At 46.8% G+C, this 57,671-nt stretch carries 49 protein-coding genes and 1 pseudogene; 28 read left to right on the top strand and 22 right to left on the bottom strand.

Features of this window, described 5'->3' with window-relative positions; all coding sequences use genetic code 11:
* The first annotated feature begins 393 nt into the window (after window positions 1-393).
* The 5 genes from HRU42_RS00980 (at window position 394) to bluB (ending at window position 10,141) form a co-directional block, all read left to right on the top strand.
* Complete coding sequence (locus HRU42_RS00980) at window positions 394-2,400, top strand: hypothetical protein (RefSeq protein ID WP_295028154.1); 2,007 nt, start codon at window positions 394-396, stop codon at window positions 2,398-2,400.
* A gap of 1,122 nt (window positions 2,401-3,522) precedes the next feature.
* Window positions 3,523-5,562 carry a carbohydrate-binding protein gene (locus HRU42_RS00975; RefSeq protein WP_295028153.1) on the top strand — a complete coding sequence of 680 codons (2,040 nt, stop codon included), beginning with the start codon at window positions 3,523-3,525 and terminating at the stop codon, window positions 5,560-5,562.
* Between the two features lie 159 nt (window positions 5,563-5,721).
* Window positions 5,722-8,145, top strand: a complete 2,424-nt coding sequence (gene plsB, locus HRU42_RS00970) for a glycerol-3-phosphate 1-O-acyltransferase PlsB (RefSeq protein WP_295028151.1) — start codon at window positions 5,722-5,724, stop codon at window positions 8,143-8,145.
* Window positions 8,145-9,401, top strand: a complete 1,257-nt coding sequence (mtr, locus tag HRU42_RS00965; protein WP_295028149.1) for a tryptophan permease — start codon at window positions 8,145-8,147, stop codon at window positions 9,399-9,401. Before plsB ends, mtr begins: the two co-directional genes overlap by 1 nt.
* 86 nt (window positions 9,402-9,487) lie before the next feature.
* A complete protein-coding gene (bluB, locus tag HRU42_RS00960) occupies window positions 9,488-10,141 on the top strand; it encodes a 5,6-dimethylbenzimidazole synthase (protein WP_295028148.1) in 654 nt (217 codons plus the stop codon).
* 6 nt (window positions 10,142-10,147) lie between these two features.
* Here bluB and HRU42_RS00955 read toward each other — a convergent pair whose 3' ends face one another.
* Window positions 10,148-11,152: an AraC family transcriptional regulator gene (locus HRU42_RS00955; RefSeq protein ID WP_295028146.1), complete on the bottom strand. Its 1,005-nt coding sequence runs from the start codon at window positions 11,150-11,152 to the stop codon at window positions 10,148-10,150.
* Between the two features lie 232 nt (window positions 11,153-11,384).
* Here HRU42_RS00955 and HRU42_RS00950 point away from each other — a divergent pair, with 232 nt between their 5' ends.
* Both HRU42_RS00950 and HRU42_RS00945 read left to right on the top strand, forming a co-directional pair.
* Window positions 11,385-11,741 (top strand): MFS transporter, encoded by a 357-nt coding sequence (locus HRU42_RS00950; protein WP_295028144.1) that lies wholly within the window; start codon window positions 11,385-11,387, stop codon window positions 11,739-11,741.
* A complete protein-coding gene (locus HRU42_RS00945) occupies window positions 11,734-12,957 on the top strand; it encodes an efflux RND transporter periplasmic adaptor subunit (RefSeq protein WP_295028142.1) in 1,224 nt (407 codons plus the stop codon). The genes HRU42_RS00950 and HRU42_RS00945 overlap by 8 nt, the downstream gene beginning before the upstream one ends.
* A gap of 931 nt (window positions 12,958-13,888) precedes the next feature.
* Here HRU42_RS00945 and HRU42_RS00940 read toward each other — a convergent pair.
* From HRU42_RS00940 to HRU42_RS00915, 6 genes are all read right to left on the bottom strand, one after another.
* Window positions 13,889-17,020 (bottom strand): efflux RND transporter permease subunit, encoded by a 3,132-nt coding sequence (locus HRU42_RS00940; protein ID WP_295028141.1) that lies wholly within the window; start codon window positions 17,018-17,020, stop codon window positions 13,889-13,891.
* A gap of 249 nt (window positions 17,021-17,269) precedes the next feature.
* Window positions 17,270-18,793: an efflux RND transporter periplasmic adaptor subunit gene (locus tag HRU42_RS00935; RefSeq protein WP_295028139.1), complete on the bottom strand. Its 1,524-nt coding sequence runs from the start codon at window positions 18,791-18,793 to the stop codon at window positions 17,270-17,272.
* A 22-nt stretch (window positions 18,794-18,815) separates the two neighbouring features.
* Window positions 18,816-19,166 (bottom strand): heavy metal-binding domain-containing protein, encoded by a 351-nt coding sequence (locus tag HRU42_RS00930; protein WP_295028137.1) that lies wholly within the window; start codon window positions 19,164-19,166, stop codon window positions 18,816-18,818.
* A gap of 232 nt (window positions 19,167-19,398) precedes the next feature.
* Complete coding sequence (locus HRU42_RS00925; RefSeq protein ID WP_295028135.1) at window positions 19,399-19,839, bottom strand: hypothetical protein; 441 nt, start codon at window positions 19,837-19,839, stop codon at window positions 19,399-19,401.
* 236 nt (window positions 19,840-20,075) lie between these two features.
* Window positions 20,076-20,507 (bottom strand): DUF2057 family protein, encoded by a 432-nt coding sequence (locus HRU42_RS00920; RefSeq protein WP_295028133.1) that lies wholly within the window; start codon window positions 20,505-20,507, stop codon window positions 20,076-20,078.
* A gap of 187 nt (window positions 20,508-20,694) precedes the next feature.
* Complete coding sequence (locus HRU42_RS00915; RefSeq protein ID WP_295028131.1) at window positions 20,695-21,195, bottom strand: hypothetical protein; 501 nt, start codon at window positions 21,193-21,195, stop codon at window positions 20,695-20,697.
* A 402-nt stretch (window positions 21,196-21,597) separates the two neighbouring features.
* Between HRU42_RS00915 and HRU42_RS00910 the strand changes: the two genes are divergently transcribed.
* Window positions 21,598-22,161 (top strand): NapC/NirT family cytochrome c, encoded by a 564-nt coding sequence (locus HRU42_RS00910; RefSeq protein ID WP_295028129.1) that lies wholly within the window; start codon window positions 21,598-21,600, stop codon window positions 22,159-22,161.
* Between the two features lie 269 nt (window positions 22,162-22,430).
* Here the strand turns inward: HRU42_RS00910 and HRU42_RS00905 are convergent, their stop codons facing one another.
* The gene (locus HRU42_RS00905; RefSeq protein WP_295028127.1) at window positions 22,431-22,793 is read right to left on the bottom strand and encodes a DUF1145 domain-containing protein; all 363 of its coding nucleotides are present in this window, start codon (window positions 22,791-22,793) and stop codon (window positions 22,431-22,433) included.
* A gap of 48 nt (window positions 22,794-22,841) precedes the next feature.
* Window positions 22,842-23,423, bottom strand: a complete 582-nt coding sequence (gene rsmD / locus HRU42_RS00900; protein ID WP_295028125.1) for a 16S rRNA (guanine(966)-N(2))-methyltransferase RsmD — start codon at window positions 23,421-23,423, stop codon at window positions 22,842-22,844.
* 379 nt (window positions 23,424-23,802) lie between these two features.
* On the opposite strand from rsmD, the gene ftsY reads away from it, so the two are divergent.
* From ftsY to rpoH, 4 genes are all read left to right on the top strand, one after another.
* Window positions 23,803-25,371, top strand: coding sequence for a signal recognition particle-docking protein FtsY (ftsY, locus tag HRU42_RS00895; RefSeq protein WP_295028123.1), 1,569 nt, complete (start codon window positions 23,803-23,805; stop codon window positions 25,369-25,371).
* 49 nt (window positions 25,372-25,420) lie between these two features.
* On the top strand, window positions 25,421-26,116 hold the full coding sequence (ftsE, locus tag HRU42_RS00890; RefSeq protein ID WP_295028121.1) for a cell division ATP-binding protein FtsE: 696 nt from the start codon (window positions 25,421-25,423) through the stop codon (window positions 26,114-26,116).
* A 35-nt stretch (window positions 26,117-26,151) separates the two neighbouring features.
* The gene (gene ftsX, locus HRU42_RS00885; protein ID WP_295028119.1) at window positions 26,152-27,117 is read left to right on the top strand and encodes a permease-like cell division protein FtsX; all 966 of its coding nucleotides are present in this window, start codon (window positions 26,152-26,154) and stop codon (window positions 27,115-27,117) included.
* A gap of 342 nt (window positions 27,118-27,459) precedes the next feature.
* Entirely contained in the window at window positions 27,460-28,320 is an 861-nt protein-coding gene (gene rpoH, locus HRU42_RS00880) for an RNA polymerase sigma factor RpoH (protein WP_295028117.1), read from the top strand.
* A gap of 591 nt (window positions 28,321-28,911) precedes the next feature.
* Here the strand turns inward: rpoH and menE are convergent.
* From menE to HRU42_RS00840, 8 genes and pseudogenes are all read right to left on the bottom strand, one after another.
* A complete protein-coding gene (menE, locus tag HRU42_RS00875) occupies window positions 28,912-30,414 on the bottom strand; it encodes an o-succinylbenzoate--CoA ligase (RefSeq protein WP_295028115.1) in 1,503 nt (500 codons plus the stop codon).
* A 14-nt stretch (window positions 30,415-30,428) separates the two neighbouring features.
* On the bottom strand, window positions 30,429-31,496 hold the full coding sequence (gene menC / locus HRU42_RS00870) for an o-succinylbenzoate synthase (RefSeq protein WP_295028113.1): 1,068 nt from the start codon (window positions 31,494-31,496) through the stop codon (window positions 30,429-30,431).
* Window positions 31,493-32,275 carry a 2-succinyl-6-hydroxy-2,4-cyclohexadiene-1-carboxylate synthase gene (gene menH, locus HRU42_RS00865; protein WP_295028111.1) on the bottom strand — a complete coding sequence of 261 codons (783 nt, stop codon included), beginning with the start codon at window positions 32,273-32,275 and terminating at the stop codon, window positions 31,493-31,495. The genes menC and menH overlap by 4 nt, the downstream gene beginning before the upstream one ends.
* Window positions 32,275-33,984, bottom strand: a complete 1,710-nt coding sequence (gene menD, locus HRU42_RS00860; RefSeq protein ID WP_295028110.1) for a 2-succinyl-5-enolpyruvyl-6-hydroxy-3-cyclohexene-1-carboxylic-acid synthase — start codon at window positions 33,982-33,984, stop codon at window positions 32,275-32,277. Before menD ends, menH begins: the two co-directional genes overlap by 1 nt.
* Before the next feature lie 119 nt (window positions 33,985-34,103).
* A pseudogene (locus HRU42_RS00855) lies at window positions 34,104-34,295 on the bottom strand (Lrp/AsnC ligand binding domain-containing protein); the annotation flags it as partial.
* A gap of 151 nt (window positions 34,296-34,446) precedes the next feature.
* Entirely contained in the window at window positions 34,447-34,605 is a 159-nt protein-coding gene (locus tag HRU42_RS00850) for a hypothetical protein (RefSeq protein WP_295028108.1), read from the bottom strand.
* A gap of 35 nt (window positions 34,606-34,640) precedes the next feature.
* Window positions 34,641-35,087 carry a TerB family tellurite resistance protein gene (locus tag HRU42_RS00845; protein ID WP_295028106.1) on the bottom strand — a complete coding sequence of 149 codons (447 nt, stop codon included), beginning with the start codon at window positions 35,085-35,087 and terminating at the stop codon, window positions 34,641-34,643.
* Window positions 35,088-35,219: 132 nt separating this feature from the next.
* Entirely contained in the window at window positions 35,220-35,738 is a 519-nt protein-coding gene (locus HRU42_RS00840) for a DUF2780 domain-containing protein (RefSeq protein WP_295028104.1), read from the bottom strand.
* Window positions 35,739-35,918: 180 nt separating this feature from the next.
* Between HRU42_RS00840 and HRU42_RS00835 the strand changes: the two genes are divergently transcribed.
* The 3 genes from HRU42_RS00835 to HRU42_RS00825 all read left to right on the top strand — a co-directional run bounded on the left by HRU42_RS00835 (window position 35,919) and on the right by HRU42_RS00825 (window position 39,584).
* Window positions 35,919-36,635 carry a hypothetical protein gene (locus HRU42_RS00835; protein ID WP_295028102.1) on the top strand — a complete coding sequence of 239 codons (717 nt, stop codon included), beginning with the start codon at window positions 35,919-35,921 and terminating at the stop codon, window positions 36,633-36,635.
* A 56-nt stretch (window positions 36,636-36,691) separates the two neighbouring features.
* Window positions 36,692-38,110, top strand: a complete 1,419-nt coding sequence (locus HRU42_RS00830) for a DUF4145 domain-containing protein (RefSeq protein ID WP_295028101.1) — start codon at window positions 36,692-36,694, stop codon at window positions 38,108-38,110.
* A 211-nt stretch (window positions 38,111-38,321) separates the two neighbouring features.
* On the top strand, window positions 38,322-39,584 hold the full coding sequence (locus HRU42_RS00825) for a hypothetical protein (RefSeq protein WP_295028100.1): 1,263 nt from the start codon (window positions 38,322-38,324) through the stop codon (window positions 39,582-39,584).
* 38 nt (window positions 39,585-39,622) lie between these two features.
* On the opposite strand, the gene HRU42_RS00820 is transcribed toward HRU42_RS00825, so the two are convergent.
* Both HRU42_RS00820 and HRU42_RS00815 read right to left on the bottom strand, forming a co-directional pair.
* Window positions 39,623-39,991, bottom strand: a complete 369-nt coding sequence (locus tag HRU42_RS00820) for a hypothetical protein (RefSeq protein ID WP_295028099.1) — start codon at window positions 39,989-39,991, stop codon at window positions 39,623-39,625.
* Between the two features lie 176 nt (window positions 39,992-40,167).
* Window positions 40,168-41,154, bottom strand: coding sequence for a LysR family transcriptional regulator (locus HRU42_RS00815; RefSeq protein ID WP_295028097.1), 987 nt, complete (start codon window positions 41,152-41,154; stop codon window positions 40,168-40,170).
* Window positions 41,155-41,261: 107 nt separating this feature from the next.
* On the opposite strand from HRU42_RS00815, the gene HRU42_RS00810 reads away from it, so the two are divergent.
* The 7 genes from HRU42_RS00810 to HRU42_RS00785 all read left to right on the top strand — a co-directional run bounded on the left by HRU42_RS00810 (window position 41,262) and on the right by HRU42_RS00785 (window position 49,180).
* Window positions 41,262-42,464: a multidrug effflux MFS transporter gene (locus tag HRU42_RS00810; protein WP_295028095.1), complete on the top strand. Its 1,203-nt coding sequence runs from the start codon at window positions 41,262-41,264 to the stop codon at window positions 42,462-42,464.
* Between the two features lie 1,539 nt (window positions 42,465-44,003).
* The gene (locus HRU42_RS00805) at window positions 44,004-44,624 is read left to right on the top strand and encodes a tRNA-uridine aminocarboxypropyltransferase (RefSeq protein WP_295028093.1); all 621 of its coding nucleotides are present in this window, start codon (window positions 44,004-44,006) and stop codon (window positions 44,622-44,624) included.
* A gap of 270 nt (window positions 44,625-44,894) precedes the next feature.
* Window positions 44,895-45,056 carry an EAL domain-containing protein gene (locus HRU42_RS21130; RefSeq protein WP_367227130.1) on the top strand — a complete coding sequence of 54 codons (162 nt, stop codon included), beginning with the start codon at window positions 44,895-44,897 and terminating at the stop codon, window positions 45,054-45,056.
* Window positions 45,029-45,436, top strand: a complete 408-nt coding sequence (locus HRU42_RS00800) for an EAL domain-containing protein (protein WP_295028091.1) — start codon at window positions 45,029-45,031, stop codon at window positions 45,434-45,436. The genes HRU42_RS21130 and HRU42_RS00800 overlap by 28 nt, the downstream gene beginning before the upstream one ends.
* Window positions 45,437-45,509: 73 nt before the next feature.
* Complete coding sequence (locus HRU42_RS00795) at window positions 45,510-45,872, top strand: hypothetical protein (RefSeq protein ID WP_295028089.1); 363 nt, start codon at window positions 45,510-45,512, stop codon at window positions 45,870-45,872.
* A gap of 537 nt (window positions 45,873-46,409) precedes the next feature.
* The gene (locus HRU42_RS00790; RefSeq protein ID WP_295028087.1) at window positions 46,410-47,738 is read left to right on the top strand and encodes a pitrilysin family protein; all 1,329 of its coding nucleotides are present in this window, start codon (window positions 46,410-46,412) and stop codon (window positions 47,736-47,738) included.
* A complete protein-coding gene (locus tag HRU42_RS00785; RefSeq protein WP_295028085.1) occupies window positions 47,735-49,180 on the top strand; it encodes a pitrilysin family protein in 1,446 nt (481 codons plus the stop codon). Before HRU42_RS00790 ends, HRU42_RS00785 begins: the two co-directional genes overlap by 4 nt.
* A gap of 292 nt (window positions 49,181-49,472) precedes the next feature.
* Here HRU42_RS00785 and HRU42_RS00780 read toward each other — a convergent pair whose 3' ends face one another.
* Window positions 49,473-49,937, bottom strand: a complete 465-nt coding sequence (locus HRU42_RS00780) for a tRNA (cytidine(34)-2'-O)-methyltransferase (protein ID WP_295028083.1) — start codon at window positions 49,935-49,937, stop codon at window positions 49,473-49,475.
* A 515-nt stretch (window positions 49,938-50,452) separates the two neighbouring features.
* Here HRU42_RS00780 and HRU42_RS00775 point away from each other — a divergent pair.
* From HRU42_RS00775 to HRU42_RS00760, 4 genes are read left to right on the top strand one after another with little or no spacing between them, the layout of a single operon-like run.
* Entirely contained in the window at window positions 50,453-51,787 is a 1,335-nt protein-coding gene (locus tag HRU42_RS00775) for a sphingomyelin phosphodiesterase (protein WP_295028081.1), read from the top strand.
* Between the two features lie 14 nt (window positions 51,788-51,801).
* A complete protein-coding gene (locus HRU42_RS00770) occupies window positions 51,802-52,776 on the top strand; it encodes a hypothetical protein (RefSeq protein WP_295028079.1) in 975 nt (324 codons plus the stop codon).
* 20 nt (window positions 52,777-52,796) lie between these two features.
* Window positions 52,797-52,967, top strand: coding sequence for a hypothetical protein (locus tag HRU42_RS00765; protein WP_295028077.1), 171 nt, complete (start codon window positions 52,797-52,799; stop codon window positions 52,965-52,967).
* Entirely contained in the window at window positions 52,936-53,307 is a 372-nt protein-coding gene (locus HRU42_RS00760) for a hypothetical protein (RefSeq protein ID WP_295028075.1), read from the top strand. The genes HRU42_RS00765 and HRU42_RS00760 overlap by 32 nt, the downstream gene beginning before the upstream one ends.
* Before the next feature lie 285 nt (window positions 53,308-53,592).
* Here HRU42_RS00760 and HRU42_RS00755 read toward each other — a convergent pair whose 3' ends face one another.
* Together HRU42_RS00755 and HRU42_RS00750 are read right to left on the bottom strand one after the other, a co-directional pair.
* Window positions 53,593-55,011: an ATP-binding protein gene (locus HRU42_RS00755; RefSeq protein WP_295028072.1), complete on the bottom strand. Its 1,419-nt coding sequence runs from the start codon at window positions 55,009-55,011 to the stop codon at window positions 53,593-53,595.
* Window positions 55,011-55,694, bottom strand: coding sequence for a response regulator (locus HRU42_RS00750; RefSeq protein ID WP_295028070.1), 684 nt, complete (start codon window positions 55,692-55,694; stop codon window positions 55,011-55,013). The genes HRU42_RS00755 and HRU42_RS00750 overlap by 1 nt, the downstream gene beginning before the upstream one ends.
* A 247-nt stretch (window positions 55,695-55,941) precedes the next feature.
* Here HRU42_RS00750 and HRU42_RS00745 point away from each other — a divergent pair, with 247 nt between their 5' ends.
* Window positions 55,942-56,430 carry a Spy/CpxP family protein refolding chaperone gene (locus tag HRU42_RS00745; RefSeq protein WP_295028069.1) on the top strand — a complete coding sequence of 163 codons (489 nt, stop codon included), beginning with the start codon at window positions 55,942-55,944 and terminating at the stop codon, window positions 56,428-56,430.
* Between the two features lie 109 nt (window positions 56,431-56,539).
* Window positions 56,540-57,409, top strand: a complete 870-nt coding sequence (locus HRU42_RS00740; RefSeq protein ID WP_295028067.1) for a cation diffusion facilitator family transporter — start codon at window positions 56,540-56,542, stop codon at window positions 57,407-57,409.
* The last annotated feature ends 262 nt before the right edge of the window (window positions 57,410-57,671 follow it).

The raw sequence follows: 57,671 nt of genomic DNA, 5'->3' as shown, positions 1-57,671 counted from the left end.
GTCTGTTTGTCATTCCGCTTGAAATACTTGCTGGCCGACAGTTTTTATTTATTTCATTGTCATTTATTAACCTCGTTATTTAATACCTTTAGGCCCTTCCGCTGTTAACATATGATTCAATTTGTATCGCAGCGGTGTTTTTATTTGACGGTTAAGTTATTTTTTAATAGTTTTGCTTTATCAAAATGTAAATAACTATTTATTTTAAGTTGAGGCTAAAGTTAGTTCACTAAAATAACCGATAGTTCTCGCTGCTCAATACTGAGCATAGGGTCAATCGCTCCATACAAGTTCAAGAAGCTGAGCGATGAAAGGAAACTTGTTGGATAACCAAGCTCAGCAATAAATTGAGGGTGTAAATTCAAACGAAATCTATTCTAGAAAGGAATACCCATGAAAAGGAATATCAAGATGAAAAACAGACTGAAAACCCCTTTGCGCGCCGCCTTTTTTGCCGGCACCTTGGCAGCAATATCTATGCAGGTCAGCGCCGCAGATGATATCTATTCCGATATTGACCATGGCACCCCAATACCGCCGTTACAGACGCAAATAATAGAGGATGGTGTGGGTGGAGTGTGGAAGGTACTTAAAAAATCACTGCCTTTCACCTTTAATGCAGGCAAGGCGCCAGGCTTATTAACTTCAGTGGCTGGAATTCTTGAAGCTCTCTTAGTTCCGCTGACCAATCTGCTTATCGAAATTTCTATCGTAAACGGCGACCACTTAGAGTTCTTGACCTACCTGCCGCCCAATTTCAATAACAACGCCTTCTCCATCTCTGTCTACGACGTGTACAACACCACAGGCAAGTTCACTGGCGAGCTGAAAAGCGAAACCGACGATGTGCTGTTCCAAGTCAAGGTCTATCCAGAATTCTCCGCTAACCAGCCTACTACTTATAAGCTCAAGAACCTGGAAAACCTCCATTTCCCCGTCAGTGGCACTATCCAGAACATGGTATTGGAGTTCTATAATGCCGATGGAAGTCAACTTATCGAGAGTCTAGTGCTGCCGGCAAAGACAAACAACAAGGATTTTGGCATCACCTTGGCCAAGACCAAGAATGGCAGCAACATCTATTATCTGAAAAAGGAAACGCGCCACCATATCACCAACCTATACACCATCGAAAAACTGCTCGATCCCCTATTTGAATATTTGGCATCAGATCGGGACACAGTGGAGAAGCGACTAGCCGGCATGGATCCTTGGCGAGCGGCCTCGTTTGAGCATTTCGTGTGGATGAATGCAAAAGCTAGCAACAAGTCGGAGCTCTCCAGCCATCCTGAGTACTACAATGGCAACGTCTATGACGCTAACTACATACTCAGCCTCTGGCAGGATCCCAGTTGGCAGATACGTGGTAATTCGGTCTACAACTATGGTGAAGTTTATTACTCCGACTTCATCAGCAATGCCAGTGTCACCGAAGATCGTGGCCTGATGCTAGGCGAAGGTGGCCAGGCTAACTACCAACTCTATATTCCCAAAGCGGGAACTTACGGTTTTAGTTTCCACTTCACCAACAGTGAAGAGCAGCAAGTGACAGTGTTTAACCCGATGACCGAGGAGCTTGTCTACAGCGTGACGCTGCCGGCATCTGGCGATGGTCAGCCACAGGCAAGTGATACCCGTCAGGTCGAGCTGGAGCTTGAGAAAGGACTGCTGTTCCTAGAGCTTAACGCCGACAACGTCGAGGTGGACGGCATTTATTACAAGTTTCTGCGCAATGATGCCGAGAACAGTCAGGCTTATCTAGAGGCCCGACACGACTTTATTCGAAGAGAAGTCATCAACGCCGGGTTCTATATGGATGAAGGTAATGCCACGCCTTTGCATGAGGAGTCGATTGAATATGGGCTAGCGCAGGCCAACTGGCTACTCGACGAGAGTATCATTCCAGGTATTAACGATTTGACCGTACTCGGCTATGATCTGGCCGATCCTCTGATGTTGGATATCAGCGACAGAGTCATGGCGTTAGAGAAGAGTATAAAACGCACCAGGACCAACCTGCAGTTCGTACGGACAGGTACCGTCTCCATCGAAGCGGAAGACTACGCCGAAAGCTATAACACAGAGGACAAAGGTGACTTCTTGCGCTTCGGACTCGATGGTGCGATGCCTGTTGCAGGCTATGATGTGCACATCCCCAAGGCGGGTAACTACCAATTCTACTACCGCGTCGCCAAAGATAATCAGCTCGACGGAGATGGCTTCAGCATCAGGGTAAACTTCCAATATCAAGATGATGTAGCCATAGCGCCCAGTCAAGGGGAATTCTCTCTGCAGGCAGGCTTTACCATATATCTAGATGAAGGTGAGGCAGGGTTCCAATTGTATGGTTATGCTGCCGAGTTCGATCTAGATAATATAGAGCTGCATTATCTAGACTAGTCAATAAGGTAAAGGCAAGGCTTTCTATCCTATCCAAATAGAAAGGCCTATTTCAGCGAAATGTACGGATTGTCCCTCCCGAGTGAATTAGCTAGGGAGGGTAATCTGTTTCTTTCGTAACAGCATATAAGCTATCATCAATAATAAACACACGTTTAATTAAATAAAATAACCTCGTAACACCAAAGCATCTATCGGCAATCACCATGATTTTATCATTATCAGAAATAATATAAACAATGTGAATGACTCATGGTGGCTTATATGAGTAATGGTCATCACAATTTAACATCGCCTAGTTACATATGTCTGAAATCAGTAATAGGTTGAAGTTGTTTAACTGAATGCTATGTCTGAATAGTTAACTTGTATTATTGTTAAATAAGATACTTCCATATAATTTATAATGTGAAGATATTAGGTGGTGGCTGGACCTAGGTTACTTCAAGTTAACGATAATCAATCGATTATCATTTTACTTGATACTTTTAATGTTGGGTTGGAGTCAGGTTTTATGAGTTTGTAACTTTGGTTGCCGGCTATTCATTTAGAATTACAGGTATTACATTCCCATAAAAAACAAAGGCCTATGGCTAGATTGCTTGCATATAACGTATTTTAAAGTTTGGTCAATAAATCTTAATTCATAAAGTTAGTGTTATAAGTTCTGAGTAACTTTGAGTTGCCACCTATTAATAATCAATCTAATATAATTTATGCAATATCAATTGAGTACATTGTTTCGCTTGAGAACTTGTGATGTCAAGATTTTAGTTTCATTTAACCATACTTTATTAATCGGTTTATATTATATTGCTCCCCCCTATCCCCAATCAACACGTGATTCAATTTGTATCTTTATTGTGTTTTTATTTGACGGCTAAGAGTATTTTAAATAGTGTGACTTAAGTTAAATGTAAATAAGTTTTAATTTAAGTTAACACTGACTATTAGCTTCACTAAAATACCGACAGTTCTCGCTGCTCAATACTGAGCATAGGGGCAATCGGTCCATACAGGTTCAAGAAGTTGAGTGATTAAAGGAGGCTCGTTGGATAACCAAGCTCAGCAATAAATTGAGGGTGTAAATTCAAACGAAATCTATTCTAGAAAGGAATACCCATGAAAAGGAATATCAAGATGAAAAACAGACTGAGAACCCCTTTACGCGCCGCCTTATTTGCCGGTAGCTTGGCAGCAATATCTATGCAGGCCAGCGCCGCAGATGATATCTATTCCGATATTGACCATGGCACCCCAATACCGCCGTTACAGACGCAAACATCAAATGATATAATAGAAGACTCAATCAGCGGATCCTGGCGGATACTCCTGAGCACTCTGCCTTTCAACTTTGGCTTAAGCGGAGGGCCCGGCTTAATATCTGTGATCGGCATGGTTATGGAAGGACTCTTAAAACCCCTAAGTGACTTTTTGAATGAAGCCAGTATCGAAAACGGCGGTTACATAGAGTACCTGACCTACCTGCCGCCACACTTCGATAACAACGCCTTCTCTATTTCTGCCTTCGATGCTTACAACACCAATGGCAAGTTCGATGGATATCTGCGAAGTACAACTGACGATGTGCTGTTTCAGGTTAAGGTCTATGCGGAATTCTCCGCCAACAAGCCTACCACCTACAAGCTAAAGAACCTGGAGAACATTCATATTCCAGTGAATGGTAGTGTTCAAAACATGGTACTGGAGTTCTATAACGCCGATGCTAGTCAGCTTATCGAGAGCCTAGTGCTACCGGCTAAGGCGAACAACAAGGACTTTGGCATCACCTTGGCCAAGACCAAGGGCGGCAGTCACGTCAAGTACCTGAAAAAGGACGATCGCTACCATATCAAGAACACTTACACCGTAGATAATCTGCTCAATTCTCAATACGAACAACCTGTATATCTTAGGTCAGAAATTGAATCTCGCTTAGACGCACTCACGGACCGTGCAGTAGCGGACATGTACGAATTTTTCTTGTGGCAGAGATCGAAAGATAGCAGTAAGGCGGAGATCTCTAGCCACCCTGAGTTCTACAATGGCAACGTCTATAGCAGTGACTATATCCTCAGCCAATGGCAGGATCCCCGTTGGTTGATACGCGCAAATTCTGTCTATCACTATGGTGAAATTTATTACTCCGACTTCACTAACAATGCCACAGTTACCGAAGATCGTGGCCTGATGCTAGGCGAAAGTGGCCAGGCCAACTACCAGCTATATATCCCTAAGACGGGGACTTATTCTCTTAGCTTTCGCTTCACCAACAGCGAAGAGCAGCAAGTGACAGTGTTTAACCCACTGACCGACGAGCTTGTCTACAGCGTGACGCTGCCTGCATCCAGTGATGGTCAGCCACAGTCAAGTAATACCCGTTCGGTAGAGCTGGAATGGGATGAAGGACTGCTGTTCCTAGAGCTTAACGCCGACAACGTCGAGGTGGACGCCATTCACTACACGTATTTGCGCAATGACGTCGAGGACAGTCAGGCCTATCTGGAGGTCCAACATGAATTTATCCGATTGGAAGTAGCTAACGCCATGCACTACTTGGATATTGCTAATGCAGAACCCTTGGAAAAGGATGCCATTGAATATGGCCTAGCACAGGTCAACTTTTTACTCGACTATAGCATCATCCCCAAGATGCAGGATTTGAGCTTACTCGGCTATGATCCGGCCGATCCGCTGATGATGGATATCGCTAACATGGTCACTGAGTTAGAAGCCTATAGAGAAGTGACCAAGACCAAGTTGGAGTTCGTGCGGACCGGCATGGTCGTCGTCGAAGCGATAGACTATAACTCATCCTCAGACCCAGACTCTAGCTTAGCGATCCAAGATGACTATCTGATCTATCTTATTCAGGGAGGAGCCAGTGCAGCGTATGACGTGTATATCCCCCAGGCGGGTAACTACCAGTTATCCTATGAGGTCGCCAATGCTGCGCAGGTCGCAGGACAATTTTGGATTATTATCCGTAACAATGACAATCATTATTCTACATTCGAATTTATCTCGGTAGAGCCAAGCCAAGGGGAATTCTCCATGTATACAGGATTTACTGTGTATCTGGAGGAAGGAGAGCATAACTTGACTATGGTGGGTGAGAAGGATAACTACTTAAAGAGTATGGAAGTTAATAACCTAGACTAGTCAATAAGGTAAAAGGCAAGGCTTTCCTATCCAAATAGGGAGGCCTCTACCGAGGTGTAAGTTAGCTGTTTGTTAATCTAATTGGTGCCAACTTTGGGGTTCCATAAGTTATCTGGTATTCTATGCAGTTATTAAGAAGACTCACACTGTATAAGAAAAATGTCAAAAAAAGACTCTCTTTGGTATCAATCCTTACGTTGGATTCAGAAAAAGCTGGTACAAACAGTAGTAGTGCCCCATGACCCCTTCGCCGATCTCAACTTAGATCCAGATAAACCTGTGGTTTATGTGATGAAGACTGAATCTCTCAGCGACATAGCTTCCTTAAGTGAAATCACCAATAAGTATGGACTGCCAAGCCCCTATGATGAGCTGGTTGTCGATGGTGAGCACACGCCCAGAGTGGTGTGTCTGGAAGGTGCCAAGCCGCTATTTGGTCAAAGAGAAAGCAACGAGTTCTTCTTAAATAGCTTTATGGATCTGCTCAAGGTTCATAGGCAGAAGCCTGAGCTGGACATACAGTTAGTGCCGGTGAGTCTCTACTGGGGGCGGACGCCAGGTAAAGAGGACGATACCATGAAGGCGGCGGTGCTTGAGCGTCAGAATCCGACCTGGCTGCGAAAATGCCTGATGATCCTTTTCCTGGGCCGACATAATTTCGTGCAATTTTCTAATGCCGTCTCAATTCGTTATATGGCCGATGAACACGGCACCGACAAACGAATTGCTCACAAACTGGCCCGCGTAGCTCGAGTTCACTTCAGTCGTCAACGTAAGGTCATGACTGGACCTGTTTTGCCTAAACGTCAGGTGCTATTTCAAGATCTGTTAAATTCAGAGTCCCTGAAGAAGGCGATTCTGGAGGAAGCCTCGAGCAAGAAAATCTCCGAAGTCGAGGCCAGAGCCAAGGCGATGGAGTATCTCGATGAAGTCGCGGCTGATTACTCCGAGAGCTTTGTGCGCATCGCCGAGCGTTTCTTGGCCTGGCTGTGGAATAAGCTCTACAAGGGCATCAATATAAAAGGTGCCGAGCAGGTAAGGCAGCTACATCATGATGGTCATGAGATCATCTATGTGCCTTGTCACCGAAGTCATATGGACTACCTACTATTGTCTTATATTCTTTATTATGAAGGCATGGTCCCACCGCACATAGCCGCGGGTATCAACCTCAATTTCTGGCCTGCCGGGCCCATGTTCCGCCGTGGCGGAGCCTTCTTCATTCGCCGTAGTTTCAGGGGCAACAAGCTCTATACGGCGGTGTTTCGTGAATATCTAGATCAGTTGTTCACTAAAGGTTACGCGGTAGAATATTTCACCGAAGGTGGGCGTTCGCGCACCGGACGTCTGCTCGCACCTAAGACTGGCATGATCGCCATGACACTTAATAGTGTGCTGCGTGGTATGGAAAGGCCGGTAACTCTAGTGCCAGTGTACCTAGGTTATGATCATGTGATGGAGGTCGCCACCTATCATAAAGAACTCAGCGGCAAGAAGAAAAAGAAAGAGTCTGTTTGGCAGCTTTTTGGCGCGCTGCGTAAGCTAGGTAACTTCGGTCAAGGCTATGTGAATTTTGGTCAACCCATCACCCTAGATACCTATCTGGACCAGCAGATACCCGGTTGGAAGCAGGAGATAGCCAAAGATCCTGAGCAGAAGCCGAAGTGGCTGACACCTGTGGTGAATTCCTTAGCTAATCGGGTTATGACAAATATTAACGATGCTGCTGCGGTGAGTTCGGTGACTCTGACAAGCCTGGTCTTGCTGGCCTCAGAACAACATGCCTTGGAGCGTTCACAGCTTGAGAAGCAGTTAGATCTGTATTTAAAATTGCTCAAAGATCTGCCCTATACCGAGTTTACCTCGGTACCCGAAGGTAATGGCGAGATACTGGTACAGCAAGGTCTAGAGCTAAAGAAATTTAAGCTAGATAGCGATCCGCTAGGGGATATCATCTCCATAGAGGATAGCCTCGCTGTGGCTATGACCTATTACCGTAACAATATCATTCATCTCTTGATTGTTCCTTCGCTGATTGCCAGCTGTTTGACCCAGCATGAGCATGCCACCAGAGACGATATTGTCGCTACGGTAAAAGATTTCTACCCCTTACTTAAAGCCGAGTTGTTTATGGGTATTGAGGACATAGAAACGCATGTTACCCAAGTTCTGGATCTCTTTATTGCACAGGGGCTAGTGACCGAATCCGGATGTTTCTCGCCGGTAGAGAGTCAGGTCAACCAGCTGGTACTGCTTGCGGGCACCGTGAGTGAGACTATGCAACGTTATGCCATCATATTTAATCTGTTGGCAGTCTGCCCTAAGATGGAGCGCTCCGAGCTTGAGCGCGAGAGTCATAGATTGGCACAGAGACTGGGTGCGCTCCATGGCATCACGGCGCCTGAATTTTATGATAAGAAGCTCTACGGCACCCTGAGTGTCAAGCTAAAAGAGCTAGGTTATATATTAGATAGCGACAAGAGAGGTGAAGTCGAACGAATTAGACTGCGAGCCAATGGCTTGCTGCGTTCATCTGTCAGACAAACCATAGAAGATAGCGTCGCTGCGGAGCACAAGGCGTAATGGCAAATCATATGAATGCGGCTAAGCGTGGGGCTGAGCGTCGTTCCCTGCTTGGTGGAGCCATGATCATTGCCGGAACCGCAGTGGGGGCTGGCATGTTTTCTCTGCCGGTCGTTGGCGCTGGAATGTGGTTCAGCTATTCGATAGCCATGCTGATCTGCGTCTGGTTCTGTATGTTGGTTTCGGGCCTGCTACTGCTGGAAACTAACTTACATTTCGAGCCAGGAGCGAGTTTCGATACCTTGACTCGTGAGACCTTAGGTAATTTTTGGCGAATAGTGAACGGTCTATCCATCGCCTTCGTGCTCTACATCTTAGCCTACGCTTATATCAGTGGTGGCGGTTCCATCGTTAATCATAGCCTCGAGGCGGCCGGGATCGAGCTGCCCCAGAGCGTGGCGGGTTTGGTCTTCGCCTTAGGTTTGGCATTCGTCGTATTGATCAGTACCAAGGCGGTAGATAGGATCACGACTATCATGCTGGGTGGCATGATCATTACCTTCTTCCTTGCCGTGGGCAACTTACTGATAGATATCGATACCGTGAAGCTGTTTAAGCCCGATGGTGAAGAGACATATCTGCCATATCTGTTGGCTGCGTTACCGTTCGGCCTGGTGAGCTTCGGTTATCACGGTAATGTGCCTAGTCTGGTTAAATATTACGGCAAGGATTCAGCCACGATTATCAAGGCGATCGTCTTAGGTACCCTGATAGCGTTTGTCATCTATGTCTGTTGGTTGATCGCAACCATGGGCAACATACCCAGAAGCGAGTTTGTCGATATCATAGCTCAGGGTGGTAACATGGGAGTCTTGGTCGGCGCCCTGTCCGGGGTGATCACCAGTGACTGGCTGACCAGCATGCTGACCCTGTTTGCCAACTTAGCCGTCGCTTCGTCCTTCCTCGGGGTGACCTTAGGTCTGTTCGATTATCTTGCGGATCTGTTTGGCTTCGACGAGTCTCGTTCGGGTCGTTTGAAGACGGCTACGGTCACGTTTGTGCCGCCGACAGTATTAGGCTTGCTCTTCCCCGATGGATTTCTGATAGCGATCGGCTTCGCCGCGCTTGCGGCAACGATATGGGCGGCAATTGTACCAGGCTTGATGGCACATAGAGTGAGAAAGATGTATCCCCAACATGAGGGTTTCAGAGTGCCAGGAGGCACGCCCGTGATCGCCATAGTGATCTTATTTGGCATCATCACCGGAGCCTGCCATCTTCTAGTGATGGCAGATCTGTTACCTGTGTTTGGCTAAACTAACTGCGAATTATTAACTATCAGAGCCCTCAGTTTGGTATTACTGAGTCATACCAATCAAGATAACAACAAGAAGACCTTGTATTGAAGATCACCCAAGCCGAGCGAGATGCCGTCTACAAAACCATTTTCAATCGTCGTGATGTCAGGGCCGAGTTTAAGTCCGATCCCATCCCGGATGACGTACTCAAACGCATCCTCACCGCGGCTCATCATGCCCCTAGCGTGGGTTTCATGCAGCCATGGGATTTTGTGATTGTCAGAAGCGAGCAGACTAAGCAAAAATTAAAACAGGGTTTTATTCAGGCTAATACAGAGGCTGAAGCGCTGTTTGAAGGGGAGCGCAAACAGCAATATCGTGCGCTCAAGCTTGAGGGGATTCTGGAGGCGCCGATCGGTATCTGCGTCACCTGCGATAGAACAAGAAGCGGCCCTCTGGTATTAGGTCGCACCACGAATTTAGATATGGATCTCTATAGCTCAGTTTGTGCGGTACAGAATTTGTGGCTTGCCGCCCGCGCCGAAAACATAGGTGTCGGTTGGGTGAGTATCATACATGATGATGTATTGCACCAGACCTTAGGTATTCCGGAACATATCGTGCCCATCGCCTATCTCTGCCTGGGATATGTGAATCATTTCTATGATCAACCAGAGCTGGAGAAACGTGGCTGGCTCAAACGTCAGAGCCTAGACGCCCTCATCCATGAAGAGCAATGGCAACCCAAGACAAGATAAATAGCTCTATGGGGTTATTCTTTCTAAATATTGTTGTGGGGTGCAGTTTCTGGACCGTTTGAATGCCCTGCTGAAGCTGTGTGTATTGGCGTAGCCCAGTAATTGGGCTATCTCCACGATAGATTTATTAACCAGCATATATTTGATCGCTTGATGACTAAGAATATAGCCGCATATGCTAGTAAAGTTAAAACCATGGTTCTGCAATTTTCGTTGTAGCTGCTGTCTGGAAATATTAAATAGCCCTGCGACACTGTCTACCGTGGGTAAGCCGTAAAATCTGGCGTAGTTTACCATCTCAAACAGCACCTTAGGGGTATCGTGGGGCTGGGGCATGTCCAGATATTGTTCGAACAGTGAACGGGGCAGGGAGACAGTGCTGTTTTCTGCCAGCAGTGAACTTGCCTGCTGTACCAATGCGTCGCTACTTAGCCAGATCTCCGTTTGGGGCGCATTCCAGATGATGGGACAATCGAATAACGACTCTGCGGCCTGTTTCCCCACCGTTGGGCCGCTGATGTGCAACTGCAGCGGTCGAAAGTCATCACCCAAGAAATGTTTCAATGCATTGAACAACATGATGGCGACTCGCAGCGAGTCATGGGTCTTTTGTTGATTAAATGCATAAGGGTTTCGGTAACACCACTTGATGATATTCCCCGACAGTGTGATGTAGTAGCTGGCCCCTGAGTGGAAACTGGCGATGCCATAATTGATACGCCGCACACTCATAGCCAGATCTGTGGTTGCCAGGAAACGGATCCCCGGGACATCCAAGCGCGAAAAATCCAGATGTTGGGCTATCTTGATCATATAAGCCGGATCTTCGCTGAGTCGCTCGATCCGCTCTAACCAGATACAGACCTGGCCGAAAGGGATCAGTGCCATGGGCTCGGCCAGCAGGGCCCGAGGAATGTTCAAATCTTGGCTGTTTATGCCATATATCTGCTCCACTCCGGTAAAAACGGTACTAATGTAACAGGCTCGAATGAATGAGGTATCTATGTTCATGGGCATGATTCAAGGTTGTGAGTGGCTGATTAAATCATTTTTAATCATTTTTTGATACAAGAAGACCCAATATCTTGTTCAATATCTCATAAGAGGCAGCATAAGAGGTTGACTGACCTACAAGATTTAACGCCTCAGCGTAAGTTTCGGCTCTAGCATAAGCATACTGACCTTATCTAGTTTGAATCATTGTTTTTAAAATCCGTTTTGTTTACTTGGGATCACATTATTTATGAGTTTAATTAGTATGCCGTTTGTGGACTCAGGTCTGGATACCACGCTACACGTAGTGGCGGCAGTGGTTATGATCACGACGGTCGCAGCCATGGCTATCGGCTTCTGGAAGCTCCACGAACTGCCAATCAATAAGGCGCACAAGGAAGATCATCATCAGATAGGATTGATCACCGCCTTGACCTGGATAGGTTTCCTCTGGCATTGGGTGTGGGTGTTGGCCGTATTGGTGGCATTTGTCGATGGCGAGAAGGCCCTGAGGAAGATCAGAGATATTTGGCATGAGGACAAGAAACCAGAGTCCGAGCCTAAGCAAGGGCTGGTTCAGGTGAAAGAGGAGACGAACAATGCTTGAAGGTTTAGCGGTTTGGGCCCTGCTTATCTACCTGCTCAGATTAGTGGGAATGCCCTGGAATAAATACAGTAAGAGTTTTGCCTATCTGGGAGGCAGCGGTTGGTTGTTATTCGTATGGGTAGGCTTGATTAACTACACGCCTATGGATATCTCGGGTGGCTCTATAGTGCAGTCGCCCCATATTCAACTCAGGCCTGCTTCTAGTCAGGTCAAGGGGCTGGTTAAGAAAATCCATGTAGTGCCCAATCAGACCATAAAGGCGGGTCAGCTGGTCTATGAGCTGGATGATGAGCCTTATCAAATAGCCTTGAATAAATCTGTGGTGGCGCAGGAGTCCGCAGAGCTGGAGCTTGCATTGGCGAAAGAGGACATCAGCCTAGCTAAGAAAGCCCACCAGACGGCGCTCACCGATATCAAGATAAGTGAGAATCAGCTGCAGGCGGGGATCAAAGATCTTAAGTGGAAACAGAAGACTCTGGCGCGCTTCATCGAACAAAACAGAGTGGTGCCGGATACTATCACTAAGAGTCAACTCGATGAGCAGAACAATGATGTCGATATCGCTCAAGCTAAGGTTAACACCTATGACTCTCAGGTCGATAAGGCTATTCTTGCGTCCCATAGGACAGAGTTGGAGATTAGTAAGGCCAAGCTGTCGACGCTGAGCAGACGTTCAGACCTGAATGCCGAAATAGAGAATGTGGCTAAGGCACAATGGGATCTCGATAGTACTAAAGTGTATGCGCCAGCTAACGGTTATGTGACTAACTTCATCATGCGAGAGGGGCAATTTGTCGGCCCTGTTCCCCGCATACAGATGTATACGGAAGAGAAATATGTGCTGATGAGGGTCAATCATCAGGCGATTCGTAACGTCAGAGTCGGCCAGATGGCGGAATTTGCTTCTCCAGTTTACCCTGGGAAGGTGTTTAATGCCGAGGTGGAGGGCATCATAGAGGCAACAGGTGAGGCTCAGGGAAGCCTGTTCGCACGAGATGACAACGTCCGTCAACTGACGGGGGCTAATTTGAATAACAAGCATCACTTCGTGCGTCTCAAGATCTTTGAAACCGATGATTATGATATTCCAGTCGGTGCGGTTGGACTGGCCTGGATCTCGGGTGAGAAACCCATCGCATTTCTGGCTTTCTTAGATGTGATCAGAGGGATCATCATCCGCATGAAGGCGCAAATCTACTACTTCTATTCTATCTAAGCTAGTTGTAACAGGTGACTCCACATTCTTAATCGATTGTGGAGTCTTTTCTTGCTGCTAGGGTGACTGAGTCAGAGGCCGATCTGGTTACGACCCTTGCTCTTGGCTCGATCTAAGCTTTCTTAGCCGAGGCGTTCGGCAACCCAGATAGAGTCACATCGACATCTTCTCAGTCATCAAGAATCGCTTGCGTATCTTTACGCGGGAAGACGATAGTGAATTCCTCACCTCCATAGCTCAATACCTCAACTCCATAGCTCAATACCTCAACTCCATAGCTCAACTTCATAGCTCAATACCTTACCTCCTGCGGAAACGCCGGCCATCTTTGCCGCTACCAATTCAAGCACCTGTCGCCAACGTTATGGCCATAAGTGTCATGAACGGCTTGAGGTGATCGATAACCAGCATGGACAGGAAATAGAATGTAAACTTAATTCAATGGGTGTTGCTGTTTATTTGCCAAGGAGCTTGTCTATGAGAGTGAATCAATAATACCATTCCATATAAGTATCTGGTCAGTTCAGAGACTCTCAGTTTTTTCAATTCAAAGCCCTTTATGCTACGTTGAATGTTCTTGATATACGACTGCATGGATGCAGGAGGTAGAGCAACGCAGGAGCTCGTTGCCGAGAATAACTATTAGCGTCAAACATTCGCCTTGCCTACAGCGCTTTGAACTCCCGCTGAATGATCAGATACTTACTCGGAATGGTATAAGATGAACGCAGAGTGGGAAGACGTGGATGTTCTATTTCGCGGTGATCAATGATCCTCAGGGTGGCGTCTTCTCGGTGATCACCTTAAAGTAGGCTCATTCTTTGACGAGTTCGGTGGAGTGATCGCAACTCTCGTTTTACAACTTCAGAAAAACATGCATAAAAAAACACCCAGCATTGCTGGGTGTTTAGTATTACAGAGCTCCTTGCTTCTACTTGCTTAGCTTACGTGAATAAACTAAGAGATAGAGGGCTGGCAGTACAAACAGTGATAACAGAGGTGCTGTGACCATGCCACCGACCATAGGGGCGGCGATCTTCTGCATCACGTCATTGCCGGCTCCTGAGCCCCACATGATGGGCAGTAGGCCGAAGAAGATGGTCGCAACCGTCATCGCCTTGGGGCGAATTCGCATCACGGCACCTTCTAACAAGGCCTCTTTGAGATCGTTCACCACCTCATATTTCCCTTGCTCCTTTCTATGCTTGATGGCGTTGTTGAGATAGACCAACATCACTACACCAAACTCAGCTGCCACACCCGCCAGGGCAATCATACCCACGGCGACGGCCACAGACATATTGAAGTCCAGAGCATATAAGAGCCAGGTACTACCCACGAGTGCGAATGGCAAGGTGAACATGATCATGCTGGCTTGTATTGTCGAGCCGAAGGTCATCATCAACATGATGAAGATCACGCCCAATGCCATAGGGATCACCTTCTTCAGCTTCTCATCCACACGCTGCATATATTCATATTGGCCTGCGAAATCGTAGCTGTATCTTGGCGGTACGACGAGCTCATTTTCCAGTGCAGACTTGGCTTCACTGATATATTCACCAATAGAGGTGCCTTCTATATCGATAAATACCCAAGAGATTAAACGACCATTCTCACTCTTGAGCATAGGTGGACCGTCGGTTATCTCTATATCGGCTAAGGTACGCAGGGGCAGATAGTGTCCCGTCTTAGTGATCACCGGCAGTTCCCTGAGCTTCTCGATATTGTCTCTGAGTTCTCTGGGGTATCTGAGGTTAATGGGGTAACGTTCCGCTCCCTGCACAGACTCGCCAATATCCATGCCGCCGATGGCGTAGCGAACCACATCTTGGATATCGCTCAGAGTCATGCCATAGCGCGAGGCCACATCTAACTTAGGTGTGATATCGATATAGCGGCCACCACCCACACGCTCGGCATAGGCCGACTTAGTGTGAGGCAGTTTACTGAGTATGGCCTCGATATCTGTACCTATCTGTTGCAGCTCATTCACATCGGCGCCGGTGATCTTGATGCCCACAGGCGTCTTGATCCCGGTGGAGAGCATGTCGATACGCGTCTTGATGGGTTGAACCCAAGCATTAGTCAGTCCTGGGATCTTAACGGTTTGCTGCAGCTGATCTATGACATCATCTAGTGTGTATCCTTCACGCCACTGATCTCTGGGCTTAAGCATTATGGTGGTTTCCAGCATGGTCAGTGGTGCCGGATCCGTCGCCGTCTCGGCACGGCCAACCTTACCAAATACACGCTTCACTTCCGGAACTGTCTTAATTAATCTGTCGGTCTGCTGCAGTATCTCGGCGGCCTTACTGGCACTGATACCAGGCAAGGCTGTAGGCATATAGAGTAAATCACCCTCATCCATGTCAGGCATAAACTCGCTACCTAACTGAGTCATTGGATACCAGGCGCTCATCAGGGTGATTAATGCAACCACCAGTGTCATCTTTGGAAACTTAAGTACTAAGGTCAAAGAAGGCTTGTAGAGGGCGATCAGAAACCTGCTGATTGGGTTGCTGGTTTCCTTAGGGATCTTGCCTCGGATAAAGAAGCCCATCAGTACCGGCACGAGTGTGATCGACAGCACCGCTGCCGCAGCCATGGCGAAGGTCTTTGTGTAAGCCAGTGGGCTAAAGAGTCTGCCCTCCTGTGCTTCTAGGGCAAATACCGGCATGAAACTCAGGGTAATGATTAGCAAGGAGAAGAATAGTGCTGGACCGACTTCGACCGAGGCTTCCGCTACCAGCTTCCAGTGCTCCTTTGTATCAGGCAGGCGTTTATTTTTTTCTTCAAAATGCTCCAGGTGCTTATGCATATTTTCGATCATCACTATCGCGCCATCGACCACAGCTCCGATAGCGATGGCAATGCCACCTAAGCTCATGATATTCGCGTTGACGCCCATCTTATTCATGATGATGAATGCGATGAGTATCGCCAAAGGAAGGGTGATCACCGCGACTAAGGTCGAACGCGCATGCATCAGGAAGAGCAGGCAGACCACAGCAACCACAAACATCTCTTCGAGCACCTTATAGAACAGGTTCTTAACCGAGCTTTCGATCAATTGAGATCTGTCATAAGTCGGGATGATTTCTACGCCTTCGGGCAAACCTGCTTTGAGTTGCTCGAGCTTCTCTTTGACCGCTTCTATGGTGGCTAAGGCATTTTCACCGTAACGCATGACTATGATGCCGCCGACGACTTCACCTTCACCATCTAGCTCGGCGATACCGCGGCGTGATGAGGGCCCCTTACGTACTGTGGCCACATCTTTGAGTAACAAGGGCGTTCCCGAAGGGCTGGTTATCCCTAGAGGGATCTCCCTGAAATCATCCAATGTTTGACGATAACCTTTGGCACGTACCATATACTCGGCTTCGGCCATCTCGATAACCGAGCCGCCAGCTTCTGAATTTGACTTGGATATGGCATCTTTTATCGCAGCGATATCTAGCTTATAGATGGCTAACTTGTCGGGTTCTATGACTATCTGATAGCTAAGTTCCATGCCGCCAACTGTGGCGACTTCAGAAACACCGGCAACGCTCTGAAGTTCAAGTTTAAGATACCAATCTTGCAAACTCTTTAGCTGAGAAAGATCTAAATTCCCTGTTCTATCCACCAGAGCATATTCGAAGATCCAACCGACTCCGGAAGCATCCGGCCCCAGCGATGGTTGTACGCCTTGGGGCAGGCTACTGCCCACTTGATTCAGATACTCTAACACTCGAGAGCGAGCCCAGTAGATATCAGTGCCATCTTCGAAAATAACATAGACATACGAGTCGCCGAAGAAAGAATAACCGCGAACCGTCTTGGCTCCCGGAACCGCCAGCATGGCTGTCGATAGCGGGTAGGTGATCTGATCTTCGACCAACTTAGGTGCCTGACCCGGGAACGGTGTCTTGATAATGACCTGTACATCCGAGAGATCCGGTAAGGCATCTAACGGGGTATTTCTCAGTTCCTGAACACCCCAGACGGTGATCATTATGGTGACAATCAGCACCATTAGCCTTTGTTTGATTGAGGCTTCGATGATTTTCTTAAGCATGGGTAAAGCCTCCCAGTGTCAAGCCGTTGTGGGGGACAGTTCTGCCAATAGAGGCTGCGTCATAAATGTTCTTAAGCATGGGTAGAGCCCCCCAAGATCAAGTTGTAACTATAGATATTCCAGTCAATAGAGGCTTGGTCTACGTGTTTCTTAAGCATGATCTACCCCTCTCAGTATCCAATTGTAGCTAGAAATATTTCTGCCAATAGAGGCTTCGTCTATGTATTTTTTAAGCATGTTCAAACCCTCCTAGTGCTGATGACCGCTACTCAGACGCATTAAGCTGCCCTTGAGGCTAGCCTCTGAATCGAGTAAGAACTGACCCGAGGTGATCACCAGTTCGCCTTCGCTCAAACCATCGAGAATCTCGGCCTTGCCCTGACTGAGCATGCCCACAGTGACCTTACGAGCGGTGAAGCTGCCATTTTTAAGCTTGACTATGACGCGGTTCTCTTTTCCCGTTTGGATCAAAGCCTCTTGAGGGATCACCAGAATATTTTCGTTGGGGCCACCGAAGATGTTGATCTTGGCTAAGGTATTAGGTCTAAGTTCTATTTTGTTGTTTTTTAGTACTATTCTAACGCGCAAGCTGCGGGTCACAGGATCCAGTTCTGGATAGATATAATCTATCTTACCTTCGATCCCCTTGAGCCCCATGGCAGGTACAGAGACTTCGGCTGCTTGGCCTACTTCGAGCCAGCTTTGCTCGTTTTCAAATACATCTGCGATCACCCAAACATGTGAGAGGTCGACTATGGACATAATCTCGGTGGCAGGTTGAATATACATACCGTCTCTGATGGTGAGCGCTTTTACTATGCCGTCACTCTCAGCGTAGAAGGGGACTCGATATTGAGTCTGCTTCGATTTTTCTAATGCCTTTATTTGGCTCTTATTAAAGCCTAGTAATTCTAATCTTAAGCCTGCTTTTCTGAGTAAATCTTCATAACCGGAATTTTTACCCGTACGTCTCAAGGTATCTTGGGCGAGCAGAAAGTCATCCTGAGCATTGATCAGATCGGGTGAGTAGATCTCATACAAGAGTTGGCCTTTAGTGATCTTGTCGCCGACAGACTGAATGGTCAGTTTTTCGATCCAGCCAGTCACTCTGGCGTGGATATGATTGATTTTACTCTCGTCATAATCTATCTGGCCTACGGTTTGAACAAATTTCCATAGGGTATCTTTTTCTACTCTAGCGACCTTTAGGGCCAAGGCCTGTTGCATGTCGCCGGAGACATCTATCTGAATTTCTGTGCCGCTGCCACCTACCTCGACCTTCTCCAGATTCATGCCACAGATAGGACAAGTGCCCGGAACGTCACTGATAATGTGCGCGTGCATCGGACAGACAAACTTGATCGTGACAGCTTCATCGAGTGAAGCAGGCTTGGCACTGTTAAATACTGTGTCAGCTGGAGTGGGAGCCGACTGAGCCATATGCTCGTGTTCAGAGTGGTCTTCTGGGATTGATTGGCTCATCTTATGGGATGAGTGATCCATCTCCCCTTTCTCTTCCTCCTCTTCTTCGACGAGGAACATGTTACAGATATGACAGCGCTTGCCCGGTTCATGACTCGTCACCTCTGGGTGCATTGGACATGAATAGGTTACCGTTTCATGCCCTAGCGTCTGGCTATGCTCGGCATGCTCAGTCGCCGCACCCTGGGTGGTCAGTGACTGAGAATTGGCTAGCTGGGGCGTTACAACCATAAATAGGCTGAGCAAGTAGGCTAGTTTTTTACGTGTATTGTTCATTTCAAATTGACTCATAATGCCTTATCTCCACTCAAAATTAGTGTTTGTGGTGAACTGCTGTTTTAGTGTCAGCTTTCGCTTGCATAGGCACTAGGTGCATGCCACATTTCGGGCATGTGTCGCCCTCTTTACCTGTGATTGACGGGTTCATCGGACAAGCATGGGTATCCGTAGGTGCGCCTTGTGCTGCCGTTAAGTTCATCCCGCATTTAGGATAAGTATCCCCTTTTTCCCCGGTGACTTCCGGATGCATAGGGCAGGCGTGATCGGCCTTCATTTCATGGTGTTGAGCATGTTCTTGCGGCTGAGAATGATCGTGTGCAGAGACGGCTGGTACAAGTGAGATCAAGAAAAAAGCTGATAAAATAAGGCTTATAAGGGTTTTCATTTATAAATTCCATCATATAGTCGGCCGTCTGGATTAGATCTGATCGATCGAAAACAAGTAGCGGCTAAAATAAAACTAATCACCATGAATAATAGTCTTAAATAAGCATGATAAGTTGATAGTCTGTCAGACAGAGAAAATCGTGCTGTTAAGAATGTAATTACCAATCGGATCGATACAAATAATTGTTTGAAAGGTCTTGCTGTACGAGCAGTCGAAAGGACTACTGAATTTAAGCTATGGGAGGTCTGATATCTTTAGCGATAGAGATTGAATGGAAATGAGGCATTTCAGTGGCCAATGCTAACTCTGAGGGACTAAATCCCGGCCAAGATTTAGTATCGAAAAGAGTGCCTGTCACCGAGATTACTAGGCAATGATTACAATCACTCTGGCAATATCCGTCGCCATCACAACAGCTCTGAGCTTCGTCGGGAAGCGCGCGGTTGACCTGCTCTGAGTCGCAGCAATGGGGGATGATATCGGCCTGTTCCGAGTGGCAAACAGCTCCGTCTTTCATGCTCATCATTTGCGAATGGTGTGAACCAGACATCATGGCTTCATGTGCTTGCGCTTTTCCTATCATCATAGACCCATTAGATACCAGTCCTTGGCTCAGCATAGCGAGCAGGGTAAAGGCTATCAATGTGTGACGACGAAAAAACGTAAACATAAAGTTTCCAATAATGAGTTATGGTTAGTCTAACATGAGTAAGTAATAATATATTGACAGAATTCACATTTGTCGACTTTAGCTAGTTACGCTATTCGATATATTGCTTTATGAATATTACTCATGCAAATTTGCTTCATTAACTGTATCTGTATCTAGATTGCATCTAAATCTAAACAGACTATTTAGCCAATTCTATAGGCTTATTATTGAATTGGCTTAGGTTTCAGCAAAAGTTATTTCCTCGCTAACAGAATTTTAGCCATCAAATGATGGTGATTCAGCATGGTGATATCTATGCTCTCTCCTTGAGCATCTTTCAGGGTGATCACCGGGTTATCGATAAAATCATAGGCTTCATCTTGGTTATCAATAACGGGTGTCATGGCCTGATATTGTACCTGCTGATTCGAACTCATGATGAGGTAGAGAGGCGCATATTTTACCCAGGCGCCTGAGTCATCGGCATTGACTTCGAAAATGTCGAAATACTTAAGCTCGATGAGATTCTTACCCTCGGCAAGCTGGATTTCGTGAAGGGCAAACTTGGTATCTCCATTCATGCCGGTAACTGTGAGTGAATCGGGGAAAGAGACACTAGCGGCTGAAGATGAAAAGCTTACTAGACTCGCAAGGGTCAGGGCTGCGATTGTGATAAATGTTTTCATAATAGACTCCAATTGGCACATACCGAGACAGACGTTATATTTGTAACGCGCTGGCTATGGGGCGCTTAAGATAATGAGAGAAGAGCCAGTTCATAGACACAGGCATTAGGCTCTGTCTTGAGGTAAACAATATAATTTGTGTTGGACGCGCCGTTAGCTATATACCTAGGCGTCAAACTAATAAGGGTTAAGTTAAGCTTGTCCAAATCGGAGGGGGATTAAATGTAGCTGGCTCTGCAGTTTGTGTTGACCATGATAGAGTCTGAACTTTATCGCTGGACCCTGGCGCTGACGGTGCCAATGGAGCTTGAATTAAGATACCGCTGGCATAGTGAGACACACATCCTTCAGCCCCCATCATCTCGCATAGAACATCACAGTCGATAAGGAAATTGCCATCTCTGGTCATGATATTCGCGAGCACCATGTCACATTCTTTCTCCCCATGCTTCATGGTCATCTCGCTTTTTTGAGTATTGCTAGCAACTGAGGAGTAGCTAACTGGTGATTTGAATGTCGAGCTCTGTGAAACTTGGCCCTTGGACATCTTCATCGATGTATTCGAGGTGTCTATATCTGAAATATGAGTCAATGGGTGCAAAAACCTTGGCATAGCCATCACAGGTGTAAGCAAAAATTGCCCCACCAAAGAGATGATTAATACAAGGTGTGTAATTTGCTTCAACATTTCTCGCTCTTAAATGAATACGCTCTCATCCCTAATAGACCCTGCAATTATTTAAAAAGTTTCAAACTTTGAAGTTTTTTTGATCGAGATCAATAATGTGGAGAATAAAAGACTTTTAATATATAAACACATATAAAACTTGTTTATTATTAGTTGGTTAGTTGTGAGCTCTTGCTGGGTTCATGGGGTTGATTTAACTTTAGATAGCGTGAATATAAATTGAGTAAGTACAAAATTACCTATTTCGTAATATAGAGTTAGAGCTAGATCTCATTTGTACTATTTCTCTCAGATCAGGGGGTAAGATCTGGTTTATAATTTTTGTAATAGAGATGAAGTAACAATAAGTACTAAACATAAGAATTAAGTACTAAATAAAAATTATATTTACGGAGAAGAGTGATGAACTGGCGTGCCCTATTTAAACCAAGCGCAAAATACTCAATATTAGCCCTACTGGTGGTTGGTGTTGTAGTCGGTGTTGTTGGCTACTTTGCTACACAACAAACTTTACATGCGACAAGTACTGATGAGTTCTGTATGTCTTGCCACAGTAATCATTCTCTGAAAGATGAAGTGTTGGCTTCTGCACACGGCGGAGGTCGTGCGGGTGTGACAGTTCAGTGTCAGGATTGCCACTTACCTCACAACCCTATCGAGTACATGATTAAGAAGATCATCGTATCTAAAGATCTATATGGCTTCATGACTATCGATGGCTTCAACACTCAAGAGTGGCTCGATGAAAACCGTAAGGAACAAGCCGATCACGCGCTTGAATATTTCCGCAGTAATGATTCGGCTAACTGTCAGCATTGTCATACTCGTATCTATGAGAACCAGCCTGAGACGATGAAGAAGATGGCGAAGAGAATGCATCAGCGCAACTTCAGCAAAGAAGCCGATAAGCGCAAGACTTGTGTAGACTGTCACAAGGGTGTTGCACACGTTTACCCTAAGGGATAAACCTTAAAGGGCTTAGTGCTGCCGATACAGAATAATCTTGAAAGCCCCGTAGTTAGCACTATGGGGCTTTTTTATGCTTGTTGATATATAGACTAAACAAGCGATCTTTATTGGTTCTGTATGAGTTCGTACCAGCTGGTATCATTCAAGTTACCTATATCTTCGCTCTCGTGCCATTGGGTGCAGGCGTCTTGCTATAGAGATTGATCTACAACCCGTTGCCTGATGGTGTTTTCAGACGGGCTCGGTCAGAATCTGGAATATCCATCCTAGATAGCGGCAGGCACTTTAGTTGCGATAGTAGGTGGGATGTACTTTATTGCCTTGCTAATCCAAGGAAGGCGCACTGCATAGTAAGGATGCAGGTTTCCTTCATTACGTTGCGGGAGCTCTCTTCTATTGAGTAGGCGCACGTTTAGGTAATCGCTTTTGTGCAGAGTTAGCCGAGAATTGAATCGAGAGTAGAAGATGACGACCTGAACGCCGTGCATAAATAGGGGCACGGCAAATAAGATATTCAGGATAACGGTTAGGTTACCTGCGAAGGGCTGAACTAAATTATAGGCCATTATCAACCAGGCCAAGAGGGTAATAGCCTTCCCGGCTGTTATAAACAAGTTGATAAACGTCATCTGCTTCTCTGTCTACATTTATGCTTACCGTTAAGGGCGTTAAGGGCGTTAAGGCTGATATTGATACAGACGGTAGATGACTTGACCCGCCTGCTTCTCTTTTAACTGCACCCAGTCAGACGGTACGCTTAGCTGGTCCAGCTCGCTTTCGGTCTCCACATAGATCTGTGCATTTTCCTTGAGCCAGTTATGTTCCGCGATTAATTGAATACTCTTTTCGGCGAGATCTTTTCTAAATGGAGGGTCGATATAGACGATATCGAAGCCTTCCTGGGGCTCAACCGCTAATAACTTGAGGGTATCGCCCTTGATGACATCGGCCATAGATGAATCACACTTGAGGGTTCTTAGGTTTAGTTTGAGTTGCTCTGCCGCACTGGCTTGGAGCTCGAAAACCTTGGCATAGCTGGCGTAGCGAGAGAGAGACTCGAAACAGAGTGCACCACTGCCGCCGAAGCAATCGAGTATTCGAGCGCCAGTCAAATCACCCGCAAGCCAGTTGAACAGTGTCTCTCTGACTCTATCGGTTGTGGGCCTTAAGCCTTCTAAATCGTGAATAGGTAGACGCCTCGAGCGCCACTGGCCCCCGATGATTCTAACTTGGCCACTGGAAGGTTTATTTTTTGCCATCTCTTTACCCATTCGTTTAGCTGTTTTTTGGTCTTAAGGGAGAAAGTGATAGACTATCTCACCCAATGAAAGGCGGTTATTTTACCCCAATGCTAGTGGAAATGGTGAAAACCTGAGGTTATTGCTGGAAAAGGCTTGTTTCTCTGCATATTTACCCCTTTCTTGTGGTTATAATGTGGTCCAAAACTAGTTTGTCTGTATGGCATTGCTAAAATAATTATTTGAATGATTATTTACTGGCGCGCAATAGGTAAGAAGCAGATAAAAATTTAGTTAAACAAATACATGATTGGATGGTTCGCTGATATTTTGCATCGATAGAGTCGGCAGACCATCCAGTTTAAAAGTTAACTCCGTTAGTTGAGCACTGGTATTACACATGGCAAAGAAAGGTTTTTTCTCCTGGTTTCGCAAAGATAAGTCAAAAGATGAAGTCGAGGCTCCAGAGGTAGAGGTTGCGGATAACGCTGCAGAGCTAGCGATAAAAGAAGCCGAGGCGCTTGCTTTAAGAGACGCTGAAGCTCTAGTTTTAAGAGACGCTGAAGCGCTTGCAGAGAGAGAAGCGGCAGAACAAGAACGGCTTGCTGTAGAGGCTCTTGCTGAAAAAGAAGCTGAAGCTCTAGCCGAGAAAGCGAGACAGGAAGCCGAAGCGCTTGCTTTAAGAGAAGCTGAGGCGCTTGCAGAGAAAGAAGCGGCCGAACAAGAACGTCTTGCTGCAGAGGCTCTTGTTGAAAAAGAAGCTGAAGCTCTAGCCGAGAAAGCGAGACAGGAAGCCGAAGCGCTTGCTTTAAGAGAAGCTGAGGCGCTTGCAGAGAAAGAAGCGGCAGAGCAGGAACGTCTTGCTGCAGAGGCTCTTGTTGAAAAAGAAGCTGAAGCTCTAGCCGAGAAAGCGAGACAGGAAGCCGAGGCGCTTGCTTTAAGAGAAGCTGAAGCTCTAGTTTTAAAAGAAGCTGAAGCTCTAGCGACACAAGAGTCAGAAAAGCAGCCTGAACCACAGAAAAAGCCGGTTAAAGAGGGGTTCTTTGCTCGGTTGAAGCGTGGCTTAAAGCGTACCAGTGAGAATATTGGTAGTGGCTTTATGGGTCTGTTCAAGGGCAAGAAGATTGATGATGATCTTTTTGAAGAGCTCGAAGAGCAATTACTTATCGCCGATGTAGGTGTCGAGACCACCACTCGTCTGATCGACAGTCTGACCGAGCAAGCGAGTCGTAAACAGCTTAAAGATGGAGAGGCCCTATATGAACTACTGCGTGAAGAGATGCAGAAGACCTTAGAACCTGTATCCATTCCCTTGGTGCCAGAAAATGCCGATGGTCCCTTCGTGATCTTGATGGTGGGCGTCAATGGTGTCGGTAAGACCACGACCATAGGTAAGCTCGCCAAACAATATCAGGCCGAGGGTAAATCGGTTATGTTAGCCGCTGGCGATACGTTCCGTGCCGCGGCCGTAGAGCAGTTACAGGTCTGGGGCCAGAGGAATGATATTCCGGTTGTGGCGCAGCATACTGGAGCCGACAGTGCTTCTGTGCTGTTCGATGCACTCCAGGCAGCACGCGCTCGAAATATCGATGTCTTGATAGCCGATACGGCAGGGCGTTTACAGAATAAAGCGCACCTGATGGACGAGCTCAAGAAAATCGTTCGGGTGATGAAGAAGTTAGATGAAAATGCTCCCCATGAGGTGATGTTGACCTTAGATGCGGGCACAGGGCAAAATGCGATTAGTCAGGCTGAACTGTTCAAGAAAGCGGTAGGTGTCACAGGTATTACTATCAGTAAGCTTGATGGTACGGCTAAAGGCGGAGTCATTTTTGCGATTGCCGATAAGTTCGGTATACCAATACGTCATATCGGTGTCGGTGAGCAGATCGATGATCTACGCACCTTCGATGCAAAAGACTTTATCGATGCGCTTTTTACCCAAGAGCACAACGAAGAACAGAAGTAATTGATTTAACGCCTAGGCCAGGACTCTTTTCAGAGGGAAATGAGAACAGATGATTCAATTTGAGCAGGTAAGTAAAGTTTATCCGGGTGGGCAGAAAGCCTTAACTGATGTTAACTTTCATCTTAAACGAGGTGAAATGGCGTTCTTAACTGGTCATTCGGGTGCTGGTAAGAGTACCTTGCTTAAGTTAATCACTGTGATTGAGCGTGCTAATGCTGGCCGGGTGTCTATTAATGGACACAATATTGCCAAATTGACTCGAAAGGATGTGCCGTTTCTTCGACGAGATATCGGCATGATTTTCCAGAACCATCACTTGTTGATGGAGAAGAGCGTTTTCGATAATGTCGCCCTGCCACTCGTGATCGAAGGCTTTTCCCATGGCGAGATAAAAAAGCGTGTGTTAGCAGCACTGGACATGGTTGGACTCTATGGCAAAGAGCGTCACCACCCCATCATGCTCTCTGGCGGTGAGCAACAACGTGTGGGCATCGCCCGGGCGATTGTAAATAAGCCGCCTCTGCTGTTGGCCGATGAGCCCACGGGGAACTTAGATCCCAAGTTATCTATGGATATCTTGCGCCTCTTCGAGACGTTTAATGACTCAGGTACCACGGTACTCATTGCTACGCACGACTTAGGCCTTATCGCTAGAATGAAATATCGCACCTTGACCCTAAAGCAGGGGCGAATGTTAGGAGGGGAGGAGCTTACTTCTGCTCCGGCAAGCCCATTTACTGTTTAAATCAATATGATGTCTAATGGCACACAGGGAATGACATGAGCAAGAAGCCTCAGCTAACCAGAAGCAAGTTACCCATCTCAGGTCGTATTGTGATGTTCTTCATTCGCCATATACAACATGCCATGGGTAGCATGGGAGAGCTCTGGCGTGATCCTGTCTCCTCTATCATGACTATGGCTGTGCTCGGGGTGAGTTTAAGCCTGCCGGCCGCACTACAAGTCCTAGTTAAAAATGCCGAGACGATAACTCAATCCTGGAACAGTGCCGCCGAGATATCGCTATTTGTCGAAGATGCTCGTAGCGAGAGAACAATTCAAAGCTTAATCACCCGGATTAAGGTTTACCCTGAAGTCGGCGAGGTGAATTATATCAATCGTGAACAGGCGCTCGAAGAGTTCCAGTCACTGTCAGGGTTCGGTGAAGCCCTGTCTTATTTAGACACTAATCCACTGCCAGCCGTGGTGACTGTGACGCCGAGTCTCAGATACTCGAGTCCTACCGGCGCACGTGAGTTGCTGAAGAAGTTGGAACTGGAGCCCGAAGTGAGCTTTGGCCGACTCGATATCGAGTGGCTGGAAAGACTGCAGGCCGTGGTGAAGTTACTTGAGCGTACAGTGTTAGCCATTGCCGCCTTATTAGTGTTAGCCGTTGTGCTCGTGATAGGTAATACCATACGTTTGGCCATCATGAATCGTCGCACCGAGATCGAAGTCATGAAGCTAGTCGGGGCGACAGAGGCCTTTATTCAGAGACCATTCTTGTATACAGGGATCTGGTACGGCATCATAGGTGGCATATTAGCCTGGATTATCATCAACCTCCTGGTCTGGTATCTCGACAGTGCATTGGCTGAATTATTGGGCTTATACGGTAGCCAGCTGCAGATGCAATCTTTGTCTTTGGTGGAACTTGGCCAGCTTGTGGGGCTCGCCTCTTTCTTAGGCTGGTTGGGGTCATATCTCTCCGTTCGCCACCATCTGAGGGCGATCGAGCCTTCATAATGAGATGCTGGAGGGTCTGTAACCTTCCAGCCTTATAGCTACCTATACGAACGATGAGCTTTATGAACTAATCTTCACTTGCCTTGTCTATTCACTAGGGGCGACGCTATTAAGCGTAAAATGTGTTTAAAAATTTTCATCTTAGGTGTATTGACATAAGTTGTCAGATCACCGATAGTTCTCCACCTGCCCTTTTTACCTCGGTATTTAACAGGGGGCAAGCCGTGATAAATACTTTCATCTTGTTGAAATAAGTCGGTGCTAGGCTCTGTCTTGTATATCGATGAATGTATTGTTAGTAGTATTTGTTAGACGAGTAAATTGAAAAGAATAGGAGCGCGAATGACTGATCAAACGCAATCAATGGCACTTGTGGTTCCCCATGGAAGCGGTAGCCTGGAAGCTTATGTTCATTCGGCACACAACATCTCGATGTTGGCAGCCGAGCAGGAATATGAGTTGGCTAAGCGTTTACAGGAAACCGGTGATATACAGGCAGCGAAGCAGCTGATTATGTCTCATCTTCGTTTCGTTGTTCATGTTGCCAAGGGTTATGCCGGTTACGGCTTGCCTCAGGCTGATCTTATTCAAGAAGGCAATATTGGTCTGATGAAGGCGGTTAAGCGTTTCGATCCTAATGTTGGGGTCCGCTTGGTCTCTTTTGCCGTTCATTGGATTAAAGCCGAAATTCATGAGTATGTGCTTAAAAACTGGCGCATCGTGAAAGTCGCTACCACTAAGGCTCAGCGCAAGCTGTTCTTCAACCTGCGTAAGGCGAAGAAACGTCTTGGTTGGTTTAGTGATGCAGAAGTTGGCATGGTTGCCGAGAATCTGGGCGTATCTAAGGCCGATGTGACCGAAATGGAGTCACGCATGGCCGCTCAAGACCCAGCGTTCGATCTTGCCAGCGATAACGACGATGACATTCAGGATTATGCTCCTGCTCTGTATCTTGAAGATCATTCTTCAGATCTTGCGAGCCAAGTCGAAACTGATAACTTAGAGGCAAGTAATCAAACTCGTCTTCTGGCTGCCATCAAGACCCTAGATGAACGTAGCCAACACATTCTTCAGGCCCGTTGGCTGAATGAAGATAAGACGACGTTACAAGAGCTAGCCGCAACTTATCAGGTTTCTGCCGAACGTATCAGGCAACTCGAGAAGAATGCCATGAACAAGCTCAAGGGCCGAATGGAAGTGTAAAGCTTGCTAGCCTAAAAAGAGTCAATGAAAACCTGCCGCGGCAGGTTTTTTTGTATATGGATATACTTATCCCCGATCGCAGGGATAGCGATGGAGGGGGTTTATGTCTGGAACATTTATGCCGAGAGCCCAGGGATGGAAAGCTATCGGCTTTGTATATGGATATACTTATCCCCGATCGCAGGGTGCCAGATGTTCCCGACATCTGTTGCACATTTCCACAGTCCCTTGCGGTCAGAGCGATGGAGGGGGTTTATGTCTGGAACATTTATGCCGATAGCTGAGACGATGCAGCGCTGGTGGAGCAGAGATGACGCAGCGCTGGTGGGACTGCGCCGGTTATTGCTCCCTGCATAACCGGGATTTCCGCCATTCATGGCGGTCAGATGGGGCTACGCTGTAGGGATAGGGCCGCTTGTGTTCGTTGTAGGACCGGCTTTAGCCGGGAGAGAATTAATCCATGAACCTCGGGGTTAAAGCGCTTCCTACCGAAAATATGATGCTTCATTATCAGGGCAAAGCCCGTCGAATAGGCGTAGCCGTCCGCGAAGCGATAGGCCGCAGGCCGTCATCTTAGCGGTTAGAAGCATCTTAGATTTTAGCTCCTAAAACCGCCTTAATTATCTGTTGGCGCGATACCTTTAAACTGGTTTGCTCGACCTCAGGCCAGGAATAGTAGTGGCGAGGGCGTTTAAAACGGGCGGCTTGGTTGCAGACTAAGGCGTCTAGTTCACTCTGCTCAGGGATATGTCCCTTGATTATCGCCGCTGGCAAGTTGCCAAACTCGTCATCAAACTGTGGGAATACGATAGCCTCTTTAATCTCGGGGTGCTGCTTGAGTATCGCCTCTATCTCTTCGGGTTGAATATTTTCACCGCCACAGATAAACATGTTATCGCAGCGACCTAAGATGCACAGATTTCCGTCCTCGTTCCAATAGCCCCTGTCCTCGGTAAAGAACCAAGCATCTGGGTCCAATGTCAGTGTTATCTGTTTTTCAGTCTCTGCAAGAGAGTGGCTAAGAGATTGTGCTGGATAATGAGGCTCGAGATAGCCCAGAAAGAGTGTTTCGCCCCTGACATAGATCTTGTTGTCTTGGATCTTAAGCTCTCGGCCCGGTAATAGATGACCACAACTGCCGTCTTCATTGGCAATACCTGTGGTGATCTGCGAGCCCATCTCTGTCATACCATAGCTGGTGAAGCTGGGTATTTTTAGGCTTTCCAATTGGGCCAAGAGAGCAGGAGAGATAGCCCCGCCGCCGAGCAGTAACGCCTTCACCTGTCGAAGACTGCTGGCATCTTGATTCAATAAGCGGACCAGCTGAGTCGCCACCAATGAAAGATGAGTGATCTTATCTCTGGTTAATTGCTCCGATAGTTTGGCGTCCCTATCTTGCAATACGACCGCTGCGGCGGCTAAGGCGCAGCGGTTGATGATTGCCAGACCACCAATATGAAACACTGGCAAGGTGAGTAGCCAGCTATCGCCGGGCTCGAGAGGGATGAAGCTGCGGGAGCCCTGTGCATTTGCAATATGGTTATTGAGGCTGTGCAACGCGGCCTTAGGCACACCACTGCTGCCCGACGTGAGAATGATGTTGGCAGCGAGCTGCGCATCGACTCTGGTCGCTTGATATTGAGGTGGATAGGATTGGGCCGGTTGAGTTTTGGCTAAATGCGGCTGACTCGTCAGGCTAACGTCTAAGGAGATTAGCCTCGGGCTTAAGGCCGGAGTTAGCACATCCTGGTGCTGCTCTCCCGTCCAGACATGGGTCAATGTGTATCTCTCGACTAGTTCAGTAATCTGTGCCGAGGGAAATCGTGGTGAGAGTGGACAGAAGAGTATGCCTTGGTCGATACAGGCCCAGTAGAGCATGACTAATTCGGGGGAATTACTGTCAATGCAGGCGAGACGATCTCCTCTTGTTAAGCCTGAGGCAAGCAGTTTCTCGCCTAGGACCATGACCCTCTGGCTCAGCTCAGAATAGCGCAGCGCTATCTTGACTCCCTTGCTGCGCCAGCTTATCGCTATCGAATGTGGATGGGTTTTCGCCGTCTGATGCAGGGGAGAGATAACAGGGACTCGTTGCAAGGAACCTCCTTTACCTAGACTGATTTGATCAAGGTGAGTTCATCACAGCTCAGGCATTTACTCTTGCCCGAGTCGATGATCAGATCGGCGCTAAATGCCGCTAAGGTATCTAGCCCGGGGATCTCATCCGGCGACATTATCTGGTTTAATCTGGCTAAAGCCTCAATGCCTAGGCTGGCCTCCAAGCTGGAGCTTAATATGGTGCGCACGCCACACAGATCGGCTTCATGCTGTAAATTTTGTATCTTCTCTAGCGTGCCGATGAGCATAGGCTTGATGACTAGCGCCGTGAGGCCAGGCTGCATCACAAACTTGAATTTAGCATCGTTAAGGGTCTCATCCAATGCCCAGGGCATGCCTATGGCTCGATAGAAGTTTGGGTTGTCGTTATGGTCGATGCAAGGCTCTTCTATGTACTCGACAGCGTCTATAGGCAGGCAGGCGGCAAACTCGATGGCCTGCTCTAAGCTGAAGCCTCGGTTGGCATCGAGTCTGAGTTTTAGATCGGGTCTTATGGCGAGCACCTGATGCACGAGTTGGATCTCTTCTTCCAGTGAGATCTGGGCGACTTTTATCTTAACTGAATGTGTGTCCCTAGGTAGGGCGCGCACTCGTGCGTGCAAGCTGCTAACTGGCTCATCTTGGCCACGATAGATAAGCGGAACGACTCTAGTCTCCTGAAGCGACATTTTTGTGTCATCGAGCTGGCCGATAAGCTTGGCATAGAGCAGGCTCAAGCCGAACGCGAGTGATGGGTATTGCGTCTCTTCGGCGAGATCTAACAGCTGGATTAGCGGTTTACCTATGAGCGACTCGAGTCGCTCTTCCAGTTGTTGGCTGACCTCTTGCAAGCTTTCCTGGCTGAAAGCCATTAAGGGGCGGTTATCGATATCGAGACCCGACAAAGGGCTTATTTCGACCAATTCGGTGCGTGAGTCAGATGTGCTTTCGGCTGCTGAGTTCTCTGTCACTTGAAGCCTGAGAACCAGTCCGCTACGCAGTTCGATACGCTGTTTGCCGACAGGAAGCTGTTTATCCAAGGGGATCTGGTAAGAATATAGCTGAGCCGTGGAGATGATCATTGCGGGGTCTCTATGAGTTGTAATATCAATTGCTGACAAAATTTATCCGCAGCAGCCAGGTGAGCATTGTGCCCGGCCCGCTCGAATTGATGCACTGTTAATCTTGACTGACTCTGCCAGCGCAGCGCCAGGGCCAAAAATTTACTGTCATCCTTGCCGACATAGTAATGACAGGGAGCTGAAATCTGCTTGGGTAACTCAATCAGATCTTCTTGAACGGCGAGTGATGTCGCCAGGTAGATCGACTGCAGCGCCTGAGCACTATTTTTACTGCGCTTCTTGACCAAGGCTTGCCGTGCTACCACAGAGAGCTCGGAAAACACCCCCTGCTGGTACCAGGCATTGAGGAAGTCTGTCAAACTCAGGCTGGCGAGTCTGGCGTGCCACATTTTATCCTTGCTGAGCCTGGCCTTTCTATCGCTGGTGCCGATAAGTCCCGGGTGAGCGGACTCGATATGTAGGCTAAGGATCCGATCTCTGTATAGCCGAGCGATATGCAAGCAGATACGCCCGCCGAGTGAGTAGCCCAGTAGATGGTATTTATCTATGTGCAGAGCCGAAATCGATTGATGAACAGCCTTGGCCACCTGATATAAGCCGGGTGTGTCGAGTGACAATACCGGGCTGTCTCCGTGTCCAGGCAAGTCGATGCAGATACAATAAAAATGTTTGCTCAGCTCAGGTAGCAGAGGTGCCCAGTCGACTCTACTCCCCAGGAAACCATGGATCATGAGCAGAGGTGGATTACCCTTATTACCATGGCTCGTTAAGGCTAACATTAGTTCTGCTTTACCCAGCAAGCGATTTTAGTTATCTGTTCGCTGGCTTGCTGTTGTGCCACAGTCACTTCGATAACAGAGGGACCATCGAATTCAATGGCATCCAGATAGGCCGCATTGAAGCCCTCTATATCATCCACCTGGTTGTAGGCGATGCCAAACATGGCGGCAGCATAACCAAACTCCAGCCCGTGGGAGAGGCGATAATAATCGTTTCTTAACTTCTCGTCAGGGACGGGTAATAAGTTAAAGATGTTGCCGCCATCGTTGTTTAAGATCACCACGACAAAAGGTGTTTTCATGGTGCGTGCGATGGCAAGGGAGTTAAGATCGTGTAGCTGGGATATATCGCCAATGATTAAGGTGGTTGCTGTCTTGCTATGCTTGGCAATACCACAAGCCGTCGCTAATAGCCCATCTATGCCCGATGCACCACGGTTAGTGTAAGTGGAGCCGTACTCTGGGGTCATAGGGGCAAACATATCATAGAGGCGCACGGGTAAGCTGTTGCCAATAAATACTTGCTGTGATGCTTGCTGCGATCTGGCGATAGTACGAACCACCATGGCCTCGCCGAATTCACCATTGTCTATCTGATGTTGGAACAGGTTTTCCAGATTGTCATTGACTCGAGTCAGCTGCAGAGCCCAATTGACCTGTGAAGATCTAGGCCAGGCTAGTGAGGCAAATGTTTGCAACTCACACAGCCAAACTTGTTTGCTGCTATGGCTGGGATCTAGCTTCATCTGTGTCGGCAGCACTTGCCAGTAACACTTCCATTTTTGTTCGGCAAGATAACTGATTAATCGCTTTGATATGAGACGACCACCGAAGACTAGGACGCGTTCGGCCTGTTGCAGGATGGCTCTGGCCTTAGGCTGATGCAGCAGTTGGTCTATATTGCCGATAACACCTGGGTGCTGTCTGAGCTGAGATTGAGCATCTGTGAGTAACGGCCAGCCAAGCTTTTGTGATAACAAGATCAAGGCCTCCGGGGACTCCTTGGGAGACAAGGTTCCGGCAATGATCACTCCCTTGCCATGAACGAAGCGTGCCAGTGAGTCCTGAGTCGGTATGCTCTGCAGTTTTGCCTTGCCATATTGAACATAGGGCTGACTGGTATGTTGCCAGGAGCCTAAGGTGCTCAGATATTCGGTGAAGTTGGCACTCATGGTCGCAGGGTACAAGGGTTCTCGATACATGCAGTTGATGTGTACAGGTTGAGTCCGATTACTGATGGCTTCATCTAATGTAGCCAGCAGGGATTCGGGTCGAATAGCGAGGCCAGGTGTGGGCAGGTTTACCTGTTTAGCGTATTGAGAAAAAATCGCCGGTTGTGCTATGGCTTGGTTGGCGCCGCAGTCGAGTAGTTCTGGGGGCCTATCCCCGGACAGAACGATGAGAGGGACATGGGTCAACCAGGCTTCAATTATCGCTGGGTAAAGATTAGCGACAGCCGTACCCGATGTGGTGATGATAGCGACGGGGGCTCGACTCGCTTTGGCTAAACCTAGCGCCATAAATCCCAGACCACGCTCGTCAAAATGCAGATGTTGTTGCAACTTTTTCTGTTTAGCGGCGGCCAAGGTCAAAGGCGTAGAACGCGAGCCCGGCGCCATGCACACATGTTGCACGCCCAGTCGCGCAAGCTCCTCTAAAATAAGCGTGCCCCATAACAAGTTAAGTTCGGCTGTCTTTTCGATCTGCATAGATAGTTACCATAAAATTGATATCGCTAGTCTAGCGTGAAGTAAGGGAGATTTCTAAGTGAAACCACATAGTTTAAGGATTACTTTGCCTTGTATCAGTACACTAGGCACTCAAATTATTAACTCCGGTTATCGATCCATTCACTCATGAGCAACTGGTTTTTTATGCTGCTGATATCGGTCTGGGCATCGATATACTGTCTGATCTCATGGAGACGTTTCATCGAAGCAGCCTGAACATAGACCAAGAGGTCCATATTTCCTGTGATGCCCCGGCAGGTGACGTTCTCAGGAATAGCCTGGCAAACATGACCCCCATATTGACGCTAGATGGCTCAGTTGCATTGATTAAATACCAGGGGTTGTATCGGGAGTTAAGTTTATACTAATGGAGAAGATTCCCATAGCTATGGGAGTGTGAAAGGTATTTAGGCTAAATTTAGCAGCATAATAATATTGGCCTTATACCAAGGTTTTGCTGGTTGCCTTGGTGAGTTCAAGATTCAATGGCTGTCGGCTTGCTATAGCAGGATAAGGGCAGGATAGATGGATCAGTTCAAGGGAACGATTGGGCGTTGGCAGGGCACTAGCTGCCGTATTACTCGCCATGGCGTTAGTCATCGTCTTCACTTATGTTGCAGGCCAGAAGCTTGAGCCTAACTGTCCACCGCTAAATTGCGCATCTTTATGAGTTCGCTGTGTTTAAGGTAGAGCAGGTCAGCAGTCCTGCGAATTATCTGATCTTCGTATTGGCACAGTTGACCGTCGGCATAGGCTAGTTTCCACATGGCCAGTATCAACTTCTGTTTTTGCTTGATGTCGCACTGCTCATTTATCTCCTTGGTAAACTCATAGAGAGAAATCGAGTCGCCTTGTATCTTCTTGGCCTCATCGATCAGCTCTTCAGCTTCTGCTGGTGTCAAAGATAGGGCCTTGGTCATCAGCTGTGGCAGGAGTTTTGCCTCTTCTTCACTCAAGGTTTCATCGGCAAAGACGACTTCGAGCAGTAAGCTCACCGCGGCTAACTGTAATTGACGGGATTTCTCTTCCGGTGTGACGGCTTGAGAGTGTGACGTTAAAAATTGTTTTAATTTGGCTAACATGAGAGATCCTGTCGATTTGAAATGAGTTCAGCTTAACGGGTTAGAGTAAGAGATAAAAAAAGAGTTCACTCGCAAACCAGATACAATAATGAATCTTATTTCATCTATCTTTTCTGTCCTTAAGGAGCAGGCTTAAAGAATGGCTCCTAGGCCTTGCATTAGCATATCTGTCGTACCCTCTCCGGCATTGCTATCTAGGTAGCCTTTAACGATTTCGACCATAGGGGCTGCGAGTTCTTTAGGGATCCCAAGCTTTTCGAAGGCGTCAAAAACTTGAGCGCCGCCTTGAAGCGAGCTGCCCAGATCACCCGCCTTTGCCAGTAAACCTGACATACCAGATTCGTTATCTAGGGCTGGAGCCGCAGATAATAGGCTGTCTATATCAGGAATAGCATTGGCAATAGAGTCAAAGTCATCACCACCGAGTGTGGATTTTGCAAAGGAAAGTAGGCTGCCTAAGCCGCCTTCTGCCTGAGACTGATTCAGTCCTAGCTGAGACATGATACTTCCCACAAGATCGTTATTCTGGGTTTGAGTGACTTGGGGCTTAGCTTTTTCTGCTGAAAAGAGGTCATCGAACCAGCCTGCCATAGCTGGGGCGCTGAGTGTTGTGCTAGCGAGTAGCAGGCCGATCACGGTTAATAGTTTCATTTTTCTTCCAATGGTTACTTAATTCGATTGTTACAACCATTCTATCTTTTTTAACAATCTTGTTGCATCTATTTTACGGTTTCAGCTCCGTATTATGGTATTTCATCGGTGCAATAACTATCAAATTTCGGTATCCTAGCTGCCTTATTCTGCTTTTTTAATTATCTATTGGAAACACCCATGTCATTGTCTGCGATATTAACAGAAGCCTTTAACTTCTTTCGTAATCATATTAGTCAGTTAGCCGCATTGACTGTGCCTATTTTATTTATTCAGGTTGGTATTCAATTGTGGCTGGGCATGGAGATCAGAGGTGCCGATTTAGAGAACCCTGAGTTTGGTGCCTCGCACATGGCGGCCATGATGGCCCTATTATTGGTGTTTTCTTTATTGATAGCAGCCTTGACTCTCTTCTTAGAGATCCGCTCACAAGGCCATGAAGCCAGTACTGCGCTGATATTGAAGACCAGTTTGAACTTCGTTCCTGGCCTGCTACTCGCCGGTGTATTTTCAGGCTTAGCGATTCTTGCCCCGGTGATGATTTTTGCGGCCTTCGGTCCTTTATGGCTAATCGGCCTCACCATGAGTATCTATATCTTTGCCAGACTCGCCTATGTGAACTTTATGGTTGTCGTCGAGCGGTTAACCCCATTCGAAGCGATTAAGGCAAGTTTTAAATTCACTAGTCCGATAGCATTCAAGACCCTGATGGTGCTCATGTTGTACATTCCTCTGTCTCTCGTAGGAGGTTCAATTTCTGCTCTGGTTCAATCATTAGGTTTCCCAGTTCAGCTGATCGTCGAAGTGTTTATTGCGTTTATCGGCTTATTTATCAATGTGGCACTTTTCCGTTTGTACATGGTTTCACGCCCTAAAAAGGTAGATGAAGAAGTTTAAACCATAGGGAATTCTAGCGCTAAGCGCTTAGGAATGGGAAATACGGAGTATCTGTTGTGCTTACTGATGTCGAATTGGTTACTCAATTTTCTGCCGAATTAGGTCATGATTACGGCATAGCTAAGAGCTATGTTAAAGATGTGCCTACCCAGGCATTGCTGCTGCTTCGTAGTCTTACCCATAAATTAACGGATCTGCTGGCTGAGTCCAGAGGGGTCTCGTTCACGGGGCCAAATCTATACGACAGAATAGAGACCCTTAACAGTAAGCGCGTCATCGATGTACGTATTACCAGGGCCCTGCATCGTTTACGGGGGGACGGTAATCGTGGAGCCCATCCGGAAAAATACCACCTGACTGCCGAGCAATTGCAGCAGCTCAGTGAAAAATCGATAGAGAAATTATTAAAACTCATCGAATCCTTGTTTAAGCAAGTAACAGGTAAGTCACTGCCTAGGTATAAGTTTGAGCCATTCGATTTACTGGTGGGGCGGGATCTCTGTTATAGAGCCGTGATGCAAGGAGAAGCCGAAGCCCAATATCTTGTAGGGATGTCACTCAAGACTCGTGCGCTTATGCAGCAAGAACAAGAGCTGGCATTAGAGGCGAGCAGCGATGTAGAGTCCGCTCAATCAAACCTTTCCAGTGATACGTTAGCCAAGGCCCAGTATTGGTTTTCTTTGGCTGCCGATCGGAATATGAATGCTATGCATGAGCATGGCGTCGCCTTAATTCACGGTTATAACGGTGAAGCCGACGTCGTTGCTGGGGAGAGAGCTATTGCTTTGTCTGCCCAAGCTGGTGTTGTTAATGCCATGGCCTTGTTGGGTTACTTCTATCTGGTAGGCAGTGAAACTGTCGCTATCGATCTCGATAAAGCCCAAGAGCATCTGCAAGCTGCAGCCGAGCTGGAGCAATCGGAGGCGATGGCGAATTTAGGTGTGTTGTTTTATCAGCAAGGTGATCTTCTCCAGGCAAATCACTTTATTTCACAAGCCGCTAAGGCTGGTTTCCCCCACGCTCAATATCATCTCGCCTTGATGCTGGCAAAAGGGGAAGGTACAGAAATCGATCCTGTGGCCAGTGACCATTGGATGAAGGAGGCGGCAGAGCAAGGGCAGCTCGATGCCATGTTCTCTCGTGCCCAGGCCATGCTCAATGATGATGGCTCTACGAGTGCTGAGCTGGCGTTGGCCGAGTCTTATCTTAGAGAAGTGATTAAGTACGGTCATAGCGTACCCGCCATGATTGAACTCAGCATAGCCTTAGCCGATGGCATGCTCAATAAAATTGATGTAGTAGGCTCTGCGGCTCTGCTCAAATTAGCCAAAGAACGGGCAAATAGCGAGGAACTCGCGGTCATAGCACCATTATGGAACTCACTGCTGCAACAGGTTGAGAATGTACTCTTTGTTGCGACTAACACCGAAGAGTTAGCCGCACTAGAGAGAGCGAAAGAACTGCTATCTGATTAATACCTGACTATACCAATAGGCATCTGGCTATAACAATTAAGCATAAGCCCATCTGATTAATACCTAGCTATACCAACTAAGCATAAGCCCATCTTATCAAGCCCCTTGTTCTATTATTTAACTCGTTGAAACGGAAATTCTGTCTATTTGAAAGTTGCATACAATATGCAATGTGTTACATTTATGTTATTCAGGCTGAGAGGATAATTAATTGCTCACACGTGCAGATGAAAGACAACACAGGGAAGACCAAGAATTTAACCGAGAGCTCAATGACATTGCCGAGTCTTATGTCAAGTTGGTACTCGCTATCGGTTTACATGATCCCTTCTATGTCGACGCCTTCTATGGCCCCGAGATCTGGCGGCTGGAGTGTAAAAAACTCCCCCTTTCAGGGCTGCATAAAATGGCAAAGACGCAACTCAAGTATCTGAATGAACGTAATCTATCCAGTGTCGACGCTAAACTCATCTCCAGGCATGGCTTCTTAAATAAACAGGTATCCTCTGTGGTTTACTACCTGAGCCATCTCCAAGGGAATAGAGGTAGCTTCGATGTTGAATCTGAAGGTTTATACGATACGCAGTCGCAGAAATTTGGCCTGTGTTCATTCGAGTCCATACAAGATGAGATAGATAAGCTGTTACCGGGTGAAGGAGAGTTAGCCGAGCGATTCGAGCTGTTTAGAGTACAATTTATTGTGCCTCAGAGTAAGATCCCTACGGTATTCGAGGCAGCAGTAGATAAAGCTAGGGCGCTCACCGGGGCCCATATTGAACTGCCCCATGCTGAAAGTTTCAGTATCGAGTTTGTCACCGACAAGATCTGGACCGCCTATAACTGGTATCAAGGTAACTATAAGAGTCTCATTCAGCTTAACCAAGATCTGCCTCTCTATATTGATCGGTGCCTGGAGCTTGCCAGTCATGAAGGCTATCCGGGTCACCATGTATTCAACCTGTTGCAGGAGAGGGACCTGGTCAGAACCGAGCAGTGGATCGAATATGCAGTTTATCCTCTCTACAGCCCCATCTCTTTCCTTGCTGAAGGCAGTGCTAATTATGGCCTCAGCCTGATCATGTCTAAGCAAGAGGTGATCGATTTCGAACGAGATACCTTGATGCCACTGGCGGGTATCGAGGGGGATATTGAGAAATACCACAAAGTTTTGGCGTGTTATAAGAAGCTAGCCTATTTGGATAATTTGGTCTGTGAGCAGTTGACCGATGGCCATATAATGGAAGAGGATGCACAAAAACTATTGATCAAATATGGTCTATATACTCGTTCAAGAGCTAAGCAAAGGGTGAAGTTCTATCTCGCTAATCGAGCCTATGTGATTAATTATAATCATGGAGAGGAGAGCGTAGCTCGATGGGTAGAAAAAGATGGCGAGACGAGAAAACAAGAGCATTGGAAGCGTTTCGAGGCGCTGTTAAAGCGGCCTCTGACAGCTTCACAATTTAAGGTCTGAGCAGAGCTTCTGCTGTCGCGTCTGCAAGGTGACGCCTGCTAGCTTGGGTCGTGCTCGTAGGTACGTCCTTGGTGTGACTTAGCTTGATGACGCTTATCAGCAAAGGCATCATCGGTAAATATTGGCTGGCTCTGCTGTTCGCTAGCGGTAGAGAAATGGCCTTGTTGCTGGCTATCTGTATACGCTCCCCGGGCTTGCTGCTGTTTAAACTTAGCCAGCTGCCTCTTAAGAAATAGACGACCAAATAGGCTTAACAAGATAAAGCTAATAGCACCGAACAATAGCAGGAATGGCAGAGCTATAAGCGCTAAGGTGATGACTGCAATACCGATAGCAAATGCTACCCAGCCTTTGGCTCCGGAGAATCTTGCCGGGAAAGGTGATTGCTGAAACTGACTGTAGATCATAAGAACTCCAAAAATTAACTGTGTCTAGTCTGCACATTTAATAAGCTAAGATCACGTTAAATTCAGTTAATCTGGCTGTGAATATGTAACAGATGGTATAACACCTCAAGAATCACAATGATAAACCAGCTTTGATTAATCTAAGCTGAATAGTGGATTGATTATTGTTATTTTCGTTATTTCATCTTGGTGTTATCAAAAGTCTCATGATCGAAAGCCTCGGCGACACTCTTACATATGGTTTCTCTGATCCATTTATGGCCGGGCTCCTCGTTATTACGCGAATTCCACAGCAGCACATAGGCCAATGGAATAAATTCGAATGGCAGTGGCAGCTCGACCAATGGATACAGTTTTCCGGCGTGGCGGGCAAAACTAGATGGCAAGGTGAATATCAGATCGCTATGCGCGCACACACTGGCCGCGCCATAAAAGTCCGGTACCGTAGTGCTAAGTTTGCGTCTATGGCCTAAGTTTGCCAGATGATAGTCCAGAGCCCACCACTCATTGCCTTCACAGCGTACCTGTACATGTGACATTTCCAGATAGATTTGTATATTCCATTGGCCTGTTTTTACGGCAGTAAGTATTGGATGGTTTTCTCTAACCAAACAGATCTGCTTATCGGTAAACAGGGTCTTGTAGGCTATGCCGTCGGGAAGCCTGCCTATTTGAAAATCTGATTGTGGATTCAGGTCTCTGCCAGATATGCCGAAATCGATCTGTCCCTTCTGTAGGGCCTGCATGGATTGCTCCATCCAAACATAGGTATCTAGCTTCAGATTTGGCGCATTATTGAGCAATGGGCCGATAAAATATGGCAATAAGGTTTCATAGGCACTCTCAACCATGGCGAAAGAGAACTGACGGTTGCTGCTGGCGGGAGTGAAACTTGGAGCTTGTGTCAGTTGGTAGAGTCCCTGAAGAATATCGGGTAACTTCAGCCCCAACTGCATGGCATGGGCCGTAGGCTTTAATCCGTGGGCGGTACGATGAAACAAGGGATCCCCCAGAGTATCGCGTAGGCGATTAAGACTCTTACTCAGCGCCGATTGACTCAAGTGCAAACGACTGGCTGCCCGGGTGACACTTTGTTCTTCCAGCAGTACCTGCAATATGACCAGCAGGTTGAGATCGATGCGCGCCAGATTATCCAGATGCATTAGTTATTCCTTAAAGGAAATTCAGTTCTGAAATTATACCATTTCTGTTCATAACATCACTGAGCTAAAATTTAGCCATAGAAAAATGTTCCCTCATGAGAAAAATAATGCGTCGAAATCTGTTACCCATACTCATGTCTTTGGTGGTGTTGAGTCCATTAGCCATAGATATTTATCTGCCGTCAATGCCGACTATGGCTGCCGAGTTTTCTGTTTCATCCAGTGAAATTCAATCGACCTTAGTGCTGTTTCTATTCGCCATGGGAGTGGGGCAAATTCTCATTGGTCCATTAGCCGATCGTTATGGACGTCGCCCAATCGCCATCTTCGGTGTTTTACTCTATGGAGTTAGCAGCTTATTTGCTGCCATGGCCATGGAGTTTCATTGGCTGCAGTTGGCCAGAGTGCTTCAGGGCCTAGCGGCTTGTTCGACATCAATTGTCGTCTTTAGTGCGGTACGTGATTGCTTTAGCCCTAAGGAAAGCGCGCGATATTATAGTTACCTTAATGGGGTCATCTGTGTGATACCTGCATTGGCACCGACTCTGGGTGGTTTGCTGGCGTTGCAGTTTGGTTGGCGCTCGACCTTCATCTTTATGACACTCTACGCCATAGTGATGATGTTAGTCGTCGGGTATCGTTTACCGGAAACCCGGCCTAAAAATACCGTTACCACAGGCCCTCTTTACCGTTGGTCACGTTATAAACCCGTACTCAGTGAGCCTCACTTCATGTTCTATGCATTATGTTGCATGGCTGGAATGGCGGTGATCTTGACCTATGTGTCCTATGCGCCGGTTTGGTTAATCGAACATTTAGGCATGTCTGAGCTGACCTTTAGTGGTCTATTTGGTCTCAATGCCGTGGTCAATATCGCTGCCTGCTTTATGGCGCCTATGGTGATTAATAAGTTAGGTAATCGTCCCACCGTCATCTTAGCACTGAACATAATGCTGTTATCGGCCGTGTCCCAGCTGCTGGTTCAAACCTGGGGACCACAGGCAGGTTTGGCGGCGGCATTGAGTTTTATGCTACCTATGATGTTGCTTTGTATAGGTTTTGCGCTACTTCTAGGCCCCGCCACTAGCATGGCTCTGTCGGCATTCGGCGAGCGAGCCGGAACCGCAGCGGCCATGCTCGGGTTTATTCAGATGAGTGGCGCTTCGGTGTTGGCCGGACTCGTGCAACAAACGGATCTGACGGCGCCCTATGCGGTTGCGCTGGTGATGGGAGGCTTTACCATCATGTTATTAGCCATGCTGGCCATGCCGCGTTTAGATCATTGGCATCAGGAGCAGCATGCGAACTAGGAGACGTTCTTAGGTCCAAGAATCTAGGACCTAGCTAAGGCTTAGGACTTGATACCTAGCGTCTGGAAGTTTATATCGAGTAACACCCTTTGCCTGCCAGCTGTTAACCACAGTCGGCGGGCTTTTTTGTACAGGGAAGTAGTTATCCCCGGATACCATGGATGGTATATGAGGGGATTTGTACAGGGAAGTAGTTATCCCCGGATACCAAGGATGGTATTGAATTAATTAGTGTTAAAAGCGGCCATTGATAGTGGCACCGACTAAGAAGCCATCGGGCTCGTTGTCACCATCTACGCCAAATTGTTTAGCTGCGCTGAATTTGGCTGCAAAGCTTTGAGATATCTGCCACCAGTATGAAGTTGAAACAGAATAGGAGCTATTAGTGTCGTCGTCACTGAACTTATAAGCCTCATCAGGAAAGATGGATTCACCCTCCATATCGTATTGTCTCCATATATAACCCGCGCCAACAGACCATGATTTTGTGATGTACCAATCGGCAGCTAAAGTGACTATGCTAGTGTCAACTGTTGAGTTATTTTGGATTTCTCTGATGAACTCCCCATCTATGGCGCTAATGTTATGTTTATTGCTAGTATCGATATAGCGCCAGCTTGCCAGNAGATCTAGGCCTGAAAATGAAGCTAGTGGCACAAAACTATGTACTTGAGCCGAGTAGATTTTGCTGTCGGAATCTGAACTCGATTTATGGGTGTCATCTAACCAAGTGTAAGAGCTCTCACCCGACATAGAACTTGACTGGTAGGTGAATGAAACTTCAGAAGTTTCATTGAAGTAGTAGCCTAAACGTAATCCATATTCAGAAGCTTCATTTTCCTGAGCAAATAAACTGCTATTCCCGTAGTCCATATCTAATAGCTTGTAGTTCACGCCGATAAACCAGTTTGAATCGAGTACATAGGTCCCATCGATACTATAAGAAACAGTATCTGTGAACATGCTCATTTGAGCATATTGAGCACCGATATTGGATTTCTGCGCAAGAAAGCCATTGAGCGCGTAGGGACTATTGTCGGTATCAACTGGACTAAAGTAGAAACGGTAATCCAGACTCCAAAGCCCATTATCTAGCTCGTCGGTGTGAGTGCCTAGAGTTACGTTTGCTTCATGTTGAAAAGTATTGCTTGAATCTAGATTTTCAGCGGCATTTACAGATGTGCTTACAAGCCCTAAAAGTACAGCAAGAGATAGGATACTCTTTTTCATTCTTCTTCTTCCTTGTTTGGGTGGTGTTCAAGCAAGGTAGGCATAATAAATTCATAGAAAATTGGTGTGTTGTTAATGTCCATATAAATCAATATGCTGCTTCCTTGTGGCGGGAATGTATGCCAGGCGATGCGTAAATGTAAATGCTTTTGTCTGGTGTTGATCGGTAACACATTCTTCTTTGGGTCTGTGTGGTATTGATTGGTAACATATTTCTCTCTTTGGGCCTGTGAGTATATTGCGTGATACAGTTTGTATCAGGAGTAGGTTAAACTATGGGACAGTTTTGATTACGATTAAGAGAGCCCTGTGGCCCGCCCTATCTGCCTTAAATGCCATTATCCCCTGAAGGCTTGTCTCTGCGAGAGTATCGAGCCGATGCATGTCTCGACTGAGTTGATTGTGTTGCAAGATCCAAGTGAAGTGGGTCATGCCAAGAATAGCGTGCGCTTGTTATCTCTGGTTATCCCAGAGACGCGAGTCTTAGTGGGTGAGCGGCCAGATGATTTTTCGTCGCTGCGCGAATATCTCGATGCCAGTACTAAGCCTGTCTATCTCGTTTACCCCTCCGATAAGAGTAAGGATGCTGAGGAGGAGCAGTTTGATGATGAGGTGATCTTGTTGTTGCTCGATGGCACTTGGAGGAAGGCCTATAAGTTATTGCAGCTTAATCCCTGGTTACTCCAATATCCTGGCTTGCATCTGGATCTGCAGTCTGGATCGAATTACACCATTCGTAAGGCGAGTCGCAGCGATAGCCTCTCGACGTTGGAGGCGGCGGCCATGGTGCTCCAAGCCATAGAGCCCAAACTGAGTGTGGTGCCCTTGACCCGTGCATTAAGCGCCATGGTGGATCAACGTCTTAACTCTATGCCTGCGAGTGTACGCAAGCGCTACATCCGACCTTTATGCAAGCTGGCAAGTTTCTAATGAAGTGAGCTCCGATTCTGAGCAGCTGCTCAATTATATCGGGCATAAACTAGCGGTGGCGGGAAAAAGTTTAGAAAAACTCAATCAAGTTAAATTCACTGGCTGTGACAGTCAAGCTCAAGAGAGGCTAGAGGCGTTTTTTTTGATCATTTAGGGGCCGGTTTATTTCTTATTCGGCATAAAGACTCGGCGTCTTGGACCTATTGCTCTGTTGTGGGCAATATCTTGATTTCACAGAGATAGAAACTCTAATAGTATTATATTTTTAACTTGGTCAAAGCCCTACATAACTCTTTGGGCTTCCAGTTACAAAAAGCCGTAAAAAAAGGCGAGTTAAGCGCATATTATCAACCTATTATCGATGCTATAACTGGTTATGTAGTCGGAGCAGAAGCCTTGGTACGTTGGATAAAGCCAGACAGCTTGCGATAGAGATAACCGAAAGACTTCCCCTTAAAAACCTGCGCCAAGCCAGAATGAATGTCGAGAAAATGCAGGCGTTAGGTGTCTGTATCGAATTAGATGATGCGGGTACCGGTTACTGTGGTGCATCATATCTGCAAGAGTTGAGCATAGATGTGCTGAAGATCGATAAGTTGTTCGTCGATACCTTGACAGTCTCCCCCGATAGAACTCAGGTATTAGACGCTTACATTCAAATGGCTAAGAGCTTAGGGATGCAGATTATTGCAGAGGGAGTCGAAACTAGCGCTCAATCCGAGGCATTAGTCGCTAGAGGAACTCGCTTTCAACAGGGCTATCTGTTTGCCAAGCCGCGATCTAAGGTTGAATTTTTTTGCGTTTTGGCATGAAAGCCATCAAGCTTATATTCAGCAATATGATGGTACCGATATGCCTTATTTATATGCTCTCCAGGAGGGGTGAATGATATTTAATAATAGTGGCAACCTTAGTCAGAAAGCCTGTGTGCTTGGAGCGGCTTGTTTATTTTTCTCAACCATCTCCATTGCATCAGACACTCAAAGTTTGTCTCAAAAAGCCGATGCGGCGCGTGAACAGTCCCGAGAACTGGAGATCGAACAGTTACAAAAAGCTAGGGATGCAGCGGGAGAAACACAAGTGCGCGAGACAAAAATATACAAAAAAATGCAGCCTAATGATTGGGAAGCCGAGCAGAGAATTAAGGCGGAAAAGCAATTTATTGAGCGCGAGTCTCGCGAGGAAAAATACCTTAGAGAGGCGAGGGAAGCGGCGTCAAAAGAGCGTAAAATACCTAAGCCTATTTAAATGGTTTGATGAAAGTCTCAGAACTTGTGCTAAGCCTCACTGTAGCCGCTGATTAAGAATCACTTTTTGTACAACAAATTCCGTCTCACTCTTGAGGATTCGAATAATCACCTCTTGTCCTTGGAATGGTGTCGACCCTATTGTGGCAGCAGCGCAGATCATCAATGGCGTACAAACCATCATAAGTCGACAGGTCGATGTGACCGCGCCAGCAGAGGCAGATTTTAACATTGCACCCAGTAATCATTCTCCTCGTTTCTATGTCGATGAGAGTGCTCTTGTTAGTAGGTGTGGAAGCCTTGACTCAGCTAGCGGTGACATCACTTAGATAAGATTCGGGCCATTGTTATTTTCTGTAATATGTCATTTACAATTTGTTTCTATTTATTTACTCGAGCACAGTTGAATTTTAACGAGTTTTAGCATTATATGTTTGACCTAGCGTGTCATTCCTATCGAGTCGGGATGAATAACTGGCTTTATGGGATGCATCTGAGAGTCGAACTGTACGATTAAACATAAGATAAGGGAGCGAAAATGATTCGCAAAATTTTAGGGGGGCTACTGATGTTAGGGACCTTGGTCTCAACCACAGTGCAAGCGACCCAAGCCGAAGATATTAAGAGTTTTACTCTGGATAACGGCATGAAAATTATGGTATTGGAAGATTCATCGATTCCAAATGCCAACATGTATCTATTTTGGAAGGTAGGGTCTCGTAATGAGGTGCCAGGTATCACAGGCATTTCTCATTTCTTCGAGCATATGATGTTTAATGGTGCTAAGAAGTATGGCCCTAAGATGTTTGACCGTACTATGGAAGCTGCCGGTGGCGCTAACAACGCTTACACCACTGAAAACCTAACTGTCTACACGGATTGGTTTCCTGCCAATGCATTAGAGACCATCTTCGATCTGGAAGCCGATCGTATCGGCCATCTGGATATCGATGCCAAAATGGTGGAGAGCGAGCGTGGTGTTGTGGCCTCTGAGCGTACAACAGGTTTGGAAAATTCAAACTGGCGTACTCTGCAAGAAGAGCTAAAAGGCATTGCATTTAGGGCACATCCATACAGCTGGTCTGTGATTGGTCATGAGTCAGACATTAGCGCCTGGACCTTGGACGACTTGGTGCAGTACCACAAGACTTATTATGCGCCGAACAATGCTGTGGTCGTCATTGCTGGAGATGTGAAGTTTAACCAAGTAAAAGCGTTAGCCAATAAATATTTCGCTCCTATTCCGGCCCAGGCGTCTCCAAGAGAGGTGAAAACCGTTGAGCCACTGCAAAAAGGTGAGCGTAGAACTTACATACAAAAGGCCTCGGTAAGCACGCCTAATGTGATGCTTGCCTACCATGTGCCTTCGACGTCACATGAAGACTACTATGCGCTGGATCTGCTGTCTTCAGTGCTCAGTGAGGGCAATAGCTCGCGCCTGTATCAATCCTTGGTGGAGAAACAAGTTGCCATCGAAGTTGAAACTTACTTACCGATGACAATCGATCCAAACCTCTTCTATGTCATGGGGGTCGCTAACCCAGGGATCACTGCCGTCGAACTTGAGAAAGGCATGATTAGCGAGATTAATCGCATTGCCCGTGAAGGTGTGACCGAGAAGGAGTTGGAGAAGGTCAAAAACATCAAGTTGATGGATTTCTATCGATCCATGGAGACTATCAATGGTAAGGCCAATACGGTCGGTACCTACGAGCTGTATTTTGGTAGTTTCGAGAAGCTGTTTAACGCGCCAGAAGCCTACAACAAGGTTACACCTGCAGATCTTCAGCGTGTGGCACAAACTTATCTAGGTCGTGCAAACCGTAGTGTCGCCGTGCTGGCTGCAACAGAGGAGACAGATGAATGAATACGTTAACTCATCTCACTAAGCGTTCAAATAAGCTGTTAATAGCTATCGCTCTGGGCAGTGTATTAGCCCTTTCGGCCTGTGCTTCAACTCAGACCAGTACCAGCGTCGATACCGGCAGTTTCAGCATGCCAGCCTATGAACACCTGGTCCTAGATAATGGCCTGACTATATATCTGATGCCTCAGAGAGAAGTGCCCTTAGTGACCGTCAGTGCTGTGGTGCGGGCTGGTTCGGTAAATGATACCACTTCTGGTGTGGCTGCAATGACGGCTCAAAGCCTGTTACTGGGGGCCGCCGGCAAATCTAAGGCCGAGATAGAGCAGATGGTAGACTTCCTTGGTGCCTCTATCTATGCCGATGCGGGTAAAGAGGGCAGCTATATCGGTGCCGACTTTATGGCTAAAGATAGCGATACGATCTTGCCTCTCATCAAGAGTCTGCTTTTATCACCAAACTTTGATGCAGACGAATTCGATAAATTGCGTCAACGTGAGATTGCCGGACTCGCTCAGGCTAAAGAGAGCCCTCGCTCGGTGATCGGCCGCTATTTCGATAAACTTGTTTTCGGAGCACACCCATACGGCAATGCTACCTCTGGCACTAGCGAGTCTTTAGCCGAGCTCAATATTTCACAGCTGAGAGCATTTCATAAGCGCTATTACCAGCCTAGGAACACGGCCATCAGTGTGGTTGGTGACTTCGATACTGAACAGATGAAAGCCGAACTCAGTCAGCTGTTCGGTCAGTGGCAGAATGGCGAGCAAGTCGTGACGCTCAAGCTGAAGGCGCAGCAGCCTGAACTTGCGTCTGCGAACGTCTTATTAGTCGATAAGAGTGATGCCATAGAAACGACCTTTCTGATTGGCGGTAAGGGCATTTCACGGGATAACCCAGATTATGTGGGTTTGAAAGTGGTCAATACTATCTTAGGTGGCCGTTTTACCTCTTGGCTCAACGATGAGTTGAGGGTTAATGCCGGACTGACTTATGGTGCTCGCTCTGGATTTATTACTTACTCTCAGGGCGGTGTATTTAGAATTAGTACTTTTACTAAGACTTCTACGACCAAGGAGACTATCGATCTGGCACTAAAAACCTATGCCAGACTGTGGGACACGGGCATAGATCAGCCGACACTGGATTCTGCTAAGGCCTATGTCAAGGGGCAGTTTCCGCCTAAGTTTGAAACCAGCGGCCAGCTTGCAGGCTTGCTATCCGATATGTACCTCTATGGTTTCGATGACGGCTTCATCAATGATTTTCAAGCTAAAGTGGACGGCTTAACGTTGGCCGAGACGCAGAGATTGGTCAGCAGCTACTTCCCGCAGCAGGATCTGCAGTTTGTCATCATAGGTAATGCCGAGAAAATAGCGCCTATTGCGGCCGAGTATGGCGAAGTTATCCGCATAGACATCAAAGCCGTTGGCTTCGGAGGATAGCCAGTTAGTCTAATAAGCTTTATAGGGAGCGACATCGAGTTGCCTCGAAAAATGCTATCGAGCTGTTTGACAAAGAGTATCGCTTTATTAGCGATACTCTTTTGCGTATTTATGCCTATTTCGGTTTGAGCTTGAGGATAATGGCTGGATCTGGTTGCAAAACGTTCAATATCTGGATGATGACACCGAACGTTATTCCTTCTATCGCGGCATAGAGATGATGCCTATTTCCTGGCATTAAGCGGGTGATCAGGCTTTATACTAGCTAGAACCCGCTAGTTTGTAACCAGAATTATAACGCCCCTTCGAAGCCTATCTGGCGCCAGGCTTCATAGCTGATGATGGCGACGGCATTGGAAAGGTTCAGGCTTCTGCTCATTCCCGCCATGGGGATCTTGAGTCTCTGGCTCGTTGGCAAAGATTCGATGATCTCCATTGGAAGTCCGCGAGTTTCCGGCCCAAACAAGAGTACATCACCCTTCTCGAAATTGAGTTCGTTATGAGGGCGGCTCCCTTTAGTCGTGCATGCCATGATGCGCCTTCCTGCCATTGCCACCAAGAAGCTTGCATAATCTTTATAGCGGGTGACGCAGGTGAGATCGGCATAATCTAATCCCGCACGGCGTAGCTTCTTCTCTTCGAGATCGAATCCTAAAGGTTCAATTAAATGCAGCTGGCAACCATTGTTGGCGCACAGACGTATGATGTTACCTGTATTGGGAGCGATTTCGGGCTCATAGAGTGCGATATGAAACATGCTGATCTGCCTAAATAATAATGAAGTGTGATTATGACATAAAGCCGACCAGAAAAAATATCCACAGCGGGTGATCGCTAGCCCGTTTCTCTCTCGCTAGGGTATACCTAAGCCCTGATTTCTGTCCAATACTGAGTCCATATTTAGTATCGTTAGTTTGCTTTTCATTTTGACTAAGTAACTTAATATCTTATTGAATTTCTCCTGAGATAGCAGAGCCGCGCTTTAAGATCTCTGTATCTTAAGGTTAACCGACATATATATACGTTAAGTCTTGCTTCGCGCACTTATATAAGGTATTCATGTTTTACATTTGTGTAACACCTATGGCTAGGTGACAAATCCTCGAAAATGTACGAGGTTTCATCTTGGTGTCATTATTCCGTCATGATCTTATGGCGAAATAGTGAAGCAAAAATCGAGATCTCTGCATCAAGCTCTCGCAGATAGAGTGAGGTGATACCAGCTTGTTTCAGGAGGATTTGATTTAAGGCATTCTAATCGAAGGAAATGATATGAACCCATTAGCAAAATCCATTTTGGCCCTCGGCATATCCGTTTCATGGGCGCTACCAGCCCTTGCCGACAGTGACATTTATGTTATCAATAATTCTGATCAGATAATTACTGTGGAAGTTATCCATACCGGCTCGGATACCCTCGAACAGGGGAGTGAATGGCAACAACATGCGGATAGCTTAGGTCCTTGGGAGACTAAGGTCATCCTGAGTTTTAATCGCTGGGAAGGAGTTAAGTCGGGGCAAGAGTACAATTTCGAGACCCGACTCACTAATCAGCTGGGTGAGTCAGTTTCCTTGCATCAGCGAGTCGAGGGCCACTGGTATAATTCGACCATGAAACATGGTGCCAGCGCCGATGATGTTGATCTGCAATGGCAGGACGACCGCGATATTTATCGGTATCAGGTCCAAGGCCCACATTCGGGTGCCTTAGAGCTGTCATTCAAGGCTGACAGCACTGCAAGGTACGATGACATCTATTACGCCCTCACACCGGAAAAAACAGATGAACAGAGGGACGACAATGAAGCAGTGCTCAAGGTGATGACCTATAACATCTGGGCCTTACCAGTCATTGCTTCTCATATCCAAGAGCGCTTAGCCATATTACCCGAGTATATGCGAGGCTATGATGTCTTGATGCTACAAGAGGTGTTTGCATCGGGACGGGGAGACTTCTTACGTCAGTTGGCAAGCGAATATCCCTACCAGACTGAGATGCTCAATAAGCCCGGGGCTAATATCTATGATGGCGGGGTGATCTTAGTCAGTCGCTTCCCGATTGTTAATCAGGGCCAGTATGTGTTCCCTGATTGTACTGGCACAGACTGCTTTGCCGACAAGGGAGTCAATTATGCCGAAGTGATCAAGGGAGGCAAGGCCTATCACCTGTTCGCCACTCATACCGCCTCGTTTGATACCGATACGGCCCGTGATTATCGTCAACGTCAGTTCAGGCAGATACGCGAGTTCGCCGCTTCGATGAATATTCCGAGCAGTGAAATGGTTATCTATGGTGGTGACTTTAACGTCAACAAGCGTAAGTTTGAGGATGATTACGCCAATATGCTAGCCAACCTGGATGCATCGGCGCCTCATTATGGCGGATATACAGAGTCGACCTTCGACCCAAGAGTCAATGCGTTTGCCAGGGCGCCGGCTTCGGGTGGCGAAAATGTCGAATATTTGGATTATATCGTGGTCAGTAATGAATATTTGACCATGCCCAATAATACCAATCGGGTATTGGTGCCCAGAACCACAGATCCCCGATTGTGGCAGCATGGGGATCTGTCGGATCATTTTCCTGTGGCCACTGTCTTGTATTAGCAGGCTAACCGAATATGTTTAATACTAAATATATTGGCATCTTACTCATCGCCGCTTTGGGGGGCGGCGGGATTTATCTGATTGTCCCAGAGAAGGCTAGGCAGATACATGATCGTGCTGGTGACATATTAACCACAGCCGTAATAGAGACAAGATTAAGCTCGACGCCAGCGCAAGTTTTTAAGGGCGGCACGGATCAGGCTATCATGTCAGCGAGCGGACTGCAGTTGGAAAAGCTTGCTAGCAGGGCAATTGAGCAAGGTTCTGGCAGAAAACTTGTCACTCTGTTAGCCCTGTTTTGGCAGGATTGTGAGGCGGGGGCTAGCTGTGAGCAAGACTTGCTCGAGCAGAAGCGACAGCTGAGCCCAGAACGTTATGCACTGCTGGAGCATTTTATACACAATGGGCTGGCCAGAGAGGAGCTATTGGGGCTGGAGCTTGTGTCTCAGAATGCCTCCTTGGAGCAAAAAATTGCCCAGGTTAAGTATATCGATCGGCAAGTGTGGGGCGACGATGCAGAGCTGCTGTTTGCGGATGAATATGCACTATACCAATTCAGCCTCAAAAGTAGGCAATTAAGTGAGCTGGAAGATGCCGCAGGCTTCATCGACGCATACCAGGAGTTATTAAGGCAGCAGCATGATGATCTGGCTCGTTTCTCCCTCGAGTCAGATCTGGCTAAGTATGAGCATGCCTCGGCCCTGATCCCAGACGCTTATTCGGCCTATGACAGAGCGTTTTTGACCCAGGCTCTGGCAGATAAGTACCTGCTCCCAGTGCAACAAGCATCTCTCCTGCTCAGGCAAGAACAAGTGACCCATCAGGCCATAGAGGTACAGACCTATAGGCAGGGATTCGATGCACTAAGTCGAGAACTCATGGCCTCGAGGCAAACTGATAGGGCACATTTGAGTCAAGCTCAATGGCAAGCATATCTGGCTCGACGTCAGTATGAATACCGTATAAATTTCTTCGCTAAAAACGGATAGGCACAGCAGGTTTAACCGCCATGTTATGTGTGCAAGTCATACAAGATGCCAAGTTCACCCCTAGATCTGCTGAGATTCTAGTGACTGGTGTCGTGAGGGTGATCCTCGGTAATGCGCAGCATGATGAGGGGATAAGCCCAGGAACGACTTACATCAGCAATGATCACCTCAGAGGTAGTGCTGACACTTAACGGCACTAAGTTGACGGCGTCTCCCGTAGGTGAGCTGGTTGATGGCGAGTATCAGTATCGGATCGGTAACTTAGTCAATGTGATAGCGGGTGATGAGGAAGACGTTTACAACGACGACTCAAACACTTTCTATGTTAATAATGCTAAATTTAATATCAATGATCTCGTGTTGGATAACAGCTATGCGAAATTGTATTTCCCGCTTTCCATTAACAATTTAAATGAGCTCACTCTCAGCTTGGTTTCTTATACTGCAGATGGCGTCAGTACTGAATATGATGACGAGATAAAAGTGGTGGTTGACGGCAAATTATATGCTGGCAATAAGGCATATATTTGAAATTGGCCTCAAATGAAACTATTAGCAACAATAATATTCACCCTGTAACTGGAACCCGTTTAGCGTCTGGATATCGATATTCAAATAACACATCCCTCTATCTTGCCGATGATACAGAGAGTCAGGCAAACAGTGCTACCTTCGATTACAATTATACGACCAAGGAAGGGGTTCAACATACTGGCACTATAACGTATAAAGTGAACTAATCGGTAGGTGATTTTTACACAAAGCCCCGTATTCACGGGGCTTTGTATTCTCTGCGTATAGACGTATCAAATGAGATCATTCAGCGCTGGTATTTTGTTGGGTTAGATCCTCGGTCATGGTGGGCAATACTAGGGTCACATTGAGTCCCCGCGAGACGACATTGGTTGCCACGATAGACCCCTTATGTGCGGTTACCGCGGCTGCGGCGATAGCCAAACCTAGCCCCCAGCCTCCAGATTCACGTTCGCGTGCCGATTGAGGACGATAGAAAGGCTTAAATATGGCCTTAAGATCTTGTTCATTTTCGATGCCGGGCCCATCATCGATAATCTCAATGGTGATGCTGTCAATGGACTCTGATGCGCTAATCTCTACATGAGTATTAGCGTATCGGATGGCGTTGCGTAACAAGTTTTCGATGGCGCGAGACAAAGGTCTAGGATAGAGAGGCAGGGTTATTGCTTCATCGATATTGATGGATAGCGATTTACCTTGTTGCTCGGCTTCGAACTCTGCATCATCCAGAACCTGTCCCAAGGTTTCAGCTAAACCTAGGTTTAGCTTACTCTCGTGGGCGTTGAGTTTTACTTTCGACAGTTCAAGCAGTTCTGCAATCATCAACTCTAATTGCTCTGCTTCATAACCGATACGTTCAGTTTCGGCTGATTGCTGACCCTTCTTTCGAGCGAGAGCCAAGGCTAATTGAAGCCGGGTCAGAGGCGTTCTTAGCTCATGAGAAATATCGCTGATTAACCTTTGCTGGCTATGAACCATGTTCTCGATCGAGTCGGCCATACTATTGAAGGCATGAGCGAGTTGACCAATTTCATCTTTACGCTTTGTGGTCGCCTTATCGACACGGCTGGTTAAATCTCCGGCCGCCAGTGCATCGGCGCTTAATCTCAATGTACGCAGCGGTTTTCCCAGGTGCCAGGCGAGCAGACCACATAAGAGGCCGGAGAGCATGATGGCTAAGCTTAATGTCAGTAATTTATTTTCTGCGAAGAAGAAAAACCAAGGTCGTGGATGATGATCGGCTAGTCTTCCATAAATTGAGTACTGTTCCCCTGCCGCATTAAATTCATAGGGGCCAAAAATTAATTCACTCTTAAATTGATGTGTCATGGGGCGTTCGGCCTCGTCTACCATCAGCATGAAGTGACGCAGGCCTCGGGAGACCTTGTGTGAGTTAATGACTCTGCCCTGATGATCGACAATATAAAAACGAACAGGCTTGTCGTTTCTATCTCTGATGTGAGTAAGGCGTTTGAATCGACTGTGATGAATCGCTTGGGGATCGTCTTCCAAACGTATACTGACCCGTTCGGCAACCTTGGCTAGCATCTTTGCGAGATGAGGAGGAAGCGGTGCTCTGTCATGGTTTTGCTGCAATAGAGGTAGCAGGCCCACAATGGCTATGATCAATGAGCTACAGAGCCAAAAGCCGAGTAACAATTTAATAAATATGCGGTTTGGAAGTTTACTCACTGGCATTAGGGTAACCAAATGTAGCCTTTGCCGCGAATGGTCTTGACTCTGGGTCTAGCATCCATACGTTGCGGTAGCTTCTTGCGTAGATTAGATAGATGCATATCTAAGCTTCGGTCAAATGGCATAAGCTTCTTATTAAGCACTTTTTCACTCAGGGTCTCTTTGCTTATCAAGTCGCCTGCATTTTGTATCATCTCAAATAACAAACCAAACTCAGTTCCGGTAAGTATCAGTAGCTGTTCCTGGCAATAGACTTCCTGACGGCTCGGGTCTAGCGTGATATCGCCATATTCATAAACACTGGCTTGTTTATCGTGGGGTAAAATATGACTACGACGAATAATGGCCTTAATACGTGCGACTAGCTCTCGATCGTTGAAAGGTTTAGGTAAATAGTCGTCGGCTCCGATCTCGAGTCCGACAACTCTATCAATCTCGTCACCACGAGCGGTGAGCATTAGCACTGGTGTCTGTTTGTTAGCTCGGAGAGATTTCAACACCTCGAAACCATTTAGCTTTGGCAGCATGACATCGAGAAGGATCAGGTCGTAATCTTTATCCAGAGCCAGCTCTAGACCCGATTGTCCATCATGGGCGAGTGTTAGCTGGAAGCCTTCCAACTCCAGAAGTTGTGCTAATAAGTCCGACAAGCCTAAGTCATCGTCTATCAGTAATAGATGGTTCATATGTGTCCTTACCTTAAATCTATATGCTAACAAGACGAGTATACCTTTTTAGATGTCAATTACAGTTTATCAATGTAAGTCTACGTAAAGATTGCTGTAGAGGCCGATTGAAGTCGGGATTGAAATATAATAGCTCAGTAAATTTACAGTGATTTACCTTGGACAAACCCTGGCTTACATTGAGAAGGCTAAACTAGATGGTGTTGAATGACGTGAAATAACTCACCCACAGATAGAGGTCAGTGATATGAAAACAAATACACTTAAAGCAGGTTTACTCGCTATTGTCGCAAGCACGGTGCTTATTACGTCTGCTGTATACGCGGAAGATGGAAAAAATGACTGTCAGCATCATATGAAGGGCGAGCGCATGGCTCACCATGGTGGTATGCGTCAAATGTTCAAAGGTCTAGATTTGACCGAGGAGCAGAAGTCAGAAATTAAGTTGCTTATAAAAGAGCAAAAGACGGCAATGAAACAGAATCGTCCGACCAAGGAAGAGCGTACAGCCAAGAAGGCCGAGTTCTTAAGCTTGATAACAGCCGATAACTTCGATGAGACTAAAGCACAAGAGCTGATGCAAGTGAGACAAGACAGGGCTAAATATACGAAGCTAGAGATGATGAAAGTTCAGAATAAGATATATAAGCTGCTGACGCCTGAGCAACAAGAAGCGTTCAAAGATAGCTTTGAAAAAAGCCATGCACGAAAAGGCGAACGTAAAGGTTGGCACTAGTCATCAGTTTTTAAAGGTGTATTGATATACACTTGAGGTCATAGGCTTCCCCTGCTTGCTATTTCTTAACAAGAAAGTTAATAGCTATATATAGTAGAAATATGATCTCATGAACCAAACTTCCCAGTACGATTTTTGGGTCAAGCTAGCTAGCCGCGCAGCAGTGGCTACAGCTTTGACCCTTATCATTATCAAGATGGCAGCCTGGATGTACTCAGGATCTGCTAGCATGCTAGCGTCATTGACTGATTCATTTGCCGATGCGCTCGCATCCATAGTTAACTTCATCGCAATTCGATACGCCATAGTCCCTGCAGACCAAGATCATAGATATGGCCATGGTAAAGCAGAGCCGTTAGCTGCATTAGCCCAGTCTGCATTTATTTTGGGTTCTGCCTTCTTACTGCTTTTTCATGGTGGGGACCGACTAATTAACCCGACACCCGTTCATCATGCCATGTTGGGCGTCCTGGTATCTATAGTGGCTATTATCTTAACCTTTGCTTTAGTTATTCTGCAGAAAAAAGCGTTAGCCGCTACATCTAGCACTATTATTGAGGCCGACGCACTTCACTATAAATCAGATCTATTCCTGAATGCAGCAGTATTAGTGGCGCTTGTTCTCTCACAATATGGTTGGTGGTGGGCTGACGGCTTGTTTGCAATCCTTATTGCAATCTTCATAGGGCAACAAGCTTTGGGCTTAGGGTATCGCTCAATTCAGTCTCTACTCGATAGAGAGTTGGATGATGACACTAGGTTAAAGATAATTGAGTTGGCCCAACAAGACCCACAAGTTAAAGGCATCCATGATTTAAGAACCCGAGAATCCGGCAAGACCACATTCATTCAATGTCATTTAGAACTGGATGGTTCTCTTAGCCTAAGAGAGGCACATGCGATAGCCGACAAGACTGAAGCGAGAATAAGAGCATCCTTTGATGACGCAGAAGTGATTATCCATCAAGACCCAGTTTAGCTATTTATCAGCTTAATGAGTGATAAATAAGCAAAAACCTAAGGTTTGTGGGTAAGTCTGGGGGTAACTAGTGCATAGGTTGTGCTTAAGCACCAACTTATAAAATATATCAGTTTTTATCTAAATAGCCCTTGTGCTCTGGGCTGACATCCCTATAATGCGCATCCACTGACACGGCAACCCAGTCTTGTTAAACCAAGCTGAAACGCAGTCAGGGCAACAAGTAAGCTTGTTTTTTCATCGTTTTAAACGATTGAAATTA

The organism is Shewanella sp. (assembly GCF_013214165.1).
In the GTDB taxonomy this organism is placed as follows: Bacteria; Pseudomonadota; Gammaproteobacteria; order Enterobacterales; family Shewanellaceae; genus Shewanella.
The sequence above is the reverse complement of the archived record's forward strand: the minus strand, read 5'-3'. Positions and strand labels throughout refer to the sequence as shown.

Coding starts and splice junctions, on each gene's coding strand:
- HRU42_RS00980 (WP_295028154.1), top strand. CDS start 394: ATGAAAAGGAATATCAAGATGAAAAACAGACTGAAAACCCCTTTGCGC.
- HRU42_RS00975 (WP_295028153.1), top strand. CDS start 3,523: ATGAAAAGGAATATCAAGATGAAAAACAGACTGAGAACCCCTTTACGC.
- plsB (WP_295028151.1), top strand. CDS start 5,722: ATGTCAAAAAAAGACTCTCTTTGGTATCAATCCTTACGTTGGATTCAG.
- mtr (WP_295028149.1), top strand. CDS start 8,145: ATGGCAAATCATATGAATGCGGCTAAGCGTGGGGCTGAGCGTCGTTCC.
- HRU42_RS00955 (WP_295028146.1), bottom strand. CDS start 11,152: ATGAACATAGATACCTCATTCATTCGAGCCTGTTACATTAGTACCGTT.
- HRU42_RS00950 (WP_295028144.1), top strand. CDS start 11,385: ATGAGTTTAATTAGTATGCCGTTTGTGGACTCAGGTCTGGATACCACG.
- HRU42_RS00945 (WP_295028142.1), top strand. CDS start 11,734: ATGCTTGAAGGTTTAGCGGTTTGGGCCCTGCTTATCTACCTGCTCAGA.
- HRU42_RS00940 (WP_295028141.1), bottom strand. CDS start 17,020: ATGCTTAAGAAAATCATCGAAGCCTCAATCAAACAAAGGCTAATGGTG.
- HRU42_RS00935 (WP_295028139.1), bottom strand. CDS start 18,793: ATGAGTCAATTTGAAATGAACAATACACGTAAAAAACTAGCCTACTTG.
- HRU42_RS00930 (WP_295028137.1), bottom strand. CDS start 19,166: ATGAAAACCCTTATAAGCCTTATTTTATCAGCTTTTTTCTTGATCTCA.
- HRU42_RS00925 (WP_295028135.1), bottom strand. CDS start 19,839: ATGTTTACGTTTTTTCGTCGTCACACATTGATAGCCTTTACCCTGCTC.
- HRU42_RS00920 (WP_295028133.1), bottom strand. CDS start 20,507: ATGAAAACATTTATCACAATCGCAGCCCTGACCCTTGCGAGTCTAGTA.
- HRU42_RS00915 (WP_295028131.1), bottom strand. CDS start 21,195: ATGTTGAAGCAAATTACACACCTTGTATTAATCATCTCTTTGGTGGGG.
- HRU42_RS00910 (WP_295028129.1), top strand. CDS start 21,598: ATGAACTGGCGTGCCCTATTTAAACCAAGCGCAAAATACTCAATATTA.
- HRU42_RS00905 (WP_295028127.1), bottom strand. CDS start 22,793: ATGACGTTTATCAACTTGTTTATAACAGCCGGGAAGGCTATTACCCTC.
- rsmD (WP_295028125.1), bottom strand. CDS start 23,423: ATGGCAAAAAATAAACCTTCCAGTGGCCAAGTTAGAATCATCGGGGGC.
- ftsY (WP_295028123.1), top strand. CDS start 23,803: ATGGCAAAGAAAGGTTTTTTCTCCTGGTTTCGCAAAGATAAGTCAAAA.
- ftsE (WP_295028121.1), top strand. CDS start 25,421: ATGATTCAATTTGAGCAGGTAAGTAAAGTTTATCCGGGTGGGCAGAAA.
- ftsX (WP_295028119.1), top strand. CDS start 26,152: ATGAGCAAGAAGCCTCAGCTAACCAGAAGCAAGTTACCCATCTCAGGT.
- rpoH (WP_295028117.1), top strand. CDS start 27,460: ATGACTGATCAAACGCAATCAATGGCACTTGTGGTTCCCCATGGAAGC.
- menC (WP_295028113.1), bottom strand. CDS start 31,496: ATGATCATCTCCACGGCTCAGCTATATTCTTACCAGATCCCCTTGGAT.
- menH (WP_295028111.1), bottom strand. CDS start 32,275: ATGTTAGCCTTAACGAGCCATGGTAATAAGGGTAATCCACCTCTGCTC.
- menD (WP_295028110.1), bottom strand. CDS start 33,984: ATGCAGATCGAAAAGACAGCCGAACTTAACTTGTTATGGGGCACGCTT.
- HRU42_RS00850 (WP_295028108.1), bottom strand. CDS start 34,605: ATGACTAACGCCATGGCGAGTAATACGGCAGCTAGTGCCCTGCCAACG.
- HRU42_RS00845 (WP_295028106.1), bottom strand. CDS start 35,087: ATGTTAGCCAAATTAAAACAATTTTTAACGTCACACTCTCAAGCCGTC.
- HRU42_RS00840 (WP_295028104.1), bottom strand. CDS start 35,738: ATGAAACTATTAACCGTGATCGGCCTGCTACTCGCTAGCACAACACTC.
- HRU42_RS00835 (WP_295028102.1), top strand. CDS start 35,919: ATGTCATTGTCTGCGATATTAACAGAAGCCTTTAACTTCTTTCGTAAT.
- HRU42_RS00820 (WP_295028099.1), bottom strand. CDS start 39,991: ATGATCTACAGTCAGTTTCAGCAATCACCTTTCCCGGCAAGATTCTCC.
- HRU42_RS00815 (WP_295028097.1), bottom strand. CDS start 41,154: ATGCATCTGGATAATCTGGCGCGCATCGATCTCAACCTGCTGGTCATA.
- HRU42_RS00810 (WP_295028095.1), top strand. CDS start 41,262: ATGCGTCGAAATCTGTTACCCATACTCATGTCTTTGGTGGTGTTGAGT.
- HRU42_RS00795 (WP_295028089.1), top strand. CDS start 45,510: ATGATATTTAATAATAGTGGCAACCTTAGTCAGAAAGCCTGTGTGCTT.
- HRU42_RS00790 (WP_295028087.1), top strand. CDS start 46,410: ATGATTCGCAAAATTTTAGGGGGGCTACTGATGTTAGGGACCTTGGTC.
- HRU42_RS00785 (WP_295028085.1), top strand. CDS start 47,735: ATGAATACGTTAACTCATCTCACTAAGCGTTCAAATAAGCTGTTAATA.
- HRU42_RS00780 (WP_295028083.1), bottom strand. CDS start 49,937: ATGTTTCATATCGCACTCTATGAGCCCGAAATCGCTCCCAATACAGGT.
- HRU42_RS00775 (WP_295028081.1), top strand. CDS start 50,453: ATGAACCCATTAGCAAAATCCATTTTGGCCCTCGGCATATCCGTTTCA.
- HRU42_RS00770 (WP_295028079.1), top strand. CDS start 51,802: ATGTTTAATACTAAATATATTGGCATCTTACTCATCGCCGCTTTGGGG.
- HRU42_RS00765 (WP_295028077.1), top strand. CDS start 52,797: ATGTTATGTGTGCAAGTCATACAAGATGCCAAGTTCACCCCTAGATCT.
- HRU42_RS00760 (WP_295028075.1), top strand. CDS start 52,936: ATGATCACCTCAGAGGTAGTGCTGACACTTAACGGCACTAAGTTGACG.
- HRU42_RS00755 (WP_295028072.1), bottom strand. CDS start 55,011: ATGCCAGTGAGTAAACTTCCAAACCGCATATTTATTAAATTGTTACTC.
- HRU42_RS00750 (WP_295028070.1), bottom strand. CDS start 55,694: ATGAACCATCTATTACTGATAGACGATGACTTAGGCTTGTCGGACTTA.
- HRU42_RS00745 (WP_295028069.1), top strand. CDS start 55,942: ATGAAAACAAATACACTTAAAGCAGGTTTACTCGCTATTGTCGCAAGC.
- HRU42_RS00740 (WP_295028067.1), top strand. CDS start 56,540: ATGAACCAAACTTCCCAGTACGATTTTTGGGTCAAGCTAGCTAGCCGC.